Source organism: Streptomyces sp. NPDC022910 (genome assembly GCF_055561075.1).
This window is the reverse complement of the sequence record NZ_JBVHHL010000028.1, coordinates 52935-105370: the sequence shown is the minus strand read 5'-3', so window position 1 is coordinate 105370 and position 52436 is coordinate 52935. Positions and strand designations below refer to the sequence as shown.

Sequence of the window (52436 nt, the reverse complement as noted above, 5' to 3'; positions counted from 1 at the left end):
CGCCGAAATCCGGACCGTCCAGCAAGCCTGGGCCCAAGCAGGACTCACCCACGCAGCATGATCACATCAGGCCCGCCAAAACCGCGAAACTCAAGAACTCCCAGCGCACCTCGAATATGTCCTTCACGCGCTCGGTGGCCTCGCGGATGTACTTGACCAGGCCCTCCGCGATCTCGTCGGTCGTCTCGGCCACCGGCACCCCGAGCGCCGCCCCCGCCGCCATCACCGGCCGCACGTACACGACCGCGAGCAGCGCCCGCTGCCTCCTGGCGAGACCACCGGCGTAGGCGGCCGCCCGCAGTGAGGAGTCGGAGCCGTCCACGCCGACGACGATGACCTTGGGCCCGTCGGTGCCCCGCTCGAACTGATGCGAGTGGTGTTCCGTCACGGCAGTGAGGCTATCGGAAGCCGCAGGTCCGGGGCCCGTGAGGGCACCGGGGAATCCGTACGGGACGGCGGCCCCGGCCCGGGCCGCGGTTCCTCCGCCGCAAGCCGATCCCGCGTGTGTCGGGACGTGGCAGGAGCATGGTGCTGACCTTCGACGACGGCTCGCCCCCGGCACCCCCGCCATCGTCGAGCGGGTCGAGAGCCGAGCCGCTCCAGGCCCGATCGTGCTCTCGCACGACGTCGGCGGCGACCGGTCCCACACCGTTGAGGCACTCCACGCCTGTTTGCCGTATCTGCTGGACTCCGGCTACCACCTCACCCTGCCCAGGCGGCAGTTCACCCGAGTGCGCGCGCGGGGGCGGTGGTACCGCGGCCCGGTGTCCGGAGCTCACGTCGTTTCCGTCGCCTGGCCTCGGCCCGCCCGCGCTCAGCTCACGTCGGCCAGGCGGGCGAACACCACCACGTTTCCCTTGTACCCGTGCTCCTCGGAGAAAGCTCCTCCGCAGGTGATGACGCGCAGTTCCGGGGTCCCCTTGCTCCCATAGACACGGTCTCCGGGGAAGTTCGTCTTGTCGAAGACCTCGTTGCCGTAGATCTCGAATACGGCGGTCTTTCCGTCCTGACGCCGGACCTCGACGCGGTTTCCCTGCCTCAGAGCGCCGAGCCCGTAGAAGACGGCGGGCCCCACCTGGTTGTCGACGTGGCCCACGATCACGGCCGTGCCCTTCTCACCGGGTGAGACCCCGCCCGTGAACCAGCCCGCCAGGTTCGGATCCTCGGGCGGCGGAGCACTCACCCAGCCCGACCTGTCCAGGCCGACCGGTACGACGGGGGCGTCGACCTGGATCGCAGGGATCCGGATGCGGCTGACCACGGAGTACGGGAGGGCGTCGGGAGCCCGGGCGGGGCCCAGGGTGCTGCTGGTGCCCGGGGCCGCCACGGAGGCGGGCTGCGGCGGGCCCGTGTCGACCTCTCCGGAACCATTGCGAACGAGAGCGACACCCGTCAGCAGAACAAGGGCCATCATGCCCCACGGGGCATGCTTCGTCGGCCGTTGCTCCTTTTCGGCCGGCTCGGACGCAGACATTCGCCATTCCCCTCTCGACGCGGCCGTCACCGCGTCCGTCACGTACAAGCAGAACGCTAGGCGCAACGGCATCCGTGAGCGACGGGGAGCGGGCGAACGGGTGGCGGCGGGCAGAGCCGCAGTGCGCCGTCCGAGTTGCCCCGGACGGAAAACTTCTGACGGATCGTGACCTGCGGCGACGTGCTCCTGCCCGGCATCTGTGCGGTCATTCCCTCACCGGGTCGGACCACGCTCGACATGCGGTCCCGCGCCCGGCGTTCAAGGGTTCGTCCGGGAGGCGTCTTCTCGCCCATCGACCGGGGACGGTTCCCGGGGCGCTTCCCGCGGAGGTTCTCATGCGTACCATCCGTGCTCTGGCGGCCTGCACCGTTGCGGCTGCGGCCGTCGGGTTCGCCGCGTCCTCGGCGACGGCCCGGAACGAACCGGGCACCGTCGTCGCCGTGCCCGGTGCCGACGCCCCTCTCATGTGGCCCGCCGCCGTCGCCGTCATCGACGACGTCCGTCTTCGTGCAGGCGGCGGCAGCTCCCCGCGTGCCACGCCCACCGACATGGCGATCGGCGGCGGGCTCGTCGCGGCCTCCGTCATCGGCAGCGCAGTGCTCTGGTGGCGCAGCCGGTCGGACGACGACAGCTGACAGCGGCGAGGCACGGCTTCGAGCCGCGCCCTCCGCAACCCGCACCCCGGAACCCGAGGAGTTCCGGGGTGAAGGGCGTGCGGTACGCGTCAGGATCCGGTGGTGGAGCGCCGACGCGTCATGTGCCAGGCCGTGCCGACCGAGCCCGCGATGAGCGCCGTTCCGAGAGCGATCGCCTTCGGGTCGAAGCCGCCGACGCTGCCGCCGATGCCGGCATGTACGCCGTGACTCTCGTAGCCTCCGCCTCCGCCCCCACCCCCTCCTCCGTTCTCGCGGTTCCCCGCGTTCCCGTAACCGCCTCCGCCTCCGCCCCCGCCCCCGTTCTCGTAGCCTCCGCCTCCGCCCCCGCTCTCGCGGCTCCCGGCGTTCGCATAGCCTCCGCCTCCGCCTCCGCCCCCGCTCTCGCGGCTCCCCGCGTTCGCGTAACCTCCTCCTCCGCTCTCGCGGTTCCCCGCGTTCGCGTAGCCCGCGGCGCCGTTGCCGCGGGCCTCCCCGTTCTCGTTGCGATCGACCGCCGCGGCCGCGATGGCGAGCTTCTTGTGGCCGTACTCGTGGCCGCACCGGAATGTCACGTCGTAGGTGATGCCGGGTCTTGCGGCCCGGTCGACCGTGGCCGTGGCCGTGGTCTGACCTCTGGGAATGGTGACTGTGTCGAAGACACCGGAGTAGACCGTGGCGTTGTCGTTGCAGCCCTGAACGGGCAGGGAGAGCCGGCCGCCGGGGGAGATCGTCTCCGGCTCCAGGTTGTAGGCGAAGCCCGAGTTGGCGTCGTCGCCACTGGCCACGGCCGACGTACATGCAGTGAGGGCCAGGGCGCTGACGCCCAGCAATGCGGCCGAAAGTGCGCGTATCGCGCGCATGGAAGCCTCCAGGTCCCCGAGGAGCCTTGCTGCGGACCTATTCCGCCTGCGCCGGAAATGCACCTCGATGATCGAAACGCTAAAAAAGTCGATGCGAGTGCGCGATCTCAGCCGGGCGAATGGGGCATGCGCTTGCGCCGCACAGGGGGGTGGGGAGTGGCAAGGGGTCCTGCCCCGTGCGGTGACCGGGGAAGGTACCCCGTGTGGTCAGCCGACGGCGCGTCAGGAGACGGTGGCGGGAGACGCGTCAGAAGGCGGCAGGGGCGGCCGCGCACGGCGTCCGCCCCTGCCGCCCGGCCCGACCGAGCGGCGCCGTGGCCCTCTCACGTGTGCAGGTACGGGAACAGCGCCAGGAACGGCTCCGCGGAGGCCGCGATGCCCCGGCTGTAGGGGGCGTCGAAGTCCCAGATCAGGAAGAGCAGGAAGGCGATGAGCGCGGAGAACAGTCCGGCGAGGACGAGCTCGCGCGCCGTACGCCGGATCTGCAGTGCGAACACCATCCCGATGGTGACCACCGCGCCGGCGATCAGTCCGAACCACACCACCGGCGGCATGGTCGAGTCCGTAGAGTCGGCCCGGGCGGCCCGCGCCGTGTCGGCGGCGGCCACCTGGTCGAGGAGCGGCTGGTACGACTGCGCCTGGAAGTCGGTCTTCGGTTCGTAGTCGGTGACGTCCTGACGGATCCGCTGGAGGAGTTCCCCGCCGAGGGCGGTCACCTTGCCGTGATCTGACATGGCCTTCCATTCTGTGGTCACCACGTGGCCGACATACGTGTTGACGTCCGCGCGGATACGATCGCGGACATCGGCCGGATAGACGCGGACCCGCTCCGAGATCTCGTGGAGTGCCTGCGCTTCGGCCTGGACGTGGTCCTGGGCGGCGTTACGGGCCTCCCAGACACCGGCGATGGCCAGGCCCAGCACGATGGCGTACACCACGCCGATCCACATCGTCATGTACTCGATCACGTCCGGGGTCTCGGACGGATCGTCGTCCTCGGTGGCCGTGCGGTGCCGCACGAAGGTCACCAGGATCACGACGGCACAGGCGGCCGCCATCGCGAGGGCGAGAACAAGCCATTCCGACAAGAAGTGCCTCCAGGATCAGCGCGGGCGCAGCGCGGCGACGGCGAACACCGCGGGCGCGGCGATCAGCAGGGTGAACATGAGCGGTGAGGGGCCGTCGTGCGGCGGCTGCGGACGGGACACCGCGTGGTACGCCGGATAGCGCACCGGCGTGGTCGTCGGGCGCGGACTCGGCCGTTGCGAGGGCGTCCGGGTCGGGGTGGGGGTGGGCAGGGACGCCGGTGCCGGTGCCGGCCGGGGAGGCGGTGTCACCGTGTGCGGTGGAGGAGGCGGCGGCACGGGTCTCGGCGTGGGCCGCGGCTTGGGGGGCGGCGTGGGCTTGGGGGTGGGCGTCGGACTCGGGGGCGGGCTCGGTGTCGGGCTTGGCGTCGGGGTGCGACTCGGACTCGGTGAAGGGCACGGGGGAGTGGTCCAGTGGTCGCCGCCCGCGACCGCCACCGCCTCCGTACCGTCCGGGCCCGTCGAGGCGTACGCGCACGCGTCGGCCGACGCCGCTCCGGCGGGCGCGCTCACGAGGATCCACACCAGCGTCACCAGCGCCAACGCCCTCGTGACGAGGGTGGATCGGTTCCGTTCGGGTCGATGCACGACCGAGATCATCGGCGCGTGCGTGCCCGCCTACGCCCGGACCCCGGGGAATTGCCCCGAAGAGGGGAGATCCGTCTTCGGACGGTTTGGTCAACCATGCCCGTTGTCGCCACCGGTTGGGTGCATATGTGCGAGGGATGCGGCTGGACCAGTGGCCGAGAATCCGTCACAGGTACCGGAAAGAAAATTGCGGCCCGATTGAACACTTGGGGCGCTCCCGTGCGTACCCAGGGCCACACGCGGCGCTCAGAGGACGCTGCAACACCCAAGCGGACAGCAGGAGTTCAGAATGAAGACATCCTGGCGGAGCGCCTCCCTCGTGGCGACAGCTGCGGCCGTGCTGGCGCTCACGACGGCGTGCGGTCAGGAGAGCGGCCCCCAGTCGGCGGGTAGCCAGAACGTGGGGGCCACCGCTGCCGCAGGCGGTTTCGGTTCCAGTGCGACGGACCCCGGAAACGGCTACGGCGCCGACTCCACCACCGCTCCGAGCGCCCCGGCCTCCGCGGGCGGACAATCCGCGGGACAGCTCGCGGTCGCCGAGAACGCCAAGCTCGGCAAGATCGTCACGGACAGCGCCGGCTTCACCCTCTACCGCTTCGACCAGGACACGGCCGAACCGCCGAAGTCCTCCTGCGACGGCGACTGCGCGAAGACGTGGCCGCCGGTACCCGCCGACGGCGCCTCGGTCGCCTCCGGCATCGACACGTCCCTGCTCGGCGAGGTCACCCGCTCCGACGGCACCAAGCAGCTGACCGTCGCCGGCTGGCCGATGTACCGCTACGCCAAGGACACCAAGGCCGGTGACACCAACGGGGAGGGTGTCAAGGGCACCTGGTTCGCCACCGCGCCCACCGGCAAGAAGGCCTCCGCCGAGAATCTGCCCGGCCTGTCGGTCCGCAACGACCCCAAGCTCGGCCAGATCGTCGTCGACAAGAACGGCATGACGGTCTACCGCTTCATGAAGGACCAGGCCTGGCCCGTGTCGAAGTCGGCCTGCACCGGCGCCTGCCTGGAGAAGTGGCCTGTCGTCGCGCCGGTCTCGGCGAACGACACCAAGGGCGTCCAGAAGAAGGGCCTCATGGGCTTCACCCGCCCGGACGGCGCCGAGCAGATGACCGTCAACTGCTGGCCGATCTACACCTTCTCCGGTGACAAGGCACCCGGAGACACCAACGGACAGGGCGTGGGCGGCCTTTGGTACGCCGTCGCGCCCGACGGAAAGCCGGTCGGCGCGCCGAAGAAGTAGAGATCACCTCCCCAGGGTCGATCGATCGCCTCACCGAGTCAGCCACGGAACGCGGAAGGGAGTGGACAACCGAAGCAAGAGTGCCGGACGAACGGGACAGGCGTGCACGACCAGGTCCACCCCCTCTGCGCCGCACGGAGGGGGTGGGCCGCTTCGGCGTGGGCGGGGGCCAGGCGACCCCGTACCGTCGGCGACAATGCGCGGTGACCGGGAACGGATGGTCAATTCCCGTTTTTACTCGCTCCGTTGGCGGACGATCAGTAGCCTCAGCTCGAACACCGGATCGGCCGCATCGTCACCTACGCCTTGGAGAGCTGCATGGAGCGCCCCGCCTGGGCCCCGCGGAGCATCGACATCTCTGTGCCGAGTGTGTCCCGCATGTACGACTTCTACCTGGGCGGCTCGCACAACTTCGAGGTCGACCGGGAGGCGGCGCGGCAGGCGATGGAGTTCATGCCGGGGCTCCCCAAGATCATGCAGGCGAACCGGTCGTTCATGCGCCGCGCGGTCCGCTTCGCCGTCGAGGAGGGCATCACCCAGTTCCTCGACATCGGTTCCGGCATCCCGACCTTCGGAAACGTCCACGAAGTGGCGCAGCAGGCGCAGCCCGGCGCGCATGTGGTGTACGTGGACCACGACCCTGTGGCGGTCGCGCACAGCCAGGCCGTCCTCCAGGGGAACGGCGACGCGGACGTCGTCGCGGCCGATCTCCGCAAGCCCCAGGAGATCCTGTCGAGCCCTCAGGTGGAGCAACTGATCGACCTGAACCGGCCAGTCGCACTCCTTCTGGTTGCCATACTGCACTTCGTGGAGGACACGGACGACCCGTACAGTGCGGTGGCCGAGCTGCGCGACGCCCTCGCGCCGGGCAGCCTGCTCGTCGTCACGCACGCCTCGTACGAGGGAATCCCGCTCCCGCAGGCGCGGGCCGAGGGTGCGGTCGATGTGTACCAGAACATACGCAATCCGCTGATCATGCGCTCGCGCGACGAGATCGCGCGGTTCTTCGAGGGGTACGACATGGTGGAACCCGGGCTGGTGCCGATGCCGAAGTGGCGGCCCGACACGGCACCCGAGGACGAGGATCCGTATTCCTTCGCGGGATTTGCCGGCGTGGGGCGCTCGGCGTGACCGCGGAGCCGGGTGGACCGGAGGACAGACTGCGCAGGTTCGCGACGATCTGGAGCCGGGCGGTCTTCCCGGTGACCTCGACGTCGCTGACCCGTCCGGAGTTCGAGGACCGGCTGCTGCCACTGGCCCGGCGGCTGAGCGAGGCGCTGCGCGCCAGGGCGTTCGACGCGTTCGAGGCCAAGGGGATCGGCGCCGCGCTCATCGAGGTGCACTGCACCGACCCGGAGGCGCTCAGCCGCACGCTCGACTGCGTCGACGCCTACCTGGTGCTCTACTGCGGCGACCCCGACGCCTCCGCGGAGGCACAGGAGGCGCTGCGGACCCGTTCCTCGCGGCTGCAGCACGCGATGGCCGCCGGGTTCGCCGAGGCCCTCAGAGCCCGCACGCTGGCCGAGCAGGAGGCCATCTCGCAGGCAGCCCTCACCGCTCAGGGCGCGGTGGCGCAGGCGTTGCACGCCACCGAGGCCCGCTTCCGTGCGGTCTTCGAGGGCGCGGCGATAGGAATCAGCATCGCGGATCTCGACGGCAACGTCCTCCAGGTCAACGGCGCGCTGCTGCGCATGTTCGGCGGTTGCGAGAACCTGGTGCGCGGTCGCAACGTCGCCGAGTGGACCCACCCCGACGACGCACCCCAGGTCTGGCGGCTGTACGACGAACTCGTCTGCGGCGAGCGCGATCACTACCACGTCGAAAAGGCCTTCTACCGCCCAGACGGAACGGTCCTGTGGACCAACCTCACGGTGTCGCTGCTGCGCGACGCGGACGGGCGCCCTCAGTACCAGCTCGCGCTCATGGAGGACACCACCGAGCGACGCCTGCTCAACCTCCGGCTGCGCTACGAGGCCACGCACGACGCCCTCACCGGGCTGCCGAACCGCACTCTGTTCTTCGAACGCCTGGAGAAGGCCCTCGCGGCGGGCGAGGGTCAGCGTTTCGGCCTGTGCTACCTCGACCTCGACGGCTTCAAGACCGTCAACGACAGCCTCGGGCACGCAGCCGGCGACCGGCTGCTCGTCGAGGTCGCGGACCGGCTGCAGTCCTGCACGACCGCGCCCGGCGAGATGGTGGCGCGCCTGGGCGGCGACGAGTTCGTGGCGCTGACCACCGGACCCGACACCGAGCGCGGGGTCGACGAGCTCGCCGGGCGCATCATGAACGCGCTGGTCACCCCGATCAGCGTCGACGGGCGCGAGCTGACCGTGCGCGGCAGCATCGGCATCGTCGAGGGACCGGTGGGGGAGCGCGGCCCGGCGGAGGTGCTGCGCAGCGCCGACATCACCATGTACCGCGCCAAGTCGGCGGGCGGCAACCGTTTCGAGCTCGCCGACCCCGAGGCCGACGCCCGCACCATCACCCGGCACGGGCTGACCACGGCGCTGCCGACGGCCCTGGACAGGGGCGAGTTCTTCATCGAGTACCAGCCTTTGGTGCGCCTGGGCGACGGCACCGTGCACGGCGCCGAGGCACTGGTGCGCTGGCTGCATCCGCAGCACGGTGTGATCGGCCCGGACCGCTTCATCCCGCTCGCCGAGCGCACCGGCCTGATCGTGCCGCTGGGCCGCTGGGTCCTTCAGGAGGCGGTACGGCAGGCCCGTGTGTGGCAGGAGAGGCACGACCGGACGGGGCCGCTGCGCATCAACGTCAACCTGTCACCGTGCCAGCTCACCCATCCGGGGCTGGTCTCGGACACCGTGGACATCCTGGAGCAGGCGGGCCTCGAGCCGGACGCGCTCTGCCTGGAGGTCACGGAGTCGGCGCTCATCGGCGCGGACGACGGACTGCTCAAACCCCTGCGGCGACTGGCCGAGATGGGGGTGGACATCGCCCTCGACGACTTCGGCACGGGCTACTCGAACCTGGCCAATCTGCGCCGCCTGCCGGTGCGGATCCTGAAGCTGGACCGTTCCTTCACCCAGGGCATGCAGCAGTACCCGGCTGACCCCGTCGACCTCAAGATCGTCGAAGGGATCGTCTCCCTGGCTCACAGCCTGGACCTCGCCGTCACGGTCGAGGGCGTGGAAACCGGTGCCCAGGCCGAACAGCTGCGGATACTGGGCTGCGACACGGCCCAGGGCTGGTACTACGCGCGCCCGGGCCCACCGGAGCGGCTGCACGAACTGGCGCTGATGGACGCGACCGGCTGATCCGGCCGCCCTGCACGGGGACGGGCCGCACGGCGGACAAACGGCCCGCCGGCCCGCCCGCGGGCCGGCTTCCCCGTACACGGCAAACCGGTCAACCGGCGGCGCGCCGTCTCCCCACGGCCGCGCGCCGCGAATTCCGCCCAGGGCTTCGGCAACCCGGGTCGACACGGTCGGCCCAGGCCCCGTCGAGGCGGAGCTGTGGCCCTGTGGTGGCGGCGTGGCCGAGACCGTTCGGACCGCCGCCTGTATCACTCCCGACGATGTGGTGTCCCAGGCGGCGGGTGCCACTGTTCATCGGCCGCTTCTCCCGCTCGGACGAGGTCGCGGATCTCGTCCCTTCCTGGCCGGTGACGGCTGACGCAACTTCACCGGCAGCGGCCTGGTCATCGACGGCGGTCTCATCCCACGTGGTGACCCGTCCGGCAGCGTTCCGAGGAGGCACGCCCCGTAGTCCGCCGCCGGGGGGCGCCATCTCACTTCGACCGTGGTGCGCTGCCAGGCCATGACCGCACCGGAGAGCAAGTGGGAGACGGCCGCTCACCGCTCCAGCAACATCCGCTGAAGCTCCCTGGCGGCCCGCGGCGGTGCCACATCGCTTCGGTGGGCCAGAGCGATCGTGCGGTGGAGGCCGGGCCGGGCCAGAGGGGTCACCCGCAGGCCGCGTCCGGAGCGGGCGGCGACCATGCGGGGGACGACGGCGACGCCCAGCCCCGCCCGTACGAAGCCCAGCACGGCGTCCATCTCGCCGCCCTCGACCGCGAAGTCGGGCTCGAAACCCTCGGAGCGGCATGCCGCCACAGTCAGTTCCCGCAGGTCGTAGCCGTGGCGGAACATGACCAGGCGCTCACCCTCCAGGTCCGCGACGCGGACCGTGCGGCGGCCGCCGCCGGGCCTCGGGGCGTCGGGGGAGGACACCACCACCAGGTCCTCGCGCAGCACCTCCACCGTGGTCAGCGCCGGGGCGGGAGCGGGCAACGGGAGCACGATCAGGGCGAGGTCGAGGGCGCCGCGCGCCAGTTCCCGGACGAGATCGTGGGAGCCGCCTTCTTCGATCAGCAGCTGGATGCCGGGATAGCGGTCGTGGAAGACGCGCAGCACGTCCGGCAACAGGCCCGTGCACACGCTGGGCGTCGCGCCGAGGCGCACCCGCCCGCGGCGCAGCTGCACCAGTTCCTGCACCTCGTGCCGGGCCGTGTCCGCGTCGGCGAGGATGCGGCGGGCCAGCGGCAGCAGCGCCTCGCCCGCGTCCGTGAGCGTGATGTTGCCACGCGCCCGCAGGAACAGGTCCGCGCCCAGCTCCCGCTCCAGCGCCTTGATCTGCTGCGACAGCGACGGCTGGGCGACATGGACCAGATCGGCGGCCCGGGTGAAGTGCCGGGTCTCGGCGACCGCCACGAAGTACTGGAGCTGCTGGAACTGCACGCACTCAGCATAGGGCCTGGCTATCGAAACGAGCCGAACCATGTCTTGGACCGATGGGGGCCTTCGGCCCTAGGTTCCTGAACATGGCTCTGGCAACGCGGACGGACCGACGGCCGTCCATGGCACGCACCGTGTGGGACTCGACCGTCGGCAAGAAGACAGTGATGGCGGTCAGCGGCCTGATCATGCTGCTGTATCTGATTGCCCACCTGATCGGAAACCTGAAGATCTTCTTCGGGGCAGGTGAGTTCAACCACTACGCGCACTGGCTGCGCACCGTCGGCGAACCGTTCATGCATTATGAGTGGACGCTCTGGCTCATCCGGATCGTGCTCGTCGTCGCCGTCGTCGCCCACGCCGTCTCCGCGTACCAGCTCAGCCGCCGCGACATCAAGGCGCGCCCCAGCAAGTACGTACACAAGAAGCCGCAGGCGAATTACGCCACCCGCACCATGCGGTGGGGCGGCATCATCCTCGGCCTGTTCATCGTCTGGCACATCCTCGACCTGACCACCGGCACCGTGCACTCGGGCGGCTTCCAGGAGGGCCACCCGTACCAGAACGTCGTGGACACCTTCTCCACCTGGTACGGAAACGTCATCTACATCGTCGCGATGCTCGCCCTCGGCCTGCACATCCGGCACGGCTTCTGGAGCGCCGCCCAGACCCTGGGCGCCGGCAGCCGCACCCGCGACCGCGCCCTGAAGACCACCGCCAATGCCCTTGCGCTGCTGCTCACGGCGGGGTTCATCACCCTGCCCGTGGGCGTCATGACCGGAGTGGTGAGCTGACATGACTGCTTCCGCCGAATACACGTACTACCCGACCGGCGAGCCGGTCCTCGACACCAAGGCCCCGTCCGGCCCGATCAACGAGCGCTGGGACAAGCGCCGCTTCGAGGCCAAGCTGGTCAACCCCGCCAACCGACGCAAGCACACGATCATCGTCGTCGGCACCGGCCTCGCGGGCGGCGCCGCGGGCGCCACCCTCGCCGAACAGGGCTACCACGTCGTCCAGTTCTGCTACCAGGACTCCCCGCGCCGTGCCCACTCGATCGCCGCGCAGGGCGGCATCAACGCCGCGAAGAACTACCGCAACGACGGCGACTCCATCCACCGCCTCTTCTACGACACCGTCAAGGGCGGCGACTTCCGGGCGCGCGAGTCCAACGTCCACCGCCTTGCCCAGATCTCCGTCGAGATCATCGACCAGTGCGTGGCGCAGGGCGTGCCCTTCGCGCGCGAGTACGGCGGTCTGCTCGACACCCGCTCCTTCGGCGGCGTCCAGGTCTCCCGCACCTTCTACGCCCGCGGCCAGACGGGCCAGCAGCTGCTCCTCGGCGCCTACCAGGCGCTGTCGCGGCAGATCGCGGCGGGCAATGTGGAGATGCACCCGCGCACCGAGATGCTCGACCTGGTCGTCGTCGACGGGCGGGCGCGCGGCATCGTGGCCCGGGACCTGATCACCGGCAAGATCGACACGTACTTCGCGGACGCCGTCGTACTCGCCAGCGGCGGTTACGGCAACGTCTTCTACCTGTCGACGAACGCCATGAACTCCAACGCCACCGCGATCTGGCGGGCGCACCGGCGCGGCGCGTACTTCGCCAACCCCTGCTTCACGCAGATCCACCCCACCTGCATCCCGCGCACCGGCGACCACCAGTCCAAGCTGACCCTGATGAGCGAGTCGCTGCGCAACGACGGCCGGATCTGGGTGCCGAAGGCCAAGGGCGACGACCGGCCGCCGAACCAGATCCCCGAGGACGAGCGCGACTACTACCTGGAGCGCATCTACCCGTCCTTCGGCAACCTCGTGCCCCGCGACATCGCCTCCCGCGCCGCCAAGAACGTCTGCGACGAGGGTCGCGGCGTCGGCCCCGGCGGCCAGGGCGTCTACCTCGACTTCGCCGACGCGATCAAGCGCATGGGCCGCAAGAAGGTCGAGGAGAAGTACGGCAACCTCTTCGACATGTACGAGCGGATCACCGCGGAGAACCCGTACGAGGTGCCGATGCGGATCTACCCCGCCGTGCACTACACGATGGGCGGCCTGTGGGTCGACTACGACCTGCAGACCACCATCCCGGGCCTGTTCGCGATCGGCGAGGCCAACTTCTCCGACCACGGCGCGAACCGCCTCGGCGCCTCCGCACTGATGCAGGGCCTCGCCGACGGCTACTTCGTCCTCCCGTCGACGATCAACGACTACCTCGCCCGCAACCCGCACCAGGACGAGGTCACGCTCCAACACCCCGCCGTCCAGGAAGTACTGGCCGAAACCGAGGACCGGCTGAACCTGCTGCTGTCGGTCGACGGCGACCGCACCCCCGACTCCTTCCACCGCGAGGTCGGCGAACTCATGTGGGAGTTCTGCGGTATGGCGCGTACGGACGCGGGCCTGCGCAAGGCCCTGGAGCGCATCCCCCAGATCCGCGAGGAGTTCTGGAGGCGCATCAAGGTTCCGGGCACCGGCGAGGAGTTCAACCAGTCGCTGGAGAAGGCCAACCGCGTCGTGGACTACCTGGAGCTCGCCGAGCTGATGTGCCTCGACGCGCTGCACCGCAGCGAGTCCTGCGGCGGTCACTTCCGCGAGGAGTCCCAGACCGCCGACGGTGAGGCCGCCCGCAAGGACGACGAGTTCTCCTACGCGGCCGCCTGGGAGTTCACGGGCACCGGCGAGGCGCCCACCCTGCACAAGGAAGACCTGGTCTTCGAGTACGTCCACCCCACTCAGCGGAGCTACGCATGAAGCTCACCCTGCGCGTCTGGCGGCAGAAGAACGCCGACACCGAAGGCGCCATGTCCACGTACGAGGTGGACGGAATCTCGTCCGACATGTCCTTCCTGGAGATGTTGGACACCCTCAACGAGGAGCTCATCCTCAAGGGCGAGGACCCCGTCGCCTTCGACCACGACTGCCGCGAGGGCATCTGCGGCGCGTGCTCGCTGGTCATCAACGGGGACGCGCACGGGCCCGAGCGCACCACCACCTGCCAGCTGCACATGAGGTCCTTCAAGGACGGCGACACGATCGACATCGAGCCCTGGCGGGCCTCGGCCTTCCCGGTGATCAAGGACCTGGTCGTGGACCGCTCGGCCTTCGACCGGATCATCCAGGCCGGCGGCTACATCACGGCCCCGACCGGCGCGGCGCCCGAGGCCCATGCCACGCCCGTGCCGAAGGCGGACGCGGACTTCGCGTTCGAGCACGCCGAGTGCATCGGCTGCGGTGCCTGCGTGGCGGCCTGCCCGAACGGCGCGGCGATGCTGTTCACCTCCGCGAAGATCAACCACCTCAACGTCCTGCCGCAGGGCGCGCCCGAGCGCGAGACCCGCGTGCTGGACATGGTGGCGCAGATGGACGAGGAGGGCTTCGGCGGCTGCACGCTCACCGGTGAGTGCGCCACGGCGTGCCCGAAGGGCATCCCGCTCGTCTCCATCACGAACATGAACAAGGAGTGGCTGCGCGCGACCCGCAAGACGGGCCGCCGCTAGCACAAAGGAGGGCCGGCGCCGCTTGGACGGGGCGGCGCCGGCCGCACGCCGTTCGCCGGCAGGGTGCGGACGGGCGGGACCGGGAGTGGTGCTCAAACCCGGTCCCGCCAGCGGCCCGCGGCGACGTCACCCCTGGCATTCAACATTCCCACATCCCGTCTCCTGGCAGCGGTCACTCGTACGCCAACCGGCATCGGGAGAACAGGAGCGCGCAGACCGCACCGACACGGTCTGCCGACGCACCGCCGAACCGGCCCGTGACCAGGAGAGAGCCATGACCGGCGTTTCCGCCCTCGCCAGCCCCCCACCGCCCGTGGCACCGCCCCGCTACACCGTCACCCTCGCTCGTGACGAGGCCGACGTCCGGGCGGCGCAGCGGCTGCGCCACGATGTCTTCGCCGGGGAGATGGGCGCCCTCCTGTCCACCCCGCAGCCAGGGCTCGACATCGACGCCTTCGACACGTACTGCGACCACCTGCTCGTCCGCGACACGGTGACCGACCAGGTCGTGGGCACCTACCGGCTGCTCCCTCCCGAGCGCGCCGCGATCGCCGGGCGACTGTACTCGGAGAGCGAGTTCGACCTCGGTCCGCTCGCCGGGATCCGCTCCGGGCTCGTCGAGGTCGGCCGCTCCTGCGTGCACCCCGACCACCGCGACGGCGCGGTCATCGGGCTGATCTGGGCGGGGATAGCCCGCTATATGGTCGACGGCGGCCACGAGTGGCTGGCCGGCTGCTGCTCCCTGCCGCTCGCCGACGGTGGCGCGCTCGCGACGGGCACCTGGGAGCGGGTGCGGACCAAGCACCTGGCGCCCGAGGAGTACCGCGTACGACCGCTGCTGCCCTGGCGCCCCGCCGCCCAGGCCCCGGCCGGGCACACGGAGCTGCCGCCGCTGCTGCGCGGCTACCTGCGCCTGGGCGCCTGGGTCTGCGGGGAGCCCGCGCACGACCCGGACTTCGGTGTCGCCGACCTGTACGTCCTGCTGTCGATGCGCCGGGTCAATCCGCGCTATCTGCGGCACTTCCTCTCGCTCGTCCCGGCGTGATGAACGCGTCCCGGATCGGTGTGAGGGACGTGTCCCGTCCCGGTATGACACTGCGCCCGCGCCGCCGCACACCGGTGTTCGCGAGCCCGGGCGCGGCCGTGTCGGCGCTCCCCGCCGCCCCGCCGGTGACCGAACCGCGGCGCGTCGGCGCCGGGCCGGAGGCCGCCACCCCGGCGAGCGCCTGGCTGCCGAGCGCACCGTGCTCGCCGCGGTCCTGCGTGGATGCCACGGCGTCGGCGGCCGCCGCACCGCGCGCCGTGCTGCGGCTGGCGAGCGTTCTGACCCTGCTCCTGGCCGGGATCGCGCTCCTCCCGGTCATCCGCCGGTTCTCCGTCGCCCCGCGCGAGCGGATCATCAGGACCTGGTCCCGAACGGTCGTGCGCGCCGCGGGCGTTCGGGTGCGGATCACAGGCGCCGCTCCGCAGCACGGCGGTCTTCTCATGGTCGCCAACCACATCTCCTGGCTGGACGTCCCCCTGCTCGCCGCCGTCCGGCCCGGCCGGATGCTCGCCAAGACCGAGATCCGGCAGTGGCCGGTGGCCGGCGCGCTGACCGCACGCAGCGGTGCCCTCTTCATCGACCGGGACCGGCTGCGGGCGCTGCCCGACACGGTCGCCCGCGTCGCGGACGGCCTGCGCGCCGGGTCGGCCGTCGTGGTCTTCCCCGAGGGAAGCACATGGTGCGGCCGGGCACAGGGGCACTTCCGGCGGGCCGCCTTCCAGGCGGCGCTGGACGCGGGCGTCCCCGTCCAGCCGATCCGTCTCCACTACCGGCTCGACGGGGGCCCGGCCAGCACCGCGCCCGCGTTCGTGGGCAGCGACTCACTGCTGACCTCGGTGTGGCGGGTCGTGTCGGCGCGCCCGCTCGTCGCGGATGTCCGGATCACCCCGGTGCTCGCGCCGGACACCGGGACCGACCGACGGGCCCTGGCGCTGGCCGCCCAGCGGGCCCTGGAGCTGCCGGAGAGCGAGCACCCCGGACATCTCTGACGTACCGTCCACGAGCCGGTTCGGTGGATCCGGCCGCCGCCCTCGCGGACGGCGGCCGGAGGCGGTCTTCCCGCCGTCGGACGGGCACCGCCGCGTAGAGCAGATGGCGTGCGAGAGGCCCGACCGACGTTCGCGAAGCCCGAAGCGGCAGGCTCCTCTTGCCCTTCTTCCGATCATTGCTACGGTTCACCGGTGTCCGAATCTTCACGCGATACGGCCGAGGGCGCCGGCTGGGATGCCGGGGAACGCGGCGACTACCGGGAATTGATGCCGCGCCAGGTCGAAAAGCTCTCCTGGCTCAACCCGAAGACACTCTGGGCGGCCCGCAACGGCGTGCTGGCCTCCTGGTTCGGGGATCCCACCGGCGGCACCCGAAGCCGCTGGGTGCAGCAGCAGGAGGCGGCAGGCGCGCCCACCGACAAGGTGATCCGGCGGGGCGATGCGGACCGCTTCTCGTTCATGGTCATCGGTGACACGGGCGAGGGAGACGACTCCCAATACGCTGTGGTGCCCGGCCTCCTGAAGATCAGTCAGGAGACGGATTTCGCGGTGATAGCCAGCGACGTCATCTACCCGGTGGGGGCCACCGCCGACTACGGCACCAAGTTCTTCCGCCCCTACCAGGGCTATCAAGCGCCCATCTACGCCATACCCGGCAACCACGACTGGTACGAGGACCTTCACGGGTTCATGCGCGTCTTCTGCGATGCCGCGCCGCTCGCCCCGGCCCCCGCACCGCGGCCGCTGACCCGAGCCCGACTGCGCTCCTCGCTGTGGCACAACCCGAGCAGATTCGACGAGCAAGGGCTCACCGAGGCACGGAAGTTGCGTTCCGCTCCTGCCCAGCAGGCCGTCCAGCCCGGCCCGTACTGGGCGATCGACGCCGGACGTGTCCGCATCATCGGAATCGACACCGGGCTGCTCGGCACCGTCGACGCCGAGCAGGGCCGCTGGCTGCGGGAGGTCTCCCGAGGACCCCGCCCCAAGATCCTGGTCACCGGCTCCCCCCTTTACGTGGACGGTGAACACCACCCCTGTCCCATCGAGGGCGGCGGCACCGTCGACGACATCGTCCGCGACCCGGACCACCACTACGTCGCGGCGATAGGCGGCGACATCCACAACTACCAGCGCTATCCGGTGGACGTGGACGGCCGCACGATCCAGTACGTCGTCTCCGGCGGCGGCGGCGCGTTCATGCACGCCACCCACACCATCCCGCGCGTGTCGATCGCGAACGTCACCGAGAAGGAGTTCCGCTGCTATCCGTTGCGCGGCGACTCCCTGGCCTTCTACAGCAGGCTCTACGGCCACCGGCTGCGCCTGCGCCGCTTCTTCACCCTGACCGAGGCGCAGGCGACCGCCGTCGTGGCCGAGCGCCTCGGCATCCCCACGACCCGCGCCCAGGGCACCCCGGCCCGGGTCACCCTGCGCACCCGGCTGGTCGCCGGTCTGCTGGGCGCGGGAGGCCGACCCGACCGGACCTCGCGTTTCCGCCTGCCCGTACGCAAGGTCTACACGCGGCTCTTCTCTCCGGGTTCGGCGACCTACAGCCCGCCGTTCTTCAAGAGCTTCCTGCGCCTGGACGTCACCGGGGAGGCGGTCCGGCTGCGGTGCTTCGCGGCGACCGGCAATCTGCGCCAGGAACTCGACCCGCCCGTCGAGGACGAGGTGACCATCCCGCTGGTGTAAGAGGTCCCTGCGGCTCCCCTGGCCGATCCGGTTCGGCCTGTCGGTGCGCTCCCGCCACCCCGCCCTACGACAGGCCGCCGGCCGCGCACGCCCTTGCGTGAGAACCATTGTTCTCATACCGTGGCAACACGCGGAGAACGGTCGTTCTCCAGACGGCCCCCATCTGACGGAGACGCCATGACAGACGCATCACGCCCCCCGTTCCCGCCTTTCACCCGGGAGACCGCCGAGGGAAAGGTGCGGCTGGCGGAGGACGGCTGGAACACCCGCGACCCGGAAAAGGTCGCACTCGCGTACACGGTCGACTCCCGCTGGCGAAACCGCGCGGAGTTCGTCAACGGCCGCGACGAGATCGTCGCCTTCCTCACCCGCAAGTGGCGGCGGGAGCTGGAATACCGGCTCATCAAGGAACTGTGGGCCTTCGACGGTGACCGCATCGCCGTGCGCTTCGCGTATGAGTGCCACGACGACTCGGGCAACTGGTTCCGCTCCTATGGCAACGAGAACTGGGAGTTCGACGCCAACGGCCTGATGCGCCGGCGTCACGCGAGCATCAACGACCTCCCCATCAAGGAGTCGGAGCGTCTGTACCACTGGCCGCTGGGTCGCCGGCCCGACGATCATCCGGGCCTGAGCGACCTGGGCCTGTGACCGCCCGTCGACCGGCTGCCGCCGCCCGGTGTCCGCTCAGGAACTCGTTGCCCAGTCGCCCAGTCCGGCCACCCGAGCCAGTCGCCGGTACGAGTCCACGAGCGCCGTACGGTCGTACGTACTGGTCGTGACGAGCACCTCCTGCGCCCCTGTCTCCTTGAGCAGGCTCTCCAACTCGTGGGCGACCTGCTCCTCGGTTCCGGCGATGTGACCGACGAGCCCGGCCTCGTAGTAACCGCGCTCCTTGGCGCTCATCTGCAGGGACTCCACATGCTCGGCGGTCGGCAGGGGCGGGAAGGTGCCATGGGAGCGCGCGTACGCCATCGACCAGGCTTCGGAGAGCAGGATGCGGCCTGCGTCCCGCGGGGTGTCGGCGACCGCGACGGTGCCGGAGACGACGACGTACGGCTCTCTCGCCCACGCGGAGGGCCGGAACATCTCCCGGTAGCGCTCGATCCCGCGCAGCATCTTCTCCCGGTTCCGCAGGTCTCCGATGACCATGGGCAGCCCGGCGCGGGCGGCGATCGCGGCGCCCTCGCCCATGGCCAGCACGAAGGGCGGCACGGACAGGCCCTCCGCAGGGCGCGCGTGGGCGCCGGTGGGAGAGGTGCCGCGGAACCACGCCAGCAGCTCGGCCAGCTGGCCGGCGAAGTCGTCGGCGTCGTCCTTGTCCCGGCCGAGTGCCCGGCGCACCCCGTCGGTGAAGCCGACGGAACGACCGAGACCCATGTCGATCCGCCCCGGGAAGAGCGCCTCCAGCACGCCGAACTGCTCGGCCACGACGAGGGGTTGGTGATTGGGCAGCATCACACCGCCCGTCCCCACGCGTATGGTCCGGGTCGCCGCCGCGACGGCCGCGGCCAGCACCGTGGGTGCGGAGCCGGCGACACCGGGTACGCCGTGGTGCTCGGAGACCCAGAACCGGTGGTAGCCGAGCCCTTCGACCTCCTGGGCCAGCCGCACGGTGTCCCGGAGGGCCTGGGTCCCCTCATGGCCCTCGCGGGTGCGCGAGCGGTCCAGTACGGAGAAGCGGGTTTCTGCGATCGCTGAGCTCACAACGACTTCAACGCCCGGAAGAACGTGTGATTCCCGGCTCCCGCGTCCTCAGCCGTCGGTGACGTTCGCGGTGAGGAGACGGAGGAGCTGTTTGGTCATGGCGTCCTGCTCGGGAGTCAGTCCCATGGCGTCGCCGATGGCGAGGGGAACGGTGCGCGCCTGATCCCGCAGCCGGGCTCCGGCGTCGGTGAGGCGGATGGCGACGGAGCGTTCGTCCTCCGGGCGGCGCTCGCGGAGCAGGAGGCCGTTCGTCTCCAGGCGCTTGAGGAGCGGGGAGAGGGTGCTGGATTCCAGCTGCAGGGCCTGGCCGAGGTCGCGCACGGAGATCGAGTCCTGCTCCCAGAGCACGAGCATCACCAGGTACTGGGGATAGGTGAGGCCGAGTTCGTCGAGCAGGGGCCGGTAGCGGGCGGTGACCGCACGGGAGGCCGCGTACAGGGCGAAGCAGAGCTGGTCGTCCAGCAGGAGGGAACCCCCCTGGGCCGGTTCGGCCGCCGGTCCGCTCATGGCATCGCTCCTCGGTCCTGTGGTTTGCATGGCGATCTCCAGCCTAGCTTTTGCGTCTCTTCCTATTCTATCGAGGGCTAATTAGTTGTGCACGACTCAATCGAGCGCTACTCTCTCTGGTGTGCCGCCGCCCCCGGGAAAACCCCGGTGGAGCCTGCCCGCGGCACCGGATCCAAGGAGATCGCCATGACCGACACCACCGGTTCCCGCCCCGTCCTCGAGCCCGCCGCCCAGGCCTTCGCCGAGGCCACCGCCAACCCGCCCTATCTCTTCGACCTCGGCCCGGCGGAAGGTCGCAAGACCGTCGACGAGGTGCAGTCCGGCGAGATCGAGAAGCCCGCCGTGGACGAGGAGTGGATCACCGTGCCGGGAGGTCCCACCGGCGAGGTCCGGGCCCGCATCGTCCGTCCGGCAGGAGCCGAGGGCGTCCTGCCCGTTGTCGTCTACATCCACGGCGCCGGCTGGGTCTTCGGCAACGCCCACACCCACGACCGCCTCGTCCGTGAACTCGCCGTGGGTACCGGCGCTGCGGTCGTCTTCCCCGAGTACGACCTCTCGCCCGAGGCCCGCTACCCCGTCGCCATTGAACAGAACTACGCCGTCGCCCGCTGGATCGTGACCGACGGCGCCGACCACTACCTGGACCCGACCCGCATCGCGGTGGCCGGCGATTCCGTCGGCGGCAACATGACCGCCGCCCTGACCCTGATGGCCAAGGAGCGCGGCGACGTCCCGCTGGTGCAGCAGGTCCTCTTCTACCCGGTCACCGACGCCTCCTTCGACACCGGCTCCTACCACCAGTTCGCCGAGGGCTACTTCCTGCGCCGCGACGCCATGCAGTGGTTCTGGGACCAGTACACGACCGACGAGAGGGAGCGCGCCGAGATCACCGCGTCCCCGCTGCGCGCCACCACCGAGCAACTGCGCGGCCTGCCCCCGGCCCTCGTGATCACCGGCGAGGCGGACGTCCTGCGCGACGAGGGCGAGGCCTACGCCAACAAGCTGCGCGAGGCCGGTGTCCCGGTCACCGCCGTCCGCTACCAGGGCATCATCCATGACTTCGTGATGCTCAATGCCCTGCGCGAGACGTATGCGGCCGGGGCCGCCATCAGCCAGGCGGTGGACACCCTGCGCACGGCGCTCGGCACGGCCTGACCGTCGTCGCCCGCCGTGGGCCCCGGCCGGCCTGGGCCCACGGCGAGGTTCTCCTTGAAGGGGTCATTCACGCATGGCTGGAGGCCATGATCAGCCAAGAGCCGGCCATACGAGAGGACGAGTGCTGCAGGTGTCTGAAAGCTGCAAGGCAACGCTGACGGGGCAATGGCAGCAGCGTTGGCCCGACTGCGATCCGGTCGGGCATATGCTCCGTGGTCCGTACTGCAACGTATGGGTGCGTTTCCACAGCCTGCCGGAGTCGAAGCGGTATGCGGAGGACGAGAGCGAATTCGCCGTTGTAGGCCGATCTGTCGGCCGTGGCGGAGGCGGCGAGCACCGGCGGGCCACATGCGGTACGGGCGGATCGTGGTCCGCTCCCCGCGGCCCGCCTTCCGCCAGTGGCTGCCTCGCACCGGCTGACTCGCCGGCGGCGGGGCCGGGGCCGCCACTCCTAAGGGATCCCGCCGCCGTCGGCGCGTGCCCCGGTTCAGCCCACGTGGACCCGCGGCCGCCGCTTGCGGTCCGGCTCCGCCTCGCGCAGCACCTCCCGTGTCACCGGTGCCACCTCTCCCTGGCCGAAGAGGAAGAAACGCAGGAAGTTGGTGAAGGGGCTGCCCTCGGTCCATTCGAAGTAGATGTGCGGAATGCACCCCGTCATGTCGCGGGCGTGGAGCATGAGCGCGGCCAGGGCGTTGGGGATCGAGGACGACTCCAGCGTCAGGACACGGTAGCGGCCGTGGAGTACCTCGCCGCGTACGGTCAGACCCGCCTCGAACTCCGAGGGGTCGCCCACCGTCACCTCCACGAAGACGAAGTCCTCCTGCGGCGTGATGTCGTTGTCGGCGCGTATCTGCTCGATCTTGGCGCGGTATTCGGCGCTGTCACGGCTGTCGGGTTCGTTGGCGATGAACCGGATCTTCCGGCTGGCGATGTCCCGGACGAATCGTTCCGCCATGTCGTCCAGGGCAACGCTGGTCACGCGCAGCTCGAATGACCGGGCGAGCCGGGACAGCAGCGACACCAGGATGATGCCGGCGATGAAGCAGGCGCCGATCTTCACGCCGTCCGGCCGCTCGATGACATTGACGACCGTCGTGTAGAGGAAGACGGCCGAGATCACCGCGAACGCGATGGTCCAGTTGTGCTGTCCGGCCTTGCGGGCGGCGATGGTCACGGCGATCGCCGCGGAGCTGATCAGCACCAGCACCCCGGTGGCGTAGGCGCCGCCCTGGGCGTCGACGTTGGCGTCGAAGATCCAGGTGACCAGGAAGGCGACCAGGGTGAAAACGATGACCATGGGCCGCACGGCGCGGGCCCAGTGCGGGGCCATGCCGTAGCGGGGCAGGTAGCGGGGCATCAGGTTGAGCAGCCCGGCCATTGCGGAGGCGCCCGCGAACCACAGGATCGCGATCGTCGAGACGTCGTAGACCGTACCGAAGGCGTTGCCCAGGTACTCGTGCGCCAGATAGGCCAGCGCGCGGCCGTTGGCCTGCCCGCCCGTCTGGAACTCCTTCTTTGGGATCAGCAGGGTGGTGATGAAGCTGGTGGTGATCAGAAACCCGCTCATGATGACCGCGGCGGTGGTCAGCAGCTTCTTGGTGCCCCGGATCCGGCCGGTCGGCTTCTCCTCGGTGTCGTCCGGGTCGCCCTGCACGTGGGGCATGACGGCGACGCCGGTCTCGAAGCCGGACAGGCCGAGCGCCAGTTTCGGGAAGACGATCAGCGCGACGCCGATCATGACGAAGACGTTTCCGTGCTCGGTGGTCAGGGCGCCGCTCCAGTCAGTCACCACGTGACCGGCGGTGGCCACATGCCACAGGCCCACGACGACCACCACGGCGTTGAGCACCAGGTACGCACCGACCAGGGCGACCGCGACACCGATCGCCTCGAGGAAGCCCTTGAGGAACACCGCGCCCAGCAGGGCGACGAGAAGCAGGGTGATGACCATCTGATGACCGTGCAGCGTGCTGGTCAGATGCGGGTTCTCCACCAGGTGGGTGGAGGCGTCGGCGGCCGAGAGGGTGATGGTGATCAGGAAGTCGGTGGCGGCGAAGCCCAGCAGGGTCAGGACGAAGAGCTTGCCCTGCCAGAAGGAGAGCAGTCGCTCCAGCATCGCGATGGAGCCTTCGCCGTGCGGGCTCTCCTCGGCCACCCGCCGGTAGACCGGCAGAGCGCCGGCCAGGGTGACGATCACGAGGACGATGGTGGCGATGGGGGAGAGCAGCCCGGCGGCCAGGGCGGCGATGCCGGGCTGGTAGCCGAGGGTCGAGAAGTAGTCGACGCCGGTCAGGCACATCACCCGCCACCAGCGCTGGCCCTTGTGCGGGGGTTCGGATTCGGCGTCGGGACCCTCAGTGGAGCCCTTGCCCATGTCGGACAGCCCCTCCAGCATCCACGCCCGCAACCGGCTCGCAGGTGGGTGTTCGGTGGTGGCCATGGGCGTGCTCTCCTGAATGCGGCTCGGTGCGGATTTCGGCCATCACACGGACGGCCGCACCAGCGTATGCGGAGAGTGACGCCTGGGCCCACGAATGTGCCGAGCCGTCGCGTCAAGCTTCCGTTAAGAACGGCCGGGCCGCATCAATGTCGCATCAGACCGCTGTCAGCGATGCATCAAAAAGCAAGGCAGGAACCAGTACGGGTGTTGCGGCACGGCTGGAGGACCGGCGGACCGGCGGACCGGCGGCGAACACTGAGCGTCATGGAGGGCGTGGTCGCCTCCGGTGGCGGAGCCGACGGTTCCCTCACACACCTCTCGGTGCCTGCCGCAGTTCTGGCCCAGCCGTGACCGGAGAAGGCGAGGCACGCCGGGTCACCCCAGCCGCCATGGATCCACGCCGCGTCGGGGCGGGTGCGGCAGGGACGAAGGGGGCGGGGGAGCGCCCGTCGTACGCTCGCCCCGCCCCCGGTCCGCCTTACGAGCCCGGAGCCAAGACTCCGAGATCACAGCGCGGATCGGTGGCCGTAGCATCGGCGCGACGAGTCGCGCCCCGCACCAGGTTCACGCGCGTCGGCCCGAAGAGGGCCGACGCCCGTCGTGAGGTGCCTTCGGTGGCCTAGGCGGCACCGTCCTGCGGGGCGGTGGTCCGAAGGACGAAGTCACGGACCGCGCCCGCGAACAGCTCCGGCTCCTCGATGTGCCCCATGTGCCCGCTGTGCTCCAGCACCAGCAGCTGCGAGTCGGGGATCAGCTCGTTCAGTTCGAGCGCCCACCGAGGCCCGCAGATCACGTCGTGCCTGCCCACGACGACCAGAGCCGGTGGCTCCAGTTCCTTGAGGGCGGCGCGATCGTCGATGACATCGGGCGCGAGGTCCTCGTCCAGACCTGAGATGTACGTGGCCCGGATCGCGTCCCGGATCGGGGCCAGCCGCTCCTCGTTGCCCCAATACTCGGCGAAGTACGACGGCAGCACACCGCGTGCGACCGCCACGGTCTGCTCGTCGCTGGAGATGCTGGACATCGCGCCGAACGAGGCCAGCACATCGGGCAGTCCGGGATGGCCGGCGTGCTTCGCGGCGAACTCCTCCACCCTGCGGCCCGCTTCCTCGCCGTGTTCGGGACCGGTGACGGGCGCGCCTTCGTACAGCACGACGCCGGCCAGCCGCTCGGGGCGGTGCGCGGCGTGGTAGGCGGCCACGAACGCGCCGTGCGAATGCCCCAGCAGGTGCACCTTGGGTGCACCGAGCCGGTTGATCAGTGTCTCCAGGAAGCGGCTGTACCTCTCCCGGGTGTAACCGTGCGGGTGCGAGGGGAGGCGGCCGTCCTCGGCGGTGCCGATGGGCTCGACGTAGACCATCGTCAGGTGCTCTTCGAGGGCGGGCATGCGCAGGTAGTCCCAGTAGATGCCGGGACCGCCCGAGTGTGCCACGCACACCGGGCCGCTGCCGTGGACGTGATAGCGCTGGACGATTCCGCCCGTCTGGTAGGAGTGGGTTCCGGGGGAGAGGGGGTCGGTGCCGGATACCGGGCCGTCGATGTGTGCGGTGGATGTGTTCATCGGGATCTCCGCGGGTCTGCATGTGTCTGTGACACAGGCAAGACGCTCCGGGAGTCGAGAAGTCCTGTCGTCGGAATGTGATCTGTGTCATGTTGCCGGGGTGGTGTGGCAGGGGCCTGGACTCAGGCCGCGGCAGGAGCGGGGGCGGCCTTGGGGTGTGGTGTGTGGTAGAGGGAGACCCGGTCGAAGCGGCCGCCGTCCAGCGACATGATCCAGGCGACACCGGGCGGGCAGTGGTCCGGGTCGTCAGGCGGGTTGATCAGTTCCATCTCCCAGACGACCAGGGACCGGCCGGCCACCACGTGCAGGGGGCGCTGGCGCACGCCGGCTGAGAGGTCGCAGTCCATCCCCGTCAGCAGGAGGTGGACTCCACCGAGCCGCTGGCCTCCGGTCAGCAGCGAGACCCCGGGGGAGTAGCGGTCCTTGACCACCTTGCCGAACTCGCCGCGCTCGGCGGCCGCAAGTGTCTCGTGCGCCTCCTGCCAGCTGGCTTGGGTACGGCGTGTCGCGTCCTCGTGTGCCGCGGCCGCGGTGGCGGTGAGAGCCTGGGCGAGGGCGCCACGTGCCTGGCTCAGCCGGCTGCGCACGGTGCTGACGGGAACCGCGCAGGCTTCGGCTATCTGCTGGTACGAGGTGATCCCGGTGGAGAAGTAGCGCAGGACGAGCGGCAGGCGCAGGGTCGGGGACAACGCCTCGACGGCTTCCCAGGTCCAGTCCCGTAGCGCGTGGCTCTGCAGGACCTGCTCGGGCGTGGCGCCGTCCGACGGCAGCGGCACCGACTCCATGGGCTCGACCCGTCGGGAGGCGCGCAGCAGCGTCCGGGAGCTGTTGCGTACGACCATACGCAGCCATGGCCCCACGACTTCCGGATCGCGGACGTCCACGATCCGGCGCAGCGCCACCAGAGCCGCCTCCTGCATGACGTCGTCCACGTCCGGGCCCGGCCCCAGCAGGCTGAGCGCCACCGCACGCATCCCGGGCCGGTGACGCTCCAGCAGCAGGGCCAGAGCCGATACATCGCCCGCCTGCGCGGCCCGTGTCAGTGCCGCGTCCTCCGCCGGCCCGCTGTCCCCCGACATCCCGGTCATACCTTGTCCTCCCGGCCACGACACCTGTCTTCTTTCGACCCTAACCGCTCCGAGGCACATGGTGGCCGGAGCGAGCGGACCTGACGTCGGCAGAGCGGGCCGTGTGCGTGGTGTCAAGGTACGTGTGGCCGGTCGGCCGGCTGTATGCGCCGACCGGCCCGGCCACGACGGGCTGGACGGCGCCTGGCCCGAACGGGACCTCAGTACCAGGGGTTGACCTGTTGGCCTCCTGTTCCGCCTTCTCGGCGACTTCAGTCGAAGCCCTGACGTCCGCCTACCCGTTCTCGGTCCGCTTCCTCCCTGGAACACGGGGTGTACGGCGAGGTCAGGCCGGTCGGCTGTGGTGGGTGGAGCGGCCGCCCTCATGTCGGGGAAGAGCATGAGGACGACCGCCCCGTCCTGCGGCCAGGCCAGCCAATGAACACCCTGGTCGCAGGAGTTCTTCTCCGGGGTAACGGGGTTGGAGCCGTGGCAGTTTCACGTCCGCAGCTACCGAACCTGCCATCCCTTCCACGAGCCTCACACTGCCGCTCGGCGAGGACCCGATGGCCGGTCCGGGGGCCGCCGTGTGGGCCATGGCCGCGGTCGTGAGCACCCACCGACAGGCGCTGTCGGAGCCCTCGTGGACGTGCTCCCGTGCGATCCGCAGCGCACGGTGGTTCTGAAGAGCATGGGCTCCTGGGCCGACGGCCATGACGGCTCGGGCGAGGACGGTGGATGCTTCCTGGGAGACGGATGGCCGGTCGGGCGCGGCACGGGGGCGTTGTGGTCGGGGGTGTTGGACGCGAGGCGGCCGTGTCAAGCCTTCGGTCGTGCGGCTGCGAGGCCGGTGGGGTGTCGCGTGCCGCCGGAGGTTCCGTTCAAGGACCGCTCGACGGGCACCGTAGTACCGGCGGCTCGGCGACCGTTCTTCAGGGATTGTCACTGTCGAACGGGTGGTGGAGTGTCCCTCCTGATCAGTCGGAGTGCGCCCGGGGCTCCTGGAGCAGGTCCGCGGTGGCGACGTCCCAGTCGATTTCGGCGAGTTCGTGACCGGCGGGAACGAGCTCATAGGTGTACTCCAGTCGCTCCGCGAGCGGGGGCACGGGCAGCTCGAACAGGGCCGCCATGTCCCCGGAGGTCAGCTGAAGCCACGAGGTGGCCCGGTCCTCCGAGTGCGACGGCCAGATGTGGATGTCACCGATGCCGCTCACCGAGTACAACCCTTGGTGGAGGAGGTCGCGGCCGATCCGCCACAGGACACGCGGGCCGCCCTCGATGAGGAGCTCGCCGGCGGCGAGGTCGGCGATGCGGCGTTCCTGCCACGTCAGTTCGGCGAGCTGTGCGGACGTGGTGCGCGTGGCCAGGCCCGACGCCCTCAGTTCGGCCCGGGCGCGCTCGGTCCAGGTGGGTGCGCCGAGCCGTTCGAAGGTTTCTGCGGCCAGGGTCAGTGAGTGCCGTGCTGCCTTGGGGCCTTGGGTGTGGCGTTGGTGGATGCCGTGGGCGAGTTGGATGCGGGCGAGTTCGAAGGGGAAGTGGGGGGGGCGGCGGGGTGGGTTTCGGCGCGGTTGTACATGGCGTCGGCTTCGGTGGGGTTGGTGGTGGTCATGGCGAGGGCGCCGTAGGTGATGAGGGCGACTGGGCCGACCGAGGGCTGTGCCGGACGCAGCCGGACCGGATGTTCGCCGAAGGCACCGCCCAGAACGAGGCCAAGGCCTGTGCGTCGACTGCCCGGTGCGGCTCGACTGTCTTGCCTGCGCCCTGGACCACGGCGAGGACTACGGCGTCTGGGGCGGGATGACCGAGCGGGAGCGCCGCGCGCCGCTGCGCCGCCGTTCGGCCGTGACGTCGTGGGCGGAGATCTTCCGGGGGGGCCGGACGAGGAGCCCTGAAGCGCGCCGACTCCGGGAACGAGCCGTCCCGACTCCGCCGCGTCCGCCTGCCCGGAACCGTGCCGCTGCCCCCTTCGGCGGTTGCCCGACGCCCAGGGGCGAGGAGGAGAAACAGGAGGCATCCGGCACGGACACGGCTCGGCAGGTCGTGGAATGAGTGAACGGCTGCGGGACGCAGCCTTAATACCGCCGCCGCACACACCGATGGCCCTCGGGAACACATGGACACATGTGTTCCCGAGGGCCATCGGTGTGTCAGGACGCTCCGAGGCCGTTCAGCAGGGTGTCGACGACGACGTCCGCCGCCTGTGCGGGGCTCAGTTCGGGCAGCTGCCGGGACACGAGGTGCATGAGCTGGGGCAGCAGCGCGCTCGCCCAGCCCTGTGGCTGTTGCCGGCGCAGGAGGCCTTCGTCGGTGGCGCGTTCGAGGAAGGCGTCGACCTCGGCGATACAGGCGTCGCGGCGGGCGTGGACGCTGTTGTCGGCGAGCATGCGGGTGAGGTCGACGGGCCAGGTGCGGTTGACGGCGATGATGTTCTCGACGTAGCGGTGCAGGGCGACGGCGACGGGTGCCTCGCGCAGTCGGGCGTCCTTGATGGCGTGCTCGATGGCCGTGAGGCGGGCTTCGTAGATGGCCGCGAGGAGTTCTTCGCGGGAGGCGAAGCGCCGGTAGACGGTGCGCCGGTCCACGCCTGCCTCGGCGGCGATGCTCGCGATGCTCGCGCCGGGATCGGCGGCGAGCATGCGTGCTCCGGTGGTCAGGACGGCTTCCAGATTGCGCGCTGCGTCGGCTCTCACCGCACCGAGTCTAGTGGCGGAATGTGAAGCCTGAGACATCTATCGCCTCTCAGAAGTAGAATCCTCCCCACTAAGTGCTACAGTAAAGTGACAGATAGGCATAGGTAGTGCCAGACCGCTGAGTCTCATCGTCTAACGGCGGTCGGCACACCGGTCATCCATGTGCCCCACTTCCAGAAAGGCACGTTCCGATGTCGAAGGCACACAAGTCCTCATCACCCAAGGCGGGTGGTGTCGCCGCCGCGATGAGTGCGTTGATCCTGGCGGTCCTTCTCGCGGCCCTGGACCAGACGATCGTCTCGACCGCGTTGCCCCGGATAGCGGGGGACCTGAACGGGTTCGACGACATCGCGTGGGTCAGTGCCGCGTATCTGCTCGCGTCGACTGCGGTGACACCGCTGTGGGGCAAGCTCGGCGACATGTTCGGCCGCAAGCGGCTGTACCTGGCCTCGACCTCGATCTTCCTGATCGCCTCGGTGGCCTGCGGCCTGGCGCAGAACCTGCCCGAGCTGATCGGCGCCCGCGTGCTGCAGGGCATGGGCGGCGGCGGCATGATCGTGCTGACCTTCGCCCTCGTCGGTGACATCGTCGCCCCGAGCGAACGCGGCCGCTACCAGGGCATGTTCGGTTCGGTCTACGGCGTCGCCAGCATCGTCGGCCCCCTGCTGGGCGGCGTCTTCACCGACCAGCTGTCCTGGCGGTGGGCCTTCCTGGTCAACCTGCCCGTCGGCGTCGTCGCCCTGACCATCGCCGCGCGGGCACTGCCCGCGGCCACCCGGGGCGCCAAGGCCCGCATCGACTACCTCGGCGCCACCATCCTGGCCGCCATCGCCACCGGCCTGGTCCTCGTCACCTCCTTCGGTGAGCGCTGGGGCTGGGGCTCGCCGGCCATCATCGGCCTGATCGTCGCCACCGTCGTGCTGGCCGTGCTGCTGATGCCGGTCGAGCGCCACGCCGCCGCCCCGGTCCTGCCGCCGGCCATGTTCGCTTCCCGGACCGTGGTCTTCTCCTCGCTGATCGGGTTCTTCGCCAACGCCGCGATGTTCGCCGTGCTGGTCTACCTGCCGACCTACCTCCAGATCGTCGACGGGGTCTCGGCCACTCTCTCCGGCATCTACATGCTGCCCCTGGTCGCCGGTCTGGTCGTCAGCCAGTCCCTGGCCGGCCGCTGGGCCGCCCACGCCGACCGGCTGCGAGCGAGCCTCCTGGTGGGCCTGCTCGCCAACCTCGCCGGGCTGCTCCTGCTGGGCACCATCGGGGCGGCCACCAACACCCTCGTGCTGAGTGTCTACTTCCTAATCACCGGTGTCGGCATCGGCATGGTGCCCATGGTCGTGCTGACCACCGTCCAGAACAGCGTGCCCACCGCCGATCTCGGCGCCGCCAGCGCCGTGGTCACCTTCGCCCGCTCCATCGGTGCGGCCTTCGGTGTCGCCGTCTTCGGAACTCTCCTCAACACCGGCTTCGCCGACCGCACCCGCGGCCTGCCGACCGCCGGCGGCTTCGACGCCGCCCGCCCCGACACCATCGGCCTACTGCCCGCCGCCCTGCGCGGCACCGCACTGGACGCATTCGCCCATGCCACGGCCACCGGCTACCTCTGGATCGTCCCCACCCTCGCCGTCGGTATCCTCCTCGCCCTCTTCCTCAAGCCGGCGCGGAAGACCGGCGAGACGAAGCCCTGCCGGCGCGCGGACCGGCCCGGGGACGGCGGCCGGGCCGGCGCGGCTACGTGCGACGGGCGTGCGCGGTGAGGCCTACGCCTCCTCGTCCACCCAGCTCATCAGCTTGCGCAGTTGCTTGCCGGTGGTCTCCAGCAGGTGCTCGGAGTCCTGCTGCTTGTACTCGTTGTACTTCTTCAGACCGCCGTGGTACTCGTCCATCCAGTTCTTGGCGAACGACCCGTCCTGGATCTCCGCGAGGATCTTCTTCATCTCGGCCTTGGTGGCGTCCGTGATGATGCGCGGGCCGGTGACGCAGTCGCCCCACTCGGCGGTCTCGGAGATCGACCAGCGCATCTTCTCCAGGCCGCCCTCGTACATGAGGTCGACGATCAGCTTCATCTCGTGCAGGCACTCGAAGTACGCGATCTCCGGCTGGTAGCCCGCCTCGGTCAGCGTCTCGAATCCAGCCTTCACCAGCGCGGTCGTGCCGCCGCACAGCACGGCCTGCTCGCCGAAGAGGTCGGTCTCGGTCTCCTCGGTGAACGTCGTGCGGATGACGCCGGCACGGGTGCCGCCGATGCCCTTGGCGTACGACAGGGCCAGTGCGAGGGCTCCTCCGGAGGGGTCCTGCTCGACGGCGACGAGACAGGGAACGCCGCGACCCTCCTCGTACTGGCGGCGCACCAGGTGGCCCGGGCCCTTGGGGGCGACCATGCAGACGTCCACGCCGGCCGGGGGCTTGATGAAGTCGAAGCGGATGTTCAGTCCGTGGCCGAAGAACAGCGCGTCGCCGTCCTTCAGATTCGGGGCGATGTGCTTTTCGTAGACATCGGCCTGGATCGGGTCCGGCACCAGGATCATGATGACGTCGGCCTCGGCGACCGTCACCACGCGCAGGCCCTGCTCCTCGGCCTTCGCCTTGGACTTGGAGCCCTCGTGCAGACCGACGCGCACGTCGACGCCCGAGTCACGCAGCGACAGCGCGTGGGCGTGGCCCTGGCTGCCGTAACCGATGACCGCGACCTTGCGGTTCTGGATGACGGACAGGTCGGCGTCGGCGTCGTAGAACAGCTTGGCCATGGGAACTTCTCCTTGTCTGAGGTGAGCAGCGGCATGCACCGTCGGTGCGGTCCGGCCCGTCGGCAGCGACCGGAGAACGGCGGGATGCCGTTGGCTGCCCGGCGAGATGACGGCGGGGGCGGTGTTGCCAGTGAGGCAAACGTTGTCATGTGTGGCCTTAGAAAACACATATGCCTCAGAGATTGGGCCAGCTTCACATGCTTTGCCCATATATGGCCAATTCCACACCGTCGACCGGTCAGGCCGCCGTGTAGTCGGCGACCAGCCGGTCCAGAAACACCTCGAGCCGTCCGTTCACCGCGCGGTGGTCGTTGCGCCGCAGCTCCTCCGGCCGCTGGACGAAGCGATGGCCGCCGAGCGCGGCGAGTTCCTGTCGCGGTCCCCCCGATGCCGTGCAGGAGGACCAGACCGGGCCCGCTGCCCCGGACGTCGTACGCGAGCATGTGCCACCTCTTCTCACACTTCCTTAGGAGCACGAGAGGAGGCGGCGTGCGGGTTCACCCGGCCGGGACGCGGCCGGTCACTGGGCACGGTCGCCGGAGACGCGTCGGCGCCGCGACGGCCGAGCGTCGTGGATTCATCCGGCGCTCATGTGGTCACGGTGTCCTGTCCTTCGCCGGGTTCGGCTCCGCCCGCTCGGCGGTCCAGGAGCTGAGGATGAGCAGGGCGTCGTGGGAGGGGCTGCCGGGTTCGGCGGTCAGGACCATCAGGCGCTGTCCGGAGCCGTCGGGGCTGGCCCAGGTGTCGCAGTCGAGGGTGAGGTCGCCCACCAGGTGGTGGTGGTAGTGCTTGGTGCCGTAGCCGGCGCTGTTGACGCGCTGTTCGGCCCACCAGGTGCGGAAGTCGGGGTCCTGGATGGTCAGTTCCCCGACGAGCTGGGCGAGGTCGGGGTCGTCGCGGTCGGCGGCGGCTTCCATGCGCAGCGCGGCGACGGCGTCGCGGGCGTCATGTGACCAGTCTTGGTGCAGTTCGCGGACCACCGGGTTCGTGAACATCAGCCGCATGTAATTGCGCCGGTCCGCCGGGATGGCGGCGAAGTCGGTGTAGAGGGCGGTGGCGGCAGGGTTCCAGGCGAGGATGTCCAGGCGTTTACCGAGGACGAGGGCGGGGGTGTGGGTGAGCTGGTCGAGCAGGCGTCGCATGGCCGGCCGTACGCGCTGGGCGGGTCGGCGGCGGCGTGGGAGGGCATCGCTGCGGCCGGCGAGTTCGTAGAGGTATTTCTGCTGGTCGTCGTCGAGGCGCAGGGCGCGGACCAGGGTGGCGAGCACGGGTGCGGATGCCCGGACCCGGCCCTGCTCGAGCCGCGTGTAGTAGTCCACGCTGATGGCGGCGAGCTGGGCGACCTCCTTGCGGCGCAGTCCGGCGACTTTGCGGGCGGAGTCCGTCTCGGGCAGGCCGCACTCCCGCGGATCCAGCTGCGCCCGGCAGGCCTTGAGGAAGTCCCCCAGTGGGCGGGAGTCGGAGTGGGAGGTCATGTCGTTCATGTCGTCCGTTGTCATCGGAGCAGCGTGCATGTCAGAAGAGAGAGCGATCAGCGGATCTTAGAAGTGGTCGGCGTCGACGACGGCCTGGGCGAAGGTGGTGGGCGCTTCCTGCGGCAGGTTGTGGCCGATGTTCGCGATGGTGCGGTGCTGGTACGGGCCGGTGAAGTGGTCGCGGTAGGCGGTGCCCTCGCCGGCCGGGGTGAAGGGGTCGAGGGCCGCGTCGAGGGTGATCGTGGGAACGTGGATGGGGGGCTGGGCCGCGAGCTGCTTCTCGTAGCGGTCGTAGCGGTGTTCACCTTCGATGAGGCCGATGCGCCAGCGGTAGTTGTAGAGAACGATGGCGGCGTAGTCAGGGTTCTTGAAGGCCTGGGCGGTGCGCTCGAAGGTAGCGTCGTCGAAGTTCCAGTTGGGGGAGACGAGGGTCCACACATAGCGGCACAGCGCGATACGTTCGTCGACGTTCTCCATGGCCTTCTTGCCGCGCTCGGTGGCGAAGTACCACTGGTACCACCAGTTGTGCTCGACGGCCGGGAGGGCGGGCTCGAGCTGCGCCTTGACGTTGGTGATGAGGTAACCGCTGGTGGAGACCAGGGCCTTGACGCGCTCGGGCCACAGGGCGGAGATGATGTCGGCGGTGCGCGAGCCCCAGTCGAAGCCGGCGAGGACGGCCTTGTGGATCTTGAGGGCGTCCATCAGGGCGATGATGTCCAGCGCGATGGCGGACTGCTCGGCGTTGCGGGGGGTGTGGCGGGACAGGAAACGCGTGCTGCCGTGGCCGCGCAAGTAGGGAACGATGACGCGGTATCCCCGGTCGGCGAGGAGCGGGGCGACGTCGACGAAGCTGTGGATGTCGTAGGGCCAGCCGTGCAGGCAGATCACGACCGGGCCGTGGGCGGGGCCGGCCTCGGCGTACCCGATGTCCAGGAGGCCCGCCTTGACCTGCTTGATCGTACCGAACTCGGTGTGGGTGCCGGGGGTGATGGTGGGCATGGTGGGAACGGAAGCGCCGCCCGGCGTGTGCGAGACGGTCGCGGCCGATGCGTTGGTCTGCAGGCCGGACAGCGAGACCGCGGCCGCGCCGGTGCCCAGGCCGACCGCCTTGCTGAAGGTACGCCTGTTGATCATGTGAAACCCTCCGTCGTGCTTTTCCGGTGACCGGCCCGAGCCCGGGAAACCTCCCGCTCACGTCGGCGGTACGAGATCACCGCGGTTCTTGGCGTCACGACCCTCGCACACCATTCGTCACCAGTCAAACTGGTGACGGATGGTGGTTTCGATGAGGACCGGGCGGCAGGTCCGAGGCTGTAAGGCTCTTCCCACGTCCTGCACTCAGATGGCCTGTTCGTCCTCCAGTCTGGCCAGTGCGTCGCGCAGGGCGGCGCGTGAGGTGATGCCCGGTTCGGGGAAGACGCGGTACAGGTGTGAGCTGACCGTGCGTGGTGACAGGTGCATGCGTTCGCCGATCTCCTTGTTGGTCAGGCCGCCGGCGGCGAGGTCGGCGATGCGGTGTTCCTGCCACGTCAGTTCGGCGAGCTGTGCGGACGTGGTGCGCGTGGCCAGGCCCGACGCCCTCAGTTCGGCCCGGGCGCGCTCGGTCCAGGTGGGTGCGCCGAGCCGTTCGAAGGTTTCTGCGGCCAGGGTCAGTGAGTGCCGTGCTGCCTTGGGGCCTTGGGTGTGGCGTTGGTGGATGCCGTGGGCGAGTTGGATGCGGGCGAGTTCGAAGGGGAAGTGGGGGGCGGCGGGGTGGGTTTCGGCGCGGTTGTACATGGCGTCGGCTTCGGTGGGGTTGGTGGTGGTCATGGCGAGGGCGCCGTAGGTGATGAGGGCGAGGCGGGGGGAGATGTGGGGGAGGTTGGCTTGTTGGGCGGCGAGGGCGTGTGTGCGGGCCTGTTCGGAGCGGCCGGTGTTCCCGACCACCGCTCTGCCCGGGCGCCTGCCCGTCGTTGAGTTGGCCACCTGGCAGACCGCCCGTGACGGGCTGCTGGTCCGCGAGAAGGCCCACATGTTCTCGACGTGGCGGTGCAGGGCGACGGCGACGGGTGCCTCGCGCAGTCGGGCGTCCTTGATGGCGTGCTCGATGGCTGTGAGGCGGGCTTCGTAGATGGCCGCGAGGAGTTCTTCGCGGGAGGCGAAGCGCCGGTAGACGGTGCGCCGGTCCACGCCTGCCTCGGCGGCGATGCTCGCGCCGGGATCGGCGGCGAGGATGCGTGCTCCGGTGGTCAGGACGGCTTCCAGATTGCGTGCGGCGTCGGCTCTCATCCCTCAGGCGTATCTCTCGTGTAGAAGATCGGATCATTGTGAGCACTGTAATGTGTATGTAGCGAAGTGAAATGCTACATTCGAGTGGCAGTTGGATGACGCGTCCCGAACGGACCGAACCGAAGCACCGGAAGAGAGAACGCACATGATCACCTACGACCTGCTTTTCATCGGGGGTTCCTGGGTCGAGCCGAGCAACCGGGAGCTGCTCGACATCGCTTCGCCGCACGACCAGTCGGTGGTCGGTCGCGTCGCACAGGCGCAGTCGGCGGACATCGACCGCGCGGTGGCCGCGGCACGGGCGTCCTTCGAGGCGGGCGAGTGGCGTCTGACCCCGCCCGCGGAGCGGATCGCGGTACTGCGCAGGTTCAACGCGCTGCGCGAGGAGAACGCGGAGAAGATCGCGCACCTCATCTCGCTCGAGAACGGTTCGGCCGGATGGTTCACCCGCGCCGGACAGCCCGGCCTGACCCGCCAGGCGAACGCCTACCTGAAGGCGGCGGAGGAGTTCGGCTGGGAGGAGACCCTGGTGCCCTCCGACCCGGCGTCCCCGGTGCGCAGCGTGGTTCGCCGTGAGGCGGTCGGCGTCGTGGCCGCGGTGATCCCGTGGAACTCGCCGTTCTCCTCGGCCACCTCGAAGATCATCCCCGCTCTGGTCGCCGGCAACTCTGTGGTCCTCAAGGTCTCCCCAGAGAACTCGCTGAGCATGGGCTTCCTGGCCGAGCTGCTGGAGCAGGTTGGCCTGCCCGAGGGCGTGATCAGCGTCCTGCCCGCGGACCGGGAGACCAGCGAGTACCTGGTGTCGCACAAGGACGTCGACAAGATTGCTTTCACCGGTTCGACGCGGGCCGGCCGTCGCATCGCCTCGATCGCGGGCGAGCAGCTCAAGCGGGCCAGTCTGGAGCTGGGCGGCAAGTCCGCCGCCATCATCCTCCCCGACGCCGACATCGAGAAGGCGGTCGCGGGCCTGAAGTTCGGCTCTCTGCTCAACAACGGCGAGTCGTGCATCGCGCAGACCCGCATCCTTGCCCCGCGCAGCCGTTACGAGGAGGTCGTGACCGCGCTGAAGGAGCTGGTGGAGTCGCTGAAGGTGGGCGACCCGAGCGACCCGGACACCTTCATCGGCCCGATGATCCGCCCCGACCAGCAGGAGCGGGTGCGCAGCTACATCCAGCTCGGCATCGAAGAGGGCGCCCGCCTGGTCACCGGTGGCCCGCAGATCCCCGAGGGTCTGGAGATGGGCAACTACGTCACGCCCACCGTCTTCGCCGACGTCGACAACTCCATGCGCATCGCCCAGGAGGAGATCTTCGGCCCGGTCCTGGTCGTCATCGCCTACGACGACGAGGACGACGCCGTCCGCATCGCCAACGACTCCGAGTACGGCCTCTCCGGCGGCGTCTGGTCCTCCGACGAGGAGCACGCCCTGGCCGTCGCCCGCCGCGTGCGCGCCGGCACCATCACGGTCAACGGCGCCTCCGTCGCCTTCGACGGCCCGTTCGGCGGCTTCAAGGCCAGCGGTATCGGCCGCGAGTACGGCGCGGTCGGCCTCGGCACCTACACCGAGTACAAGACCATCACCGTCTGACCCCGACGTACGACACAGACCACAGACAGATCCGCCGACGGCGGCAGGTGGACCAACCACCTGCCGCCGGCGCGGCATAGGAGCCGTCCGGCGGCGTCCTCGGCCCCCAGGCGCGGAAGTCGTCCTCCGCCCTCTCCTCGATCGGGGCGCTGTTGGCGTACCCGGCGTTGACACGACCACGTCCAGACGGCCGAAGGCGTCGGTGGCCGCCTGGACCGCGTCCCGGGCCACGGCGGTCTCGGTGACGTCCAGGCCCACCGCCCGCACCTAGTCGCCGTAGCGGGAGACCAGGTCCGCGAGCTGCTCCGGACGGCGCGCGGTCGCCACGAGCTGGTCGCCGGCCTCCAGAACAGCTTCCGCCAAGGCACGGCCGAAGCCCCGGGACGCGCCGGTGATCAACCATGTGCTAGCCATTTGTGTCCTCTGTTCATGTCTGGATGGAAATGAGCTGACATCATGCGAGCCAAGTGTCCTGAGGAAGGCGCGGCACACGTATCAACAGGATGTTTCTCAGTCTTCTCGCGCATCTCGTGACAGACGACCGTCGTTGGACTGCCGGGCGTTCCGCGCCGGTCGCCGTCGCCACCCACGTGTGAAAGTCATTGGACGCATACGTCATCTATCCGACCGGCAACCGGCGACCGGCACGTCGCCGCCCGTCCACGGGAGTCGCATAGGTCCTCCTCGTCGGGCGGTGTGACGAGCAGCCAGGTCGGCTTCGCCGCCGTGGCGCCGCTGACCTCCGGATTGGCGAAGGACAGAGCCGACCAAGGCACGCGAGTCCCACATACAGCACGGGCCTGGCCCCGCTCCGGCAGTTGGGCGGAGCGGGGCGGACTGCGGCCCACCGGTTCAGTCGACCTGAGCGGTGGCCTGGCCGACGAGGCGCTGTGCGAGACATGAGCGACTCGCGGCGCGCGGGCAACGGCTCACCGCGGTGTCCACCGGTCGGAGGGGCACCGACCTGCGGTCCGCGCGGACCGTGCCGGCCGATTCGCCGGCACGCCGCAGTGTGGAGGAACGCAGGGTGTCCGGCGAGCCCGTCCTCGCCGCTCTGCTGGCAGCCGCGGGGATCGGGGAGAACCCGTCGGAGGCCCGCGAGAGCCTGATCGGGGACGCGGTCACGACGGTGCTGGCCGCGGTCGGCGACGCGGTGACGCAGCTGGAGGCCGTACGACTGCGGCGGCCGGACGCGAGGGCGCGCCGTACCTCGTCGTTCTTGGGTACTGCGCCCCTGGGCGACGAGGACCTCGGCCATGCCAACGTCTGCGACTACTGCCGCCCGGCCGGGCGGCAGTAGCCCGGGCGAGGGCTGCCGAGGTGAGCGGGGGAGCCGATGCCGTACGGGTGACGGTCAAGGCATTCGAGGAACGGCGTCGACGAACTCATGCTCACCCCGACCGTCGATCACCTCGACCAGGTGGCACGGCCGGCGGATGCGGTTCTGTAAGGAGGAACCCTTGGCACACCGCCCTGAGGTGCCTCATCCGTCCCCGCGTGGCGGACTGTGTCGCACGGCGCATACCGGTGCGCGGCTGCGGACCACCGCCCGCAAGGGGAGGTGTCAGTCGGAGCTGTCCGCCGCACCCGGCTTCATCAGGGTGTACATGACGGAGCGCTGCTGCTTGTGACGCCTGATCAGTCCCTTGGCGACCAGGGATTCGAGGGTGTTCCGCACCACCTGCGGTGTGGGGTTGCGGTCCGGGTGCTTCTCGAGGAGTTCGTCCCGCAGTTCCTTCGCCAGTCGCGGCTCGTCGTACTGGCCGAGCAGGTCCGCCAGGAGGTCACCGAGCAGAGCCTGGCGCGACTTCCCCTTCGCGCCGGCCTTCGCCGTCTTGCCGGCCGGAGTGGTCCTGACCGACGCCGAGCGCCGTGAAGCGGCTCCCGCAGGGGCCTGCTTCGCCTTCGCGACGACGGGCTCGTCCTGCAACTGCTCGGGCAGACGGGACGCGTCCGCGAAACCCTCGTACCGCTCGGCGAGGTTGAGGATGTCCGCCAGGAGGGCCTCCTCCTGCTTCAACACCGTGATCCTCTCCGCCAGCTCCTGCTGTCGTCGGCGGTTCTCCTCCAGGTCCGACGCGGCTTGTGCTGCGTACCGCGATCGGAGCGTGGCGGCTGATTGGCTGGTCACAACCGTTCACTCCCTCAATATGGATGATGTTGCGCATGGTACCCACGCCGAGGGTCCCGTGTGCATAAGTGTCAACGCCAGGTGGTTCGTCTGACATGCTCACTTTTCACGATAAGCGCTGATGTGCCTGCGCATGTAGGAAGTGTGGCCCTTCTTCGACCTCCCGGGGTTCGACGACGTCACTCGCACGAGGTTACCTCCGGCATACTGCCCGGTAAGTGTGTTGTGGAACGCCTGTGACGACCCTTATGGACCGTTGCGTGTGTGGGACGCGTCCGTGGTCGATCCGACAGCCCGTCCCACCCGGCCGACCGCACTCGGGCACCGGTCAGATGGGACTGTGTTGCGCTGCCCGGGGAAACGAGGGCGGGTGTCTTCCCGCCCCGCGGAACCGGGTCGGTCACCTGTCGGCGTGCTAGCGGGTCGTCAAGGCGGCCTCCGTGGCCGACCAGTGGTGCACGGGTCCGTCGCCGGGCAGGACGAGGCCCGCGTCCAGGCTCTCGATCACGGCCAGGGAGTCGACAGCCCGGGCACGGTCGGTGTGGAACATGGCGGGCAGCAGTTGCGGTCCGCTGATCCGCGGCGTGGGGTGTGCGGTCACCAGGGCGTCGCCGGTGATCGGGATGCCGCTCCCGGGGAGGTGGTAGGCGCAGTGGCCCATGGTGTGTCCCGGTGTGTGCACGGGCACCGGCGCACCGGGCAGGTCCAGGGCGCCCGGCGCGGGGAATGCCCGCGGCTCGCAGACGGGAACATGGGTGGTTCCGCCGGCTCGGAGGGCGTGTACGGCCCACCGAAGCACACCGGGCCGCCATGCCTGCGTGAGCGCCTGTCCGACGGACACCTGGTTGAGGAAGTCGCGGCGGGCGTGCGGCACCTCCTCCTGGTGCATGAGGACCGGCACGTCGTACGTGGCGCGCAGGCGTTCGGCCGCGCCGATGTGGTCGTTGTGCGCGTGCGTGACCAGGACGGCGGCCATGGAGCGTGCGTTCAGTCCGACCGCCTCCAGCGAGGCCGGCACAGCGTCGCGGTCGCCGGGGTAGCCGGTGTCGACGAGGGTGCAGCTGTCGCCGTCCTTGACGATCACCCAGCTGGTGTTGCTGCCGGACACCGAATAGACGTCGCTCTCGACGCGGACGATGTCGTCCTCACGCAGAAACCTCGGCAAGGTCGTTCTGATCCTCTCGTTGCGGCCGGACCTCGAGGCCCTGTCGCCGGGTGAGGAGTCTCTTCCTTCCCGGACGAACGCCGTCGTGACCGAGAAAGTCTGGTCCAGTCACAGGGGGTGAATGGGAAGCGGCGCCCGTTGCCGGGTACGGGGCGGCCCTCCTGATCTGACAACGTTGCCATAGGCTGTTGCGGCGGACCTTCCCCGTCAAGGCCCGTGACGGTGACGACTGTTGCACCGGGCCACGTGGGCATGGCACGGATGGGTGCGCGTGGGCCGGGCGGGCTACCGTGTCCCTGTGTCGCATGTGTGACTATCCCTCCAGTCCTGCCAGACGTAGAAACGTGTGAACGGTGATGACATCCCTTGACGACGGCGCCATGCCGATGACCCTGCACGTGCGGGCCACTGATCCCGCCTTCGCCGCGCTGCTGCTCTGCAGCCATCTTCGGCTGGTGGGCAAGCCGTTGTGTCCGGAGGCGTGGGAGACCGAGCGGGACGCCGCGCAGTGGCTGTACGAGCAGGCCCCGTTCGGGCTGCTGGCGCACGACGCGTCCGCCGATCCGCGCTTCGTCTATGCCAACAGCACGGCGCAGAATCGCTTCGGCTACTCCTGGGACGAGTTCGTCGGCCTGCCGTCCCGGCTGTCGGCGCGCCCGGACGGCCAGGAGGACCGGGAGGCCTTCGTGCGCGCCGTGACGGCCGACCACTATGCCACCGGTTACCGGGGGATGCGGGTCGGCAAGAGCGGCCAGACCTTCTGGATCGAGGACGTCACCATGTGGGACCTGATGGACACCCATGGGAGGATCCACGGCCAGGCCGCGGTGTTCCGCTCCTGGTCGCCCGCGGACATATGAATGGGCCTTGGGGCCCTGTCGTGTGACGCGCCCGCCACGGTGTGTCGCCGTGGGGGGCTCGTCATGTGGCTCGCACGGGCCCGGCCGCGCGAACCGCGCGCGACCAAGCCCGGCCCGGGACCTACTGGAAGTCGCAGCCCGGGTTGGGGGCGTCCTCGGACAGCGGGGCGCCATGCGGCAGGATGTACAGGACGTCGAGGACGATATCGGTCTTGCCGAGGTTGCGGCCGGACGGAAGTCGGCTGCGTGGTGGTGACGTTGGTGCCGTCCTTGGTCAGGCAGGCGCGTACGACTGGGCGAGAGAGGGGAGTTGGGGGTCACCGTTGAGGGCCCGCTGGGAGGCGAGCGCGCTTGAGGGGGTCAGCGCGCGGTCATGGCGGGCGCGGTCTTCTTGCGTGCGCGGTAGGCGGCGGCCTTGATCTTGTTGCCGCAGGACTCCATGCCGCACCACTGGCGCCGCATGCCCCGGGAGCGGTCGATGTAGACCCGCGTGCACTCGGGGTTGCCGCACTCCTTCATCAGGGGGACGTCCGGGCTGCTGAGCAGTTCGACGGCCTGCCGGGCGACGGTCGCCAGGGCCTGCTCCGGGGTCGCCTCGGTGAGCCGCCCGGTCGGGGTGAGCTGTGGCGTCACGGAAGTCTTGCGCGCAGCGGCGTTGACCGCCGGGTCGAGGTCGATCAGATCGGTGCAGACGGCGTCGAGGAACGCCCGGTCGTGGCTGGCGACCACCACGGCCCCGGGCAGCCCGCGCAGTTGCTCCTCCACGAAGGCCGCGGCGCCGTCGTCGAGGTGGTTGGTCGGCTCGTCCAGCAGCAGCGCCGACGGCCGCCGGACGAGCAGCGCGGCCAGGGCCAGTCGGCCGCGCTGCCCGCCGGAGAGCGAACCGAGCGTGCGGTCGTGCCCGAACGCGCCGAGGCCCAGGCCCTCCAGCACCAGGGCCGCGCGGCGGTCGGCGTCCCTGGACTCCCGGTCCTGGGCCTGCTCCAGCCGCCTGCCGTAGGTGTCGAGGAGTTCCTGGTGGCCGGGGTCGTCCTCCGGGACGCGGGCGAGTTCCGCGCTGAGCCGGTCCAGCTCGGCGAGGTCCTCGCGGGCCTCGCGCAGCGCCTCGTCCAGCACCGCGGCGATGGTCGAGTCGGTGTCGAACGGCATCTCCTGGTGGAGGAAGCCGAGGTCGCCCGGGCGGGTGACGCTTCCCGCGTCGGGTTCGTCCACGCCGACGAGCACGCGCAGCAGGGTGGACCTGCCGACGCCGTTCTCCCCGATCAGGCCGATGCGGTGGCCGGGGGAGGCGGCCAGACAGACACTGTCGAGGACACGGCGGCCGCCCAGGTTACGGACGAGATCGTGGGCGAGCAGAGCGGGCCGGGGCACAGGGAACCGTCCAACGTGATCGGGGGTCGGCCCGCCGGGCGCACGGCCTCGGGCACGGGCCACTTCACACGCCGACGGCTCACACCGCGGGGGCTCCCGTTTCCTTGAGCGTGCCGTCGGCCAGCCGCAGCCAGCGGTTCACGCCGATCTCGGCGAGGAACCGCTCGTCGTGGCTGACCACCATGAAGGCGCCCTGGTAGGAGTTGAGCGCGCTCTCCAGCTGGCCCGCGCTGACCAGGTCGAGGTTGTTGGTCGGCTCGTCGAGCAGGAGCAGATGCGGGGCCGGTTCGGCGCACAGCACGCAGGCCAGGGTGGCGCGCAGCCGTTCGCCGCCGGAGAGCACCCCGACCGGCAGGTGCGCCCGCGCGCCCCGGAAGAGGAAGCGCGCGAGCAGGTTCATCCGCTCCGCCTCGGGCCGCTCCGGGGCGAACGCGGCGAAGTTCTCTGCCACGGTGCGGTCCAGGTTCAGCAGGTCCAGGCGCTGGGAGAGGTAGGCGATGCGGCCGTCGTTGCGCTTGATATCCCCGGCTTCCGGGGCGAGTTCACCGGTGATCAGACGCATCAGGGTGGTCTTCCCGGCGCCGTTGGGGCCGGTCAGGGCGATCCGCTCGGGGCCGCGGACGGTCAGGTCGACGCCGCCTTCCGCGAACACGGGCCTGTCCCCGAGGCGTACCTGCATCCCCTCGCCGAGGAAGAGGTTGCGCCCGGCGGGCACCTGGGTGTCGGGCAGGTCCAGGGTGATGCGCTGCTCCTCACGCAGGCCGCGTCCGGCCTCGTCGAGGCGGGCCTTGGCCTCGCTGACCCGGGACGCGTGCATCTGCCCGGCCCGGCCCGCGGACTCCTGCGCGCCCCGCTTCATGTTGCCGGCGAAGATGCGGGGCAGGCCGGCGTTCTTGAGGTTGCGGGCGGCGTTGCTCGCGCGGCGCTCGGCGCGTTCGCGGGCCTGCTGCATCTCCCGCTTCTCCCGCTTCAGTTCCTGCTCGGCGTTGCGGACGTTCTTCTCGGCGACCTCCTGCTCGGCGCGCACGGCCTTCTCGTACTCGGTGAAGTTGCCGCCATAGAAGCGCAGTTCGTCGCTGCCCAGCTCGGCGATGAGTTCCATCCGGTCGAGCAGCGCGCGGTCGTGGCTGACCAGCAGCAGAGTTCCGTTGAAGTCCTCCAGCACGTCGTAGAGCTTGTGCCGGGCCTCCAGGTCGAGGTTGTTGGTGGGCTCGTCGAGCAGCAGCACGTCGGGGCGCTTGAGCAGCTGGGCGGCGAGGCCGAGCGAGACGACCTGGCCGCCGCTGAGCGTGCCCAGGCTGCGGTCCAGGGTGAGGTCGGCGAGGCCCAGGCGGTCGAGCTGGGCACGGGTGCGCTCCTCGATGTCCCAGTCGTCGCCGATGGTGGCGAAGTGCTCCTCGCTCACGTCACCGGACTCCACGGCGTCCAGGGCCCGGATCACCGCGGCGACGCCGAGCACCTCGGAGACTGTGAGGTTGCCGGTCAGGGGCAGGCTCTGCGGGAGGTAGCCCAGCCTGCCGCCGACGGACACCGAGCCGGTGGCGGGCTTCAGCTCGCCGGCGATCAGCTTGAGCAGGGTGCTCTTGCCGTAGCCGTTGGGCGCGACGAGGCCCGTCCGTCCGGTGTTCACGGTGAAGGACAGGTCGTGGAAGACCGGAGTGTCGTCGGGCCAGACGAAGGACAGGTTCGAGCAGACGATGGCGGCGTCGGACATGAAAGCGACCTCGAAGAGACTGAGGGCAGAGCTTGGACCTCTGCCCTGGGCAGACGTGGAAAAAGGGGAGCGACGAAACGGACCACGTCGGCAGCGCTCCTGAGCGCCGACCGGTGGCCGTCAGACCCGGATCTCACCCGGAGATGTCGTCTTCACCCACCACGTCTGCGACTCCTCGATACACGATCTACGTCACTGAAAGCCTAGCAGCTGTCGTCCCCTTCCCGGGTCCAGCCGTCGGAGCTCACACATATGTGCGCTCATCGGCACATGGTGCATGCCGGTCGGGTACATGCCGCGCTGTGCCATTCGTCGCGTTGTTGACAGCCCTGGGGCGGCCGTGTCACCATTCGTCACCAGTTGAATAGGTGACGATTTCGCGCATGGTTCGACCATGTTCACACGTGTGGGCTCGCCCGGCCGGCGCCGCCCGTGCGGCCGCACAGCGCCGGGATCGTCGCCACCTCGAAGGAGCACACTGACCATGGCAGGAAAGCCGAAGCCGAGGGCCGAGGGCGCACCGGTCGGGCGACGGGCGATGCTGGGCATGCTCGGCGCGGGCGCAGAGCTTCGAGTCGAAGGTGGTGATGGTGACCTTCGAGGCGTCCCACTCGTAGCGCGCTCGCTCCCAGGCGGCATTGGTCCCTTCGGTCACTTCGGCCCGGTTCTCCCCGAGCTCGTGGACGGTGAAGTGGTCGGCGTCGATGGTGGGCCAGTTCTCGGCGGGGGAGGGACCGAAGTCGGTCAGTACCGCCAGTGCCTCCGCCGGGCGAAGAGGTGATCGCGCCGGGAGGTTGCATATTCGCGAGTCACTGGTCAGTATGGTGACGTGAATCATGCTTTTCCCTGTGGGACGCTCCCCCTCGACTTCGTCGGCACGCTGCGCGCGCGACGCAACGCCGCGCCGACGGAGAAGCTCGCCTCCCCTGAGCTGCTCGACGACTGGTTCGTGGAGTCGGGGATGCTGGATCTGATGCCCGGCGCCAGCGAGGTCGACCTCGCTATCGCTCTGGACCTGCGTGAGTCGATCTACTCCCTGGTCGCGGCCCGACTCGCGGGCCGGCCACTGCCCGCCGAGGCGGTCGCCGAGGTGAATCTGCAGGCGTCGGGCCTGCCCGTGACGCTGCGACTCGGTCCCGACGGTATGACCCGTACCGGCTCCGTCTCCCAGGGACTCGCGGCTCTCGCCCGCGAGACGGTCGAGATCCTCGGCGGCGACGAGGAGGCGTTGCTGCGCGAGTGCGCCCGTCCCGAGTGCACCCAGGTCTACCTCGACCGCTCGCGTGGCCACCGGCGGGAGTGGTGCGCCATGAGGACCTGCGGCAACCGGGTCAAGGCCGCCGCCTACCGGGCACGCCAACACAGCGCGAAGAGCTGACCGCCCTGCGGCCGGTCCGCGGTGCGAGACGGCCGCCCGCCCCGGGGCGGCCGTCGGACGGAGGGCGTGGGGTCACCCGTTGCGTTCCCGCAGGCGGTGCGGGTGGGCCGGGTACACGCCGAGGATCCGCACCTCGGTGGAGAAGAAACGCAGTTCCTGCAGGGCGAGCGCGACGTGGGGCTGGTCGGGGTGGCCCTCGATCTCGACGTAGAAGCAGCTCGGGTTGAGACCGGCGCCCATCTGGTAGCTCTCGATCTTGGTGAGGTTGACCGCGCTGCTGGCGAATCCGCCGAGCGCCTTGTAGAGAGCGCTGGGGATGTTGCGTACGGCGAAGAACAGACTCGTCATCGTCGGTTCGTCCGTGACGGGCGCGAAGAGGGCCTCGCGGGAGAGAACGACGAACCGCGTGGTGTTGTCCGGGTCGTCCTCGACACCCGCCCGCAGCACCTCCAGACCGTAGTGCCGGGCCGCGGCGGGCGGGGCGAGCGCCGCGTGCCGGACATCGCCCAGCTCCGCCACCTCGCGAGCGGCCCCCGCCGTGTCGTCACTGACGAGGGTGCGCCAGCCGCCCTCACGCAGCACCTTTCGGCACTGCCCCAGTGCGTGCACATGGCTGCGCACGCACTCCACGTCGTCGAGTGCCGCGCCGGGGACGCCCATGAGGTCGAAATGGATGGCGAGGAAGTACTCCCCGATCACGAACAGGCCCGACTCCGGAAGCAGGTGGTGCACGTCCGCTACCCGTCCGGCCGCGGAGTTGTCCACCGGGATCACCGCCACGTCCGCGGCGCCGAGCGTCACCGCGTCCAGCGCCTGTTCGAAGCTGGTGCACGGCAGCTCCGCGCTGTGGGGAAACAGATGCTGGGTGGCGGCCGCCGAATTGGAGCCGAGCTCGCCCTGGTATGCGACGGTCGTCACGTGTCACCTTCCTGTAGGGGAGCCGACGTCTTCCATCGGCAAGAGGTCCACCGTAAACCGCAGGTGGTGGAGGACCGCGGCGCTGTCCGCAACGAGAGACTCCAGAGGATTTTGTCCGCTTTTCGCAGGGAACGGGAGCGCAGTCTCGTACGCCGCTGTCACCACGTGGTGCACCAGCAGGGCCGCACGCCGGACGCGGTCCGCCAGGGGCTCACGGGCGGCTAGGGAGATGAGTTGCCCCAGCCCGGGGCGGTTGTACAACTCCGCCGTGAATCCCAGCCGCTCCTGGTGCAGCAGCGCCGACAGCTCGGCAGCCGCGGCGGCGGGGGAGAGGAAGGGCGCGGCCACGTTCGGGCCCAGCACGGCCAGCTCGTCCGCCAGCCGGCTCGCGGCGCCCAGCGCCATGCCCGCGACCGAGGTCCACAGGAAGCCGATGTCCTGCGCCGACAGCGCCGTGCCGGACGAGTGGGTGGCGAAGCCGGTCGGTACGTGGACGTCGTCCAGCCGGAACGGGGTGTCCGAGTCGGCCGGAAAGCGGACGGCACGCAGGCCGACGTCCGTCATCCGGGGCAGCACCTTCGACGCGATCACGAAGACGTCGGGCCGGTCCGGACGGATCGCGGTGGCGTTCCCGCAGGCCGCTCCACGTGGACCGGCGAGCGGCAGAGCCAGCCACCGCCCGACTTCGGTGTCCCTCGGCAGACGCCACCGTCCGGAAAGCGAGTACCCGCCCGATCCTGGGCGGGCCACCGGAGCGCCGTCGGGACCGGACTCCGCTACCGCGTGGGGCAGGAGGGCGGCCCAGTTCCAGTCGGCGGTGAAGGAAGCCCACGCCGCCCCGGGATCGGCGCGGCCGTCGCACTCGTACGCCTCGAACACCTGGGCCAGGTCGGTGCCAGGCCCGGGTGCCGTCCGCGGGTAGTCCTCGTGTGCGACTGCCGTCGTCCGCCTATGCGGCCCTGTCATCGCTCTCGTGCCTCACTTCGCCCGTCTCGTGCTCGACACCCTGGCTCCGACGGTGTCCGTGCGCGGTGAGTACGACGTTCTCCACGGCCTCACCCCGTGCGAAGCGGTGCAACTGCCGGACGAGGAACTCCTCGGTCATCCGGGGGAACGCATCGGTGAACGACGCTACGTGCGGAGTGATCAGCGTGCCTGGCAGCTTCCACAGCGGGTGGTCGGACGGCAGCGGTTCCGGGTCCGTGACGTCCAGGGCGGCCCGCAGCCGGCCACGACTCACCTCGCGGGTCAGGGCATCGGTGTCCACGAGTTCGCCTCGGCCCACGTTCACCAGGAGCGCGCCGTCCTTGAGCAGCGCCAGCTCGGCAAAACCCAGCATGCCGTGCGTCTCGTCGGTCAGCGGCGCGCAGAGGATCACCGCGTCCGCCGTCGGCAGCAGCGCGTGCAGCTCCGCCGCGCCATGCACAGGGCCCCGAGCCGTGGTGCGCGCTGTCCGGGCGAGGGGTATGACCTCGCAGCCGAAAGGGCGGAGCCGGTCGGTGACGGCCGTGCCGACGGCGCCGTGGCCGACGACCAGGACGCGCTTGCCGAGCAAGGTGTGCCAGATGCCGCGCGTCCAGGCGCCCTCGGGCTGCCTGCGTACGAAGTCGTCGATGCCCCGGGACAGCGTAAGCAGAAGGGTGACCGCCAACTCCGCGGTGGGTCCGCGGTGTACACCCCGCCCGGTGGACACCCGAAGGCCGGGTGGCATGCGGTCCACGAGCGGCAGGATGTGCTCGTATCCCGAACTGAGCAGTTGGAGCACCTCAAGATTCCGGGCGAGGGGCAGCACGCCGCTCAGCGGCTTCTCTGCGCCGGGGGCCGGGATCCCCACCAGGAACCGCACGGCCGCGGGGTCGCCGGGCAGCGCGCCGGAGCCGTCCCAGTGGTGGTAGATGAGTCCGTCCGGGAGGCCGGCGAGCTGCTCCGGGTAATAGGGAAGCCAGACGGTCCTGCCGTCGTTCATGGTGCATCAGCTCTTCTGATTCTGTCCCCGCCTCGTGGTACGACGGGCTGCCGGCATGCGGAGCCGCCCGTCGAGCGGAGGGTTTCTCCCCGCACGGTGCGGTTCCGTGCGGGGGGGAAGGTCATGTGCGGTCCTCATCGACCGACACCTGTTCACATGTGCTCACTCTCCTCACGTGGGCGCAGCGGCGAGGGTGTACATCACCGAGCGCTGGTGCTTGTGACGCCGGATGCGCCCCTTGGCCACGAGTGACTCAAGGGTGTTCCGCACGACCTGCGGGGTGGGGTTACGGTCCGGGTGCTTCTCCAGAAGCTCGTCCCGCAGTTCCTTCGCCAGGCGCGGCCGGTCATGGGAACCGAGCACGTGGAGGTTCGGGCCCTCAGTTCACATGTGTCCGGCCCACAGGCGGTCCCGTGAGGGATCGATTTGAACGACGTCACCATCTTGACAGGTTACGAATGAAGGGGCAGGCTGGTTGTTGTCCGGGTGGCAACCAGGACACGATCCACGACCGCTGAAGTGGAGACTGGTCATGAGCAAGGAACTGACGATGGACGCCGCCGCGGCGGCCCGGCACGCGCGGTACGGCAAGCTCCCCGAGCGCATCCGCCTCGAGGACATGACCGAAGAGGTGGCGGGAGAGCCGAACGGTGGGGTGAACGCCTCGTACGACCCCGAAGGCTCGTGGAAGTACTACTCGTGCCTTGCCCTCGATCTGGGGCTGTAGACCCCGGACGGCAGGTTCGAGTCACGCACGCACTCACCGTCAACCAGGGCAGATCATGAACAAGCACGAGTACCCTCTCGTCCGGGGCCGGCTGAGCAAGGAGCAGGAGGCCCTTCAGGCGCTTGTCCGACGGGTGAACTGCAATGACCGGCGGGAACCGGACAGGGAGGCCGACGAGAGCGCGATGAGAACACGCCAGTGGGCGACTGTCGCATACCTCAGTGCCGTGCTCTGACCATCCCGCACGGCCCCGGCGCCTCCGCCGCTTTCCCGAGCCGCTCAGTAGTGGATCGCGCCCTTGGCGCCACCCCTCCCTGTCAGTCTGTGGTGAGACACCGGGTATGCCGGGTTATCCTTCCTGGGCGAGACAGGAGTCCACCCCCGTATGACCAGCACGAACGGACTTCACCATCGACCTCCTCGCCAAGAGGGTTGTCAGGGGCGGCCGTGACGTGCGGCTGACCCCGACGGAATGGCACCTGCTGGAGATCCTGGTCACCAACCCCGGCCGGCTCGTCACACAGAAGTACCTGCTCCAGGAGGTCTGGGGCGTGTCCCGGAGCAGGAAGACCAACTACCTGCGCGTGTACATGGCCCAGCTGCGCCGCAAACTGGAGGCGGACCCCTCACGCCCCAGCTACCTCATCACCGAGCCCGGCATGGGCTACCGCTTCGAAGGGTGAAAAGGGCACGCGGCAAGCTTCGGACGCAGAGAGCTCAGGTGGCCCTGGTCGACGAACTGCCCCACACCAACACCCCCGGGTACCGCAACGCCAAGCGCTGGCAGGACGTCGAAGAACAGCTGGCCGTCGGGATCGACGTGTTCTCGACCGTCAACATCCAGCACCTGGAGTCCCTGGGTGACCTCGTCGAGTCGATCAACGGTGTACGACAGCAGGAGAGGGTGCCGGACGAAGTGGTGCGTCGTGCCGACCAGATCGAACTGGTCGACATGTCCCCAGGCGCTGCGCCGCCGCAGGGCGCACGGCAACATCTACAAGCCGGACAAGGTCGATGCGGCTCTGCCCGACTACACGACAGCCACGACGTAGGCCCGGGGGTCGGGTGCGTCCCCGGCGAGAACCTGCGGCCCGTGCCCCGCGGCGGTTGCGTTCTCATGCTTCAGCCGCTCGGCGTCCGGACGCAGCCGCCGGATCCGGCGGCGACGCGCGGCCTCCGGCGCGGACGGTGGCACCGCGAGAACGGGACAGGTGGCTTTGCGACTTCACGGCCGGGACCAACGCCGTGCAAGGAACTGCGCGGGGGTGCCCCGGTGGGAACCCGACGCCAGTTTCCAGCCGCCCACGACGGACGTCCGTGCGGCGTTCCGAGGGGGCCGTGACAGCGGTCACCGAGACACGTTCAGGAGTCCGACCGTCCTGAACGGCCCTCCGTCATACGAGCCGCCTCCTCGGCCAGACGGCCCGTGCCGAGGCCGAGTCGCAAGACGTTGCGGCGATGCGCCAACGCGAGCTCGGCCTCAAGGGGCGACGGCGGCACCGCGAGGACCGGGCAGGTGGCGTGAGCCAGGCAGTAACGGCTCACCGAGCGCGAGCACGCGCGGTGCCAGCGGCTGCGCCGTCCGGCACCGACGACCAGCAGGTCGCCCTCGCGATCGGCGGTCGCCACCAGCGCCATGCCCGGGACGCCCCGTGCGACCAGTGCGCGCATCGTCACACCGGATCCGTTGACGCCGAAGACGTCGCCGAGGGCGCTGACCAACCGCTGCCGGGCCAGGTCCTGCCATGCGTCGAGCATTACGGTTGCGCCCGGGCCACGGCGGGCGGCGATGTCTCCTCCGGGCGGCTCCCAGGCCATCAGGGGCCACAGCTCGGCGCCCCGGCGCCGAGCCTCCTCGGCGGCCCGACGCAGGGCGGTGAGACTGCCCGGGGAGCCGCTCACACCCACCAAGACCCGAGCAGCGTCTGCTGGGGCACTGGTACCGGACATGACTCCACCGTTCTTCGGACGCGCCCGCGGGGGCTGTCCCGCGGGCAGCCCCTTTGAGGGGGCCTGCCTTCATCTCATCCCTGGTCGGGAGCCGGCGAACAGTCCGGGCACCGTTTCCTGGCGCTCCTCTGACGGGTTTTCCGCGGGCTGATCGTCCCTCGTGTCAGCATCCCGTCAGTGTCCCCCCGATCGCCGTCAGAATCGCGTCATGAGACATCCGGATCACGGGGTGGCCGGGCATAGCGTCAGTGGCGAGCCCCGGTCCGCCTCCCCGCGCCCGGGGCACTTCCCCCATCTCGTGACTCACATCGGATCCTCCAGGAGGCATCCCATGACAGACATCCTGTGCGGCGAAGACCCGGAGCCCTCTGATCGGTTCCCGGCCGGACCACTGTTCGTTCCGGTCCGGCCGGGTCCGGCAGGGTGTGCGGCCCGGCTCTTCCGTACGCCCCTCGGCGAGCGTACGGCCGTCGGCTTCACCTCCGAGCGGCGCCTGCACGCGACGCTCGGCTCCGACCAGGCGTGGATCAGACTTGCCGAGCCCGCGCTGCGCGCGCTGACCGCACCGCTCGGCGTCACTCACGTCACGGTTGACCCCCAGTTCTCGGCGCCGGCTCCCGCGCCGACCCCGGCCGGTGACCTGCCCCGTGTTCCGGAGAAGTCCCCCGTCAGCCGCTCACGTACGACTTCCTGGGATCCGCAGGCCGTCGGAGTGCTGCGCGTGACCGGCGCCGCCGCGCTCGTCTCGGCGCTGGCGCTGTGGATCGGTTGAGAGGGGAAGGCACGATGACCACCGTCCGCGAACCCGCCGTCACCACCACCGCCGAGCTGTCGGTCTGGCCCGCCTCGACGACCGAGCACCACCGCGGTGACCTCGTGGTGGGCGGCGTACCCCTCATGGAGATCGCCGAGCGCTTCGGGACCCCTGTCTATGTCCTTGACGAGGCCGAGGTCCGCGAGCGCTGCCGTACCTACCGGCACGCCTTTCCCGAGGCCGAAGTCCTGTACGCGGCCAAGGCGTTCCTGTGCCGCGCCATGATCCACTGGATGGACGAGGAGGGCCTCGGCCTCGACGTCTGCTCGGGCGGCGAACTGGAACTCGCCGTCGTCGGCGGCTTTCCGCCCGAGCGGATCGTGCTGCACGGCAACGCCAAGTCCCCGCGCGACCTGGAGAGCGCCCTGCGCCGCGGCGTCGGCCGCATCGTCATCGACAGCCCCTCGGAGATCGCGCGGCTCGCCGCCGCGG

45 protein-coding genes and 12 pseudogenes (1 of these 57 only partly in view) are annotated in these 52436 nt (G+C 70.0%); 24 read left to right on the top strand and 33 right to left on the bottom strand.

Annotated features, from left to right (window positions below; translation table 11 throughout):
- Window positions 1-85 precede the first annotated feature (85 nt).
- Window positions 86-388: pseudogene (locus tag ACZ3TS_RS25350) on the bottom strand (universal stress protein); the annotation flags it as partial.
- 166 nt (window positions 389-554) lie between these two features.
- Between ACZ3TS_RS25350 and ACZ3TS_RS25345 the strand changes: the two are divergent.
- Window positions 555-725, top strand: a pseudogene (locus ACZ3TS_RS25345) (polysaccharide deacetylase family protein); the annotation flags it as partial.
- Window positions 726-814: 89 nt separating this feature from the next.
- On the opposite strand, the gene ACZ3TS_RS25340 reads toward ACZ3TS_RS25345, so the two are convergent.
- Window positions 815-1474 carry a class F sortase gene (locus tag ACZ3TS_RS25340; protein WP_467621874.1) on the bottom strand — a complete coding sequence of 220 codons (660 nt, stop codon included), beginning with the start codon at window positions 1472-1474 and terminating at the stop codon, window positions 815-817.
- A gap of 335 nt (window positions 1475-1809) precedes the next feature.
- Here ACZ3TS_RS25340 and ACZ3TS_RS25335 point away from each other — a divergent pair, with 335 nt between their 5' ends.
- On the top strand, window positions 1810-2109 hold the full coding sequence (locus ACZ3TS_RS25335; protein ID WP_467621872.1) for a hypothetical protein: 300 nt from the start codon (window positions 1810-1812) through the stop codon (window positions 2107-2109).
- Window positions 2110-2198: 89 nt separating this feature from the next.
- Here ACZ3TS_RS25335 and ACZ3TS_RS25330 read toward each other — a convergent pair whose 3' ends face one another.
- The 3 genes from ACZ3TS_RS25330 to ACZ3TS_RS25320 all read right to left on the bottom strand — a co-directional run bounded on the left by ACZ3TS_RS25330 (window position 2199) and on the right by ACZ3TS_RS25320 (window position 4201).
- Window positions 2199-2969 (bottom strand): hypothetical protein, encoded by a 771-nt coding sequence (locus ACZ3TS_RS25330; protein ID WP_467621869.1) that lies wholly within the window; start codon window positions 2967-2969, stop codon window positions 2199-2201.
- Window positions 2970-3292: 323 nt separating this feature from the next.
- On the bottom strand, window positions 3293-4057 hold the full coding sequence (locus ACZ3TS_RS25325; protein WP_467621866.1) for a bestrophin-like domain: 765 nt from the start codon (window positions 4055-4057) through the stop codon (window positions 3293-3295).
- 15 nt (window positions 4058-4072) lie between these two features.
- The gene (locus ACZ3TS_RS25320) at window positions 4073-4201 is read right to left on the bottom strand and encodes a hypothetical protein (protein ID WP_467621863.1); all 129 of its coding nucleotides are present in this window, start codon (window positions 4199-4201) and stop codon (window positions 4073-4075) included.
- A gap of 730 nt (window positions 4202-4931) precedes the next feature.
- Here ACZ3TS_RS25320 and ACZ3TS_RS25315 point away from each other — a divergent pair.
- The 3 genes from ACZ3TS_RS25315 (at window position 4932) to ACZ3TS_RS25305 (ending at window position 9163) form a co-directional block, all read left to right on the top strand.
- On the top strand, window positions 4932-5888 hold the full coding sequence (locus ACZ3TS_RS25315) for an SCO0930 family lipoprotein (RefSeq protein WP_467621860.1): 957 nt from the start codon (window positions 4932-4934) through the stop codon (window positions 5886-5888).
- 318 nt (window positions 5889-6206) lie between these two features.
- On the top strand, window positions 6207-7019 hold the full coding sequence (locus ACZ3TS_RS25310; RefSeq protein ID WP_467621857.1) for an SAM-dependent methyltransferase: 813 nt from the start codon (window positions 6207-6209) through the stop codon (window positions 7017-7019).
- Window positions 7016-9163 carry a putative bifunctional diguanylate cyclase/phosphodiesterase gene (locus tag ACZ3TS_RS25305; protein WP_467621854.1) on the top strand — a complete coding sequence of 716 codons (2148 nt, stop codon included), beginning with the start codon at window positions 7016-7018 and terminating at the stop codon, window positions 9161-9163. Before ACZ3TS_RS25310 ends, ACZ3TS_RS25305 begins: the two co-directional genes overlap by 4 nt.
- Before the next feature lie 537 nt (window positions 9164-9700).
- On the opposite strand, the gene ACZ3TS_RS25300 is transcribed toward ACZ3TS_RS25305, so the two are convergent.
- On the bottom strand, window positions 9701-10585 hold the full coding sequence (locus ACZ3TS_RS25300) for a LysR family transcriptional regulator (protein ID WP_467621851.1): 885 nt from the start codon (window positions 10583-10585) through the stop codon (window positions 9701-9703).
- Window positions 10586-10704: 119 nt separating this feature from the next.
- On the opposite strand from ACZ3TS_RS25300, the gene ACZ3TS_RS25295 reads away from it, so the two are divergent.
- From ACZ3TS_RS25295 to ACZ3TS_RS25265, 7 genes are all read left to right on the top strand, one after another.
- On the top strand, window positions 10705-11376 hold the full coding sequence (locus ACZ3TS_RS25295; RefSeq protein ID WP_467621896.1) for a succinate dehydrogenase: 672 nt from the start codon (window positions 10705-10707) through the stop codon (window positions 11374-11376).
- 1 nt (window position 11377) lies between these two features.
- Window positions 11378-13336, top strand: coding sequence for a fumarate reductase/succinate dehydrogenase flavoprotein subunit (locus tag ACZ3TS_RS25290; RefSeq protein WP_467621848.1), 1959 nt, complete (start codon window positions 11378-11380; stop codon window positions 13334-13336).
- A complete protein-coding gene (locus ACZ3TS_RS25285) occupies window positions 13333-14082 on the top strand; it encodes a succinate dehydrogenase/fumarate reductase iron-sulfur subunit (RefSeq protein ID WP_467621845.1) in 750 nt (249 codons plus the stop codon). Before ACZ3TS_RS25290 ends, ACZ3TS_RS25285 begins: the two co-directional genes overlap by 4 nt.
- Before the next feature lie 274 nt (window positions 14083-14356).
- The gene (locus ACZ3TS_RS25280) at window positions 14357-15127 is read left to right on the top strand and encodes a GNAT family N-acetyltransferase (protein WP_467621842.1); all 771 of its coding nucleotides are present in this window, start codon (window positions 14357-14359) and stop codon (window positions 15125-15127) included.
- A gap of 44 nt (window positions 15128-15171) precedes the next feature.
- On the top strand, window positions 15172-16116 hold the full coding sequence (locus tag ACZ3TS_RS25275) for a lysophospholipid acyltransferase family protein (RefSeq protein ID WP_467621839.1): 945 nt from the start codon (window positions 15172-15174) through the stop codon (window positions 16114-16116).
- A 192-nt stretch (window positions 16117-16308) separates the two neighbouring features.
- Complete coding sequence (locus ACZ3TS_RS25270) at window positions 16309-17808, top strand: metallophosphoesterase family protein (protein ID WP_467621836.1); 1500 nt, start codon at window positions 16309-16311, stop codon at window positions 17806-17808.
- 177 nt (window positions 17809-17985) lie between these two features.
- Window positions 17986-18459, top strand: coding sequence for a nuclear transport factor 2 family protein (locus ACZ3TS_RS25265; RefSeq protein WP_467621833.1), 474 nt, complete (start codon window positions 17986-17988; stop codon window positions 18457-18459).
- A 36-nt stretch (window positions 18460-18495) separates the two neighbouring features.
- Here the strand turns inward: ACZ3TS_RS25265 and ACZ3TS_RS25260 are convergent, their stop codons facing one another.
- Window positions 18496-19515, bottom strand: coding sequence for an LLM class flavin-dependent oxidoreductase (locus ACZ3TS_RS25260; RefSeq protein ID WP_467621830.1), 1020 nt, complete (start codon window positions 19513-19515; stop codon window positions 18496-18498).
- 48 nt (window positions 19516-19563) lie between these two features.
- Window positions 19564-20022: a MarR family winged helix-turn-helix transcriptional regulator gene (locus tag ACZ3TS_RS25255; RefSeq protein ID WP_467621828.1), complete on the bottom strand. Its 459-nt coding sequence runs from the start codon at window positions 20020-20022 to the stop codon at window positions 19564-19566.
- A 186-nt stretch (window positions 20023-20208) separates the two neighbouring features.
- Between ACZ3TS_RS25255 and ACZ3TS_RS25250 the strand changes: the two genes are divergently transcribed.
- Window positions 20209-21177 (top strand): alpha/beta hydrolase, encoded by a 969-nt coding sequence (locus ACZ3TS_RS25250; RefSeq protein ID WP_467621825.1) that lies wholly within the window; start codon window positions 20209-20211, stop codon window positions 21175-21177.
- A gap of 487 nt (window positions 21178-21664) precedes the next feature.
- On the opposite strand, the gene ACZ3TS_RS25245 is transcribed toward ACZ3TS_RS25250, so the two are convergent.
- The 5 genes and pseudogenes from ACZ3TS_RS25245 to ACZ3TS_RS25225 all read right to left on the bottom strand — a co-directional run.
- Entirely contained in the window at window positions 21665-23617 is a 1953-nt protein-coding gene (locus ACZ3TS_RS25245; RefSeq protein ID WP_467621822.1) for an APC family permease, read from the bottom strand.
- A gap of 619 nt (window positions 23618-24236) precedes the next feature.
- Window positions 24237-25178, bottom strand: a complete 942-nt coding sequence (locus ACZ3TS_RS25240) for an alpha/beta fold hydrolase (RefSeq protein ID WP_467621819.1) — start codon at window positions 25176-25178, stop codon at window positions 24237-24239.
- A 122-nt stretch (window positions 25179-25300) separates the two neighbouring features.
- Window positions 25301-26266, bottom strand: a complete 966-nt coding sequence (locus tag ACZ3TS_RS25235; protein ID WP_467621816.1) for an RNA polymerase sigma factor — start codon at window positions 26264-26266, stop codon at window positions 25301-25303.
- Between the two features lie 956 nt (window positions 26267-27222).
- On the bottom strand, window positions 27223-27525 hold the full coding sequence (locus tag ACZ3TS_RS25230; protein ID WP_467621894.1) for an SsgA family sporulation/cell division regulator: 303 nt from the start codon (window positions 27523-27525) through the stop codon (window positions 27223-27225).
- A 3-nt stretch (window positions 27526-27528) separates the two neighbouring features.
- A pseudogene (locus ACZ3TS_RS25225) lies at window positions 27529-27887 on the bottom strand (helix-turn-helix transcriptional regulator); the annotation flags it as partial.
- Window positions 27888-27901: 14 nt separating this feature from the next.
- Between ACZ3TS_RS25225 and ACZ3TS_RS25220 the strand changes: the two are divergent.
- Window positions 27902-28294, top strand: a complete 393-nt coding sequence (locus ACZ3TS_RS25220; RefSeq protein ID WP_467621891.1) for a WhiB family transcriptional regulator — start codon at window positions 27902-27904, stop codon at window positions 28292-28294.
- Window positions 28295-28392: 98 nt separating this feature from the next.
- Here the strand turns inward: ACZ3TS_RS25220 and ACZ3TS_RS25215 are convergent, their stop codons facing one another.
- A complete protein-coding gene (locus tag ACZ3TS_RS25215) occupies window positions 28393-28881 on the bottom strand; it encodes a TetR/AcrR family transcriptional regulator (protein WP_467621888.1) in 489 nt (162 codons plus the stop codon).
- 299 nt (window positions 28882-29180) lie between these two features.
- Between ACZ3TS_RS25215 and ACZ3TS_RS25210 the strand changes: the two genes are divergently transcribed.
- Complete coding sequence (locus ACZ3TS_RS25210) at window positions 29181-30689, top strand: MDR family MFS transporter (protein WP_467621813.1); 1509 nt, start codon at window positions 29181-29183, stop codon at window positions 30687-30689.
- Between the two features lie 3 nt (window positions 30690-30692).
- Here ACZ3TS_RS25210 and ilvC read toward each other — a convergent pair whose 3' ends face one another.
- The 6 genes and pseudogenes from ilvC to ACZ3TS_RS25180 all read right to left on the bottom strand — a co-directional run.
- Window positions 30693-31679 (bottom strand): ketol-acid reductoisomerase, encoded by a 987-nt coding sequence (gene ilvC / locus ACZ3TS_RS25205; RefSeq protein WP_467621810.1) that lies wholly within the window; start codon window positions 31677-31679, stop codon window positions 30693-30695.
- Between the two features lie 238 nt (window positions 31680-31917).
- Window positions 31918-32139, bottom strand: a complete 222-nt coding sequence (locus tag ACZ3TS_RS25200) for a hypothetical protein (protein ID WP_467621807.1) — start codon at window positions 32137-32139, stop codon at window positions 31918-31920.
- Window positions 32140-32275: 136 nt separating this feature from the next.
- Entirely contained in the window at window positions 32276-33154 is an 879-nt protein-coding gene (locus ACZ3TS_RS25195; RefSeq protein WP_467621886.1) for a helix-turn-helix domain-containing protein, read from the bottom strand.
- A gap of 66 nt (window positions 33155-33220) precedes the next feature.
- Window positions 33221-34288 (bottom strand): alpha/beta fold hydrolase, encoded by a 1068-nt coding sequence (locus ACZ3TS_RS25190; RefSeq protein ID WP_467621805.1) that lies wholly within the window; start codon window positions 34286-34288, stop codon window positions 33221-33223.
- 204 nt (window positions 34289-34492) lie between these two features.
- Window positions 34493-35071: pseudogene (locus ACZ3TS_RS25185) on the bottom strand (helix-turn-helix transcriptional regulator); the annotation flags it as partial.
- Between the two features lie 228 nt (window positions 35072-35299).
- Window positions 35300-35422 (bottom strand): annotated as a pseudogene (locus tag ACZ3TS_RS25180) (TetR family transcriptional regulator); the annotation flags it as partial.
- Between the two features lie 145 nt (window positions 35423-35567).
- Between ACZ3TS_RS25180 and ACZ3TS_RS25175 the strand changes: the two are divergent.
- On the top strand, window positions 35568-37010 hold the full coding sequence (locus tag ACZ3TS_RS25175; protein ID WP_467621803.1) for an aldehyde dehydrogenase: 1443 nt from the start codon (window positions 35568-35570) through the stop codon (window positions 37008-37010).
- Window positions 37011-37119: 109 nt separating this feature from the next.
- Here the strand turns inward: ACZ3TS_RS25175 and ACZ3TS_RS25170 are convergent.
- A pseudogene (locus ACZ3TS_RS25170) lies at window positions 37120-37424 on the bottom strand (SDR family NAD(P)-dependent oxidoreductase); the annotation flags it as partial.
- A gap of 613 nt (window positions 37425-38037) precedes the next feature.
- Between ACZ3TS_RS25170 and ACZ3TS_RS25165 the strand changes: the two are divergent.
- Complete coding sequence (locus ACZ3TS_RS25165; protein ID WP_467621802.1) at window positions 38038-38310, top strand: hypothetical protein; 273 nt, start codon at window positions 38038-38040, stop codon at window positions 38308-38310.
- A 264-nt stretch (window positions 38311-38574) separates the two neighbouring features.
- Here ACZ3TS_RS25165 and ACZ3TS_RS25160 read toward each other — a convergent pair whose 3' ends face one another.
- Together ACZ3TS_RS25160 and ACZ3TS_RS25155 are read right to left on the bottom strand one after the other, a co-directional pair.
- Window positions 38575-39141 (bottom strand): hypothetical protein, encoded by a 567-nt coding sequence (locus ACZ3TS_RS25160; RefSeq protein WP_467621801.1) that lies wholly within the window; start codon window positions 39139-39141, stop codon window positions 38575-38577.
- 415 nt (window positions 39142-39556) lie between these two features.
- Window positions 39557-40306, bottom strand: coding sequence for an MBL fold metallo-hydrolase (locus tag ACZ3TS_RS25155; protein ID WP_467621799.1), 750 nt, complete (start codon window positions 40304-40306; stop codon window positions 39557-39559).
- A gap of 356 nt (window positions 40307-40662) precedes the next feature.
- Between ACZ3TS_RS25155 and ACZ3TS_RS25150 the strand changes: the two genes are divergently transcribed.
- Window positions 40663-41166, top strand: coding sequence for an MEKHLA domain-containing protein (locus tag ACZ3TS_RS25150; protein ID WP_467621798.1), 504 nt, complete (start codon window positions 40663-40665; stop codon window positions 41164-41166).
- 121 nt (window positions 41167-41287) lie between these two features.
- Here ACZ3TS_RS25150 and ACZ3TS_RS25145 read toward each other — a convergent pair.
- From ACZ3TS_RS25145 to ACZ3TS_RS25125, 5 genes and pseudogenes are all read right to left on the bottom strand, one after another.
- Window positions 41288-41395 (bottom strand): annotated as a pseudogene (locus tag ACZ3TS_RS25145) (cupin domain-containing protein); the annotation flags it as partial.
- A 131-nt stretch (window positions 41396-41526) separates the two neighbouring features.
- Window positions 41527-41826, bottom strand: a pseudogene (locus ACZ3TS_RS25140) (CGNR zinc finger domain-containing protein); the annotation flags it as partial.
- Window positions 41809-42537 (bottom strand): annotated as a pseudogene (locus ACZ3TS_RS25135) (ATP-binding cassette domain-containing protein); the annotation flags it as partial. The pseudogenes ACZ3TS_RS25135 and ACZ3TS_RS25140, both read right to left, overlap by 18 nt.
- Before the next feature lie 79 nt (window positions 42538-42616).
- Window positions 42617-44251, bottom strand: coding sequence for a ribosomal protection-like ABC-F family protein (gene abc-f / locus ACZ3TS_RS25130; RefSeq protein WP_467621797.1), 1635 nt, complete (start codon window positions 44249-44251; stop codon window positions 42617-42619).
- 343 nt (window positions 44252-44594) lie between these two features.
- A complete protein-coding gene (locus tag ACZ3TS_RS25125) occupies window positions 44595-45089 on the bottom strand; it encodes a hypothetical protein (RefSeq protein WP_467621794.1) in 495 nt (164 codons plus the stop codon).
- Here ACZ3TS_RS25125 and ACZ3TS_RS25120 point away from each other — a divergent pair.
- Window positions 45081-45629: a CGNR zinc finger domain-containing protein gene (locus ACZ3TS_RS25120; protein WP_467621791.1), complete on the top strand. Its 549-nt coding sequence runs from the start codon at window positions 45081-45083 to the stop codon at window positions 45627-45629. The genes ACZ3TS_RS25125 and ACZ3TS_RS25120 overlap by 9 nt on opposite strands.
- A 72-nt stretch (window positions 45630-45701) precedes the next feature.
- Here the strand turns inward: ACZ3TS_RS25120 and ACZ3TS_RS25115 are convergent, their stop codons facing one another.
- From ACZ3TS_RS25115 to ACZ3TS_RS25100, 4 genes and pseudogenes are all read right to left on the bottom strand, one after another.
- Window positions 45702-46547 (bottom strand): prephenate dehydratase, encoded by an 846-nt coding sequence (locus ACZ3TS_RS25115; RefSeq protein WP_467621788.1) that lies wholly within the window; start codon window positions 46545-46547, stop codon window positions 45702-45704.
- 3 nt (window positions 46548-46550) lie between these two features.
- Entirely contained in the window at window positions 46551-47513 is a 963-nt protein-coding gene (locus tag ACZ3TS_RS25110) for a hypothetical protein (protein ID WP_467621785.1), read from the bottom strand.
- Entirely contained in the window at window positions 47497-48513 is a 1017-nt protein-coding gene (locus ACZ3TS_RS25105) for a 2-hydroxyacid dehydrogenase (RefSeq protein WP_467621783.1), read from the bottom strand. Before ACZ3TS_RS25105 ends, ACZ3TS_RS25110 begins: the two co-directional genes overlap by 17 nt.
- Before the next feature lie 171 nt (window positions 48514-48684).
- Window positions 48685-48864 (bottom strand): annotated as a pseudogene (locus ACZ3TS_RS25100) (hypothetical protein); the annotation flags it as partial.
- 181 nt (window positions 48865-49045) lie between these two features.
- Between ACZ3TS_RS25100 and ACZ3TS_RS25095 the strand changes: the two are divergent.
- The 3 genes and pseudogenes from ACZ3TS_RS25095 to ACZ3TS_RS25085 form a co-directional block, all read left to right on the top strand.
- A complete protein-coding gene (locus ACZ3TS_RS25095; RefSeq protein WP_467621780.1) occupies window positions 49046-49240 on the top strand; it encodes a hypothetical protein in 195 nt (64 codons plus the stop codon).
- 401 nt (window positions 49241-49641) lie between these two features.
- A pseudogene (locus ACZ3TS_RS25090) lies at window positions 49642-49923 on the top strand (winged helix-turn-helix domain-containing protein); the annotation flags it as partial.
- A gap of 29 nt (window positions 49924-49952) precedes the next feature.
- Window positions 49953-50274, top strand: a pseudogene (locus ACZ3TS_RS25085) (histidine kinase); the annotation flags it as partial.
- Window positions 50275-50602: 328 nt separating this feature from the next.
- Here ACZ3TS_RS25085 and ACZ3TS_RS25080 read toward each other — a convergent pair.
- The gene (locus ACZ3TS_RS25080; protein WP_467621777.1) at window positions 50603-51190 is read right to left on the bottom strand and encodes a universal stress protein; all 588 of its coding nucleotides are present in this window, start codon (window positions 51188-51190) and stop codon (window positions 50603-50605) included.
- A 331-nt stretch (window positions 51191-51521) separates the two neighbouring features.
- Here ACZ3TS_RS25080 and ACZ3TS_RS25075 point away from each other — a divergent pair, with 331 nt between their 5' ends.
- Complete coding sequence (locus tag ACZ3TS_RS25075; protein ID WP_467621774.1) at window positions 51522-51962, top strand: SAV_915 family protein; 441 nt, start codon at window positions 51522-51524, stop codon at window positions 51960-51962.
- Between the two features lie 14 nt (window positions 51963-51976).
- On the top strand, window positions 51977-52436 hold the 5' end (the start) of the coding sequence (gene lysA / locus ACZ3TS_RS25070) for a diaminopimelate decarboxylase (protein ID WP_467621771.1). The gene runs 872 nt beyond the window's last position; 460 of the gene's 1332 nt are visible here — the first part of the coding sequence; its start codon is at window positions 51977-51979; its stop codon lies off the right edge, out of view.

Bases quoted from the DNA above. Each gene is read 5' to 3' on its own strand.
- ACZ3TS_RS25340 (WP_467621874.1), bottom strand. From the start codon at position 1,474: ATGTCTGCGTCCGAGCCGGCCGAAAAGGAGCAACGGCCGACGAAGCAT.
- ACZ3TS_RS25335 (WP_467621872.1), top strand. From the start codon at position 1,810: ATGCGTACCATCCGTGCTCTGGCGGCCTGCACCGTTGCGGCTGCGGCC.
- ACZ3TS_RS25330 (WP_467621869.1), bottom strand. From the start codon at position 2,969: ATGCGCGCGATACGCGCACTTTCGGCCGCATTGCTGGGCGTCAGCGCC.
- ACZ3TS_RS25315 (WP_467621860.1), top strand. From the start codon at position 4,932: ATGAAGACATCCTGGCGGAGCGCCTCCCTCGTGGCGACAGCTGCGGCC.
- ACZ3TS_RS25310 (WP_467621857.1), top strand. From the start codon at position 6,207: ATGGAGCGCCCCGCCTGGGCCCCGCGGAGCATCGACATCTCTGTGCCG.
- ACZ3TS_RS25295 (WP_467621896.1), top strand. From the start codon at position 10,705: ATGGCACGCACCGTGTGGGACTCGACCGTCGGCAAGAAGACAGTGATG.
- ACZ3TS_RS25290 (WP_467621848.1), top strand. From the start codon at position 11,378: ATGACTGCTTCCGCCGAATACACGTACTACCCGACCGGCGAGCCGGTC.
- ACZ3TS_RS25285 (WP_467621845.1), top strand. From the start codon at position 13,333: ATGAAGCTCACCCTGCGCGTCTGGCGGCAGAAGAACGCCGACACCGAA.
- ACZ3TS_RS25280 (WP_467621842.1), top strand. From the start codon at position 14,357: ATGACCGGCGTTTCCGCCCTCGCCAGCCCCCCACCGCCCGTGGCACCG.
- ACZ3TS_RS25275 (WP_467621839.1), top strand. From the start codon at position 15,172: ATGACACTGCGCCCGCGCCGCCGCACACCGGTGTTCGCGAGCCCGGGC.
- ACZ3TS_RS25265 (WP_467621833.1), top strand. From the start codon at position 17,986: ATGACAGACGCATCACGCCCCCCGTTCCCGCCTTTCACCCGGGAGACC.
- ACZ3TS_RS25255 (WP_467621828.1), bottom strand. From the start codon at position 20,022: ATGAGCGGACCGGCGGCCGAACCGGCCCAGGGGGGTTCCCTCCTGCTG.
- ACZ3TS_RS25250 (WP_467621825.1), top strand. From the start codon at position 20,209: ATGACCGACACCACCGGTTCCCGCCCCGTCCTCGAGCCCGCCGCCCAG.
- ACZ3TS_RS25245 (WP_467621822.1), bottom strand. From the start codon at position 23,617: ATGGCCACCACCGAACACCCACCTGCGAGCCGGTTGCGGGCGTGGATG.
- ACZ3TS_RS25240 (WP_467621819.1), bottom strand. From the start codon at position 25,178: ATGAACACATCCACCGCACACATCGACGGCCCGGTATCCGGCACCGAC.
- ACZ3TS_RS25235 (WP_467621816.1), bottom strand. From the start codon at position 26,266: ATGACCGGGATGTCGGGGGACAGCGGGCCGGCGGAGGACGCGGCACTG.
- ACZ3TS_RS25215 (WP_467621888.1), bottom strand. From the start codon at position 28,881: ATGCTCGCCGCCGATCCCGGCGCGAGCATCGCGAGCATCGCCGCCGAG.
- ACZ3TS_RS25210 (WP_467621813.1), top strand. From the start codon at position 29,181: ATGAGTGCGTTGATCCTGGCGGTCCTTCTCGCGGCCCTGGACCAGACG.
- ilvC (WP_467621810.1), bottom strand. From the start codon at position 31,679: ATGGCCAAGCTGTTCTACGACGCCGACGCCGACCTGTCCGTCATCCAG.
- ACZ3TS_RS25195 (WP_467621886.1), bottom strand. From the start codon at position 33,154: ATGACCTCCCACTCCGACTCCCGCCCACTGGGGGACTTCCTCAAGGCC.
- ACZ3TS_RS25190 (WP_467621805.1), bottom strand. From the start codon at position 34,288: ATGATCAACAGGCGTACCTTCAGCAAGGCGGTCGGCCTGGGCACCGGC.
- ACZ3TS_RS25175 (WP_467621803.1), top strand. From the start codon at position 35,568: ATGATCACCTACGACCTGCTTTTCATCGGGGGTTCCTGGGTCGAGCCG.
- ACZ3TS_RS25150 (WP_467621798.1), top strand. From the start codon at position 40,663: ATGACATCCCTTGACGACGGCGCCATGCCGATGACCCTGCACGTGCGG.
- abc-f (WP_467621797.1), bottom strand. From the start codon at position 44,251: ATGTCCGACGCCGCCATCGTCTGCTCGAACCTGTCCTTCGTCTGGCCC.
- ACZ3TS_RS25125 (WP_467621794.1), bottom strand. From the start codon at position 45,089: ATGATTCACGTCACCATACTGACCAGTGACTCGCGAATATGCAACCTC.
- ACZ3TS_RS25110 (WP_467621785.1), bottom strand. From the start codon at position 47,513: ATGACAGGGCCGCATAGGCGGACGACGGCAGTCGCACACGAGGACTAC.
- ACZ3TS_RS25105 (WP_467621783.1), bottom strand. From the start codon at position 48,513: ATGAACGACGGCAGGACCGTCTGGCTTCCCTATTACCCGGAGCAGCTC.
- ACZ3TS_RS25095 (WP_467621780.1), top strand. From the start codon at position 49,046: ATGAGCAAGGAACTGACGATGGACGCCGCCGCGGCGGCCCGGCACGCG.
- ACZ3TS_RS25080 (WP_467621777.1), bottom strand. From the start codon at position 51,190: ATGTCCGGTACCAGTGCCCCAGCAGACGCTGCTCGGGTCTTGGTGGGT.
- ACZ3TS_RS25075 (WP_467621774.1), top strand. From the start codon at position 51,522: ATGACAGACATCCTGTGCGGCGAAGACCCGGAGCCCTCTGATCGGTTC.